The organism is Ancylobacter polymorphus, from assembly GCF_030813495.1.
Lineage (GTDB): Bacteria > Pseudomonadota > Alphaproteobacteria > Rhizobiales > Xanthobacteraceae > Ancylobacter > Ancylobacter polymorphus.
In genome coordinates, this window is sequence record NZ_JAUSUI010000007.1 from 1 (window position 1) to 57,116 (window position 57,116).

The 57,116-nt window shown below is 67.8% G+C and carries 48 protein-coding genes, 1 tRNA gene and 1 pseudogene (1 of these 50 running past the window's edge); 29 read left to right on the top strand and 21 right to left on the bottom strand.

The genetic code is table 11. The features are described from left to right. Positions 1-327: 327 nt before the first annotated feature. The 7 genes from proB (at position 328) to J2S75_RS16500 (ending at position 8,798) form a co-directional block, all read left to right on the top strand. Entirely contained in the window at positions 328-1,506 is a 1,179-nt protein-coding gene (gene proB, locus J2S75_RS16470) for a glutamate 5-kinase (RefSeq protein ID WP_307021346.1), read from the top strand. Positions 1,507-1,587: 81 nt separating this feature from the next. Beyond that, the gene (locus J2S75_RS16475) at positions 1,588-3,291 is read left to right on the top strand and encodes an AAA family ATPase (protein WP_307021348.1); all 1,704 of its coding nucleotides are present in this window, start codon (positions 1,588-1,590) and stop codon (positions 3,289-3,291) included. A 55-nt stretch (positions 3,292-3,346) separates the two neighbouring features. Then, on the top strand, positions 3,347-4,363 hold the full coding sequence (locus J2S75_RS16480; protein WP_307021350.1) for a serine hydrolase domain-containing protein: 1,017 nt from the start codon (positions 3,347-3,349) through the stop codon (positions 4,361-4,363). 188 nt (positions 4,364-4,551) lie between these two features. Beyond that, positions 4,552-5,724 (top strand): extracellular solute-binding protein, encoded by a 1,173-nt coding sequence (locus J2S75_RS16485; RefSeq protein ID WP_307021352.1) that lies wholly within the window; start codon positions 4,552-4,554, stop codon positions 5,722-5,724. 103 nt (positions 5,725-5,827) lie between these two features. Then, positions 5,828-6,907: an ABC transporter ATP-binding protein gene (locus J2S75_RS16490; protein ID WP_307021354.1), complete on the top strand. Its 1,080-nt coding sequence runs from the start codon at positions 5,828-5,830 to the stop codon at positions 6,905-6,907. After that, on the top strand, positions 6,904-7,914 hold the full coding sequence (locus tag J2S75_RS16495) for an ABC transporter permease (protein ID WP_307021355.1): 1,011 nt from the start codon (positions 6,904-6,906) through the stop codon (positions 7,912-7,914). Before J2S75_RS16490 ends, J2S75_RS16495 begins: the two co-directional genes overlap by 4 nt. Next, entirely contained in the window at positions 7,911-8,798 is an 888-nt protein-coding gene (locus tag J2S75_RS16500) for an ABC transporter permease (protein ID WP_307021357.1), read from the top strand. Before J2S75_RS16495 ends, J2S75_RS16500 begins: the two co-directional genes overlap by 4 nt. A gap of 355 nt (positions 8,799-9,153) precedes the next feature. On the opposite strand, the gene J2S75_RS16505 is transcribed toward J2S75_RS16500, so the two are convergent. From J2S75_RS16505 to fdnG, 7 genes and pseudogenes are all read right to left on the bottom strand, one after another. Continuing rightward, positions 9,154-9,249, bottom strand: a tRNA-Sec gene (locus J2S75_RS16505). 138 nt (positions 9,250-9,387) lie between these two features. Then, positions 9,388-11,235 (bottom strand): annotated as a pseudogene (gene selB, locus J2S75_RS16510) (selenocysteine-specific translation elongation factor); the annotation flags it as partial. After that, positions 11,232-12,653 carry an L-seryl-tRNA(Sec) selenium transferase gene (gene selA / locus J2S75_RS16515; RefSeq protein WP_307021359.1) on the bottom strand — a complete coding sequence of 474 codons (1,422 nt, stop codon included), beginning with the start codon at positions 12,651-12,653 and terminating at the stop codon, positions 11,232-11,234. The pseudogene selB and the gene selA, both read right to left, overlap by 4 nt. Positions 12,654-12,664: 11 nt before the next feature. Further along, entirely contained in the window at positions 12,665-13,576 is a 912-nt protein-coding gene (fdhE, locus tag J2S75_RS16520; RefSeq protein ID WP_307021361.1) for a formate dehydrogenase accessory protein FdhE, read from the bottom strand. Between the two features lie 92 nt (positions 13,577-13,668). Then, positions 13,669-14,388 (bottom strand): formate dehydrogenase subunit gamma, encoded by a 720-nt coding sequence (locus J2S75_RS16525; protein ID WP_307021363.1) that lies wholly within the window; start codon positions 14,386-14,388, stop codon positions 13,669-13,671. Next, positions 14,385-15,368, bottom strand: coding sequence for a formate dehydrogenase subunit beta (fdxH, locus tag J2S75_RS16530; protein WP_307021365.1), 984 nt, complete (start codon positions 15,366-15,368; stop codon positions 14,385-14,387). The genes J2S75_RS16525 and fdxH overlap by 4 nt, the downstream gene beginning before the upstream one ends. Positions 15,369-15,380: 12 nt before the next feature. Beyond that, positions 15,381-18,470 carry a formate dehydrogenase-N subunit alpha gene (fdnG, locus tag J2S75_RS16535; protein ID WP_307021367.1) on the bottom strand — a complete coding sequence of 1,030 codons (3,090 nt, stop codon included), beginning with the start codon at positions 18,468-18,470 and terminating at the stop codon, positions 15,381-15,383. 150 nt (positions 18,471-18,620) lie between these two features. On the opposite strand from fdnG, the gene J2S75_RS16540 reads away from it, so the two are divergent. The 8 genes from J2S75_RS16540 (at position 18,621) to J2S75_RS16575 (ending at position 26,903) form a co-directional block, all read left to right on the top strand. After that, positions 18,621-19,325 carry a redoxin domain-containing protein gene (locus J2S75_RS16540; RefSeq protein WP_307021369.1) on the top strand — a complete coding sequence of 235 codons (705 nt, stop codon included), beginning with the start codon at positions 18,621-18,623 and terminating at the stop codon, positions 19,323-19,325. Then, a complete protein-coding gene (locus J2S75_RS16545) occupies positions 19,322-20,452 on the top strand; it encodes a transglutaminase-like domain-containing protein (RefSeq protein WP_307021371.1) in 1,131 nt (376 codons plus the stop codon). Before J2S75_RS16540 ends, J2S75_RS16545 begins: the two co-directional genes overlap by 4 nt. Positions 20,453-20,603: 151 nt before the next feature. After that, on the top strand, positions 20,604-21,659 hold the full coding sequence (gene selD, locus J2S75_RS16550; RefSeq protein ID WP_307021372.1) for a selenide, water dikinase SelD: 1,056 nt from the start codon (positions 20,604-20,606) through the stop codon (positions 21,657-21,659). A 121-nt stretch (positions 21,660-21,780) separates the two neighbouring features. Beyond that, the gene (locus J2S75_RS16555; RefSeq protein ID WP_307021374.1) at positions 21,781-23,088 is read left to right on the top strand and encodes a nickel-dependent lactate racemase family protein; all 1,308 of its coding nucleotides are present in this window, start codon (positions 21,781-21,783) and stop codon (positions 23,086-23,088) included. After that, positions 23,085-24,413 carry a nickel pincer cofactor biosynthesis protein LarC gene (larC, locus tag J2S75_RS16560; RefSeq protein ID WP_307021376.1) on the top strand — a complete coding sequence of 443 codons (1,329 nt, stop codon included), beginning with the start codon at positions 23,085-23,087 and terminating at the stop codon, positions 24,411-24,413. Before J2S75_RS16555 ends, larC begins: the two co-directional genes overlap by 4 nt. Then, entirely contained in the window at positions 24,406-25,209 is an 804-nt protein-coding gene (larE, locus tag J2S75_RS16565; protein WP_370874160.1) for an ATP-dependent sacrificial sulfur transferase LarE, read from the top strand. The genes larC and larE overlap by 8 nt, the downstream gene beginning before the upstream one ends. A gap of 3 nt (positions 25,210-25,212) precedes the next feature. After that, a complete protein-coding gene (gene larB, locus J2S75_RS16570; RefSeq protein ID WP_307021378.1) occupies positions 25,213-25,872 on the top strand; it encodes a nickel pincer cofactor biosynthesis protein LarB in 660 nt (219 codons plus the stop codon). Then, positions 25,872-26,903 carry an SDR family oxidoreductase gene (locus J2S75_RS16575; RefSeq protein WP_307021380.1) on the top strand — a complete coding sequence of 344 codons (1,032 nt, stop codon included), beginning with the start codon at positions 25,872-25,874 and terminating at the stop codon, positions 26,901-26,903. Before larB ends, J2S75_RS16575 begins: the two co-directional genes overlap by 1 nt. Before the next feature lie 144 nt (positions 26,904-27,047). Here the strand turns inward: J2S75_RS16575 and aguA are convergent, their stop codons facing one another. The 5 genes from aguA to acnA all read right to left on the bottom strand — a co-directional run bounded on the left by aguA (position 27,048) and on the right by acnA (position 33,624). Further along, positions 27,048-28,139 (bottom strand): agmatine deiminase, encoded by a 1,092-nt coding sequence (gene aguA, locus J2S75_RS16580; RefSeq protein WP_307021382.1) that lies wholly within the window; start codon positions 28,137-28,139, stop codon positions 27,048-27,050. Positions 28,140-28,143: 4 nt separating this feature from the next. Further along, positions 28,144-29,034 carry an N-carbamoylputrescine amidase gene (aguB, locus tag J2S75_RS16585; protein WP_307021384.1) on the bottom strand — a complete coding sequence of 297 codons (891 nt, stop codon included), beginning with the start codon at positions 29,032-29,034 and terminating at the stop codon, positions 28,144-28,146. Between the two features lie 29 nt (positions 29,035-29,063). Beyond that, the gene (locus J2S75_RS16590; RefSeq protein WP_244450180.1) at positions 29,064-29,405 is read right to left on the bottom strand and encodes a DUF2794 domain-containing protein; all 342 of its coding nucleotides are present in this window, start codon (positions 29,403-29,405) and stop codon (positions 29,064-29,066) included. A gap of 437 nt (positions 29,406-29,842) precedes the next feature. After that, entirely contained in the window at positions 29,843-30,661 is an 819-nt protein-coding gene (locus tag J2S75_RS16595; protein WP_307021387.1) for a DUF1223 domain-containing protein, read from the bottom strand. A gap of 278 nt (positions 30,662-30,939) precedes the next feature. Then, a complete protein-coding gene (gene acnA, locus J2S75_RS16600) occupies positions 30,940-33,624 on the bottom strand; it encodes an aconitate hydratase AcnA (protein WP_307021389.1) in 2,685 nt (894 codons plus the stop codon). 220 nt (positions 33,625-33,844) lie between these two features. On the opposite strand from acnA, the gene ccmA reads away from it, so the two are divergent. From ccmA to tenA, 8 genes are all read left to right on the top strand, one after another. Then, positions 33,845-34,483: a heme ABC exporter ATP-binding protein CcmA gene (gene ccmA / locus J2S75_RS16605; protein ID WP_307021391.1), complete on the top strand. Its 639-nt coding sequence runs from the start codon at positions 33,845-33,847 to the stop codon at positions 34,481-34,483. After that, entirely contained in the window at positions 34,480-35,151 is a 672-nt protein-coding gene (gene ccmB / locus J2S75_RS16610; protein ID WP_307021393.1) for a heme exporter protein CcmB, read from the top strand. Before ccmA ends, ccmB begins: the two co-directional genes overlap by 4 nt. 375 nt (positions 35,152-35,526) lie before the next feature. Next, positions 35,527-36,081: a F0F1 ATP synthase subunit delta gene (locus tag J2S75_RS16615; protein WP_307021395.1), complete on the top strand. Its 555-nt coding sequence runs from the start codon at positions 35,527-35,529 to the stop codon at positions 36,079-36,081. Beyond that, positions 36,081-37,613, top strand: coding sequence for a F0F1 ATP synthase subunit alpha (gene atpA / locus J2S75_RS16620; RefSeq protein ID WP_244450186.1), 1,533 nt, complete (start codon positions 36,081-36,083; stop codon positions 37,611-37,613). Before J2S75_RS16615 ends, atpA begins: the two co-directional genes overlap by 1 nt. A 24-nt stretch (positions 37,614-37,637) precedes the next feature. After that, the gene (locus J2S75_RS16625) at positions 37,638-38,519 is read left to right on the top strand and encodes a F0F1 ATP synthase subunit gamma (protein ID WP_307021398.1); all 882 of its coding nucleotides are present in this window, start codon (positions 37,638-37,640) and stop codon (positions 38,517-38,519) included. Between the two features lie 25 nt (positions 38,520-38,544). Beyond that, positions 38,545-39,978 (top strand): F0F1 ATP synthase subunit beta, encoded by a 1,434-nt coding sequence (atpD, locus tag J2S75_RS16630; protein WP_244450188.1) that lies wholly within the window; start codon positions 38,545-38,547, stop codon positions 39,976-39,978. 68 nt (positions 39,979-40,046) lie between these two features. Beyond that, the gene (locus J2S75_RS16635; RefSeq protein WP_307021401.1) at positions 40,047-40,463 is read left to right on the top strand and encodes a F0F1 ATP synthase subunit epsilon; all 417 of its coding nucleotides are present in this window, start codon (positions 40,047-40,049) and stop codon (positions 40,461-40,463) included. A 91-nt stretch (positions 40,464-40,554) separates the two neighbouring features. Further along, positions 40,555-41,244 (top strand): thiaminase II, encoded by a 690-nt coding sequence (tenA, locus tag J2S75_RS16640; protein ID WP_307021403.1) that lies wholly within the window; start codon positions 40,555-40,557, stop codon positions 41,242-41,244. Positions 41,245-41,306: 62 nt separating this feature from the next. On the opposite strand, the gene infA is transcribed toward tenA, so the two are convergent. Together infA and J2S75_RS16650 are read right to left on the bottom strand one after the other, a co-directional pair. Continuing rightward, entirely contained in the window at positions 41,307-41,588 is a 282-nt protein-coding gene (infA, locus tag J2S75_RS16645; RefSeq protein ID WP_013168254.1) for a translation initiation factor IF-1, read from the bottom strand. A 153-nt stretch (positions 41,589-41,741) separates the two neighbouring features. After that, positions 41,742-43,175, bottom strand: a complete 1,434-nt coding sequence (locus tag J2S75_RS16650; RefSeq protein WP_244450191.1) for a DEAD/DEAH box helicase — start codon at positions 43,173-43,175, stop codon at positions 41,742-41,744. A 293-nt stretch (positions 43,176-43,468) separates the two neighbouring features. On the opposite strand from J2S75_RS16650, the gene J2S75_RS16655 reads away from it, so the two are divergent. After that, positions 43,469-44,197 carry a class I SAM-dependent methyltransferase gene (locus tag J2S75_RS16655; protein ID WP_307021412.1) on the top strand — a complete coding sequence of 243 codons (729 nt, stop codon included), beginning with the start codon at positions 43,469-43,471 and terminating at the stop codon, positions 44,195-44,197. Between the two features lie 110 nt (positions 44,198-44,307). Here the strand turns inward: J2S75_RS16655 and metW are convergent, their stop codons facing one another. Then, complete coding sequence (gene metW / locus J2S75_RS16660) at positions 44,308-44,961, bottom strand: methionine biosynthesis protein MetW (RefSeq protein ID WP_307021414.1); 654 nt, start codon at positions 44,959-44,961, stop codon at positions 44,308-44,310. Then, positions 44,961-46,148, bottom strand: coding sequence for a homoserine O-acetyltransferase MetX (gene metX / locus J2S75_RS16665; RefSeq protein ID WP_307021416.1), 1,188 nt, complete (start codon positions 46,146-46,148; stop codon positions 44,961-44,963). Before metX ends, metW begins: the two co-directional genes overlap by 1 nt. Before the next feature lie 133 nt (positions 46,149-46,281). Between metX and J2S75_RS16670 the strand changes: the two genes are divergently transcribed. From J2S75_RS16670 to J2S75_RS16680, 3 genes are all read left to right on the top strand, one after another. Continuing rightward, positions 46,282-47,214, top strand: a complete 933-nt coding sequence (locus J2S75_RS16670; protein ID WP_307021418.1) for a chorismate mutase — start codon at positions 46,282-46,284, stop codon at positions 47,212-47,214. A gap of 71 nt (positions 47,215-47,285) precedes the next feature. Next, on the top strand, positions 47,286-48,410 hold the full coding sequence (gene hisC, locus J2S75_RS16675; protein ID WP_307021420.1) for a histidinol-phosphate transaminase: 1,125 nt from the start codon (positions 47,286-47,288) through the stop codon (positions 48,408-48,410). Then, on the top strand, positions 48,400-49,335 hold the full coding sequence (locus J2S75_RS16680) for a prephenate/arogenate dehydrogenase family protein (protein ID WP_307021422.1): 936 nt from the start codon (positions 48,400-48,402) through the stop codon (positions 49,333-49,335). Before hisC ends, J2S75_RS16680 begins: the two co-directional genes overlap by 11 nt. 20 nt (positions 49,336-49,355) lie before the next feature. Here the strand turns inward: J2S75_RS16680 and J2S75_RS16685 are convergent, their stop codons facing one another. The 3 genes from J2S75_RS16685 to J2S75_RS16695 form a co-directional block, all read right to left on the bottom strand. Then, positions 49,356-49,730 (bottom strand): VOC family protein, encoded by a 375-nt coding sequence (locus tag J2S75_RS16685; protein WP_307021424.1) that lies wholly within the window; start codon positions 49,728-49,730, stop codon positions 49,356-49,358. 55 nt (positions 49,731-49,785) lie between these two features. Further along, positions 49,786-50,493, bottom strand: a complete 708-nt coding sequence (locus J2S75_RS16690; RefSeq protein WP_307021426.1) for a helix-turn-helix transcriptional regulator — start codon at positions 50,491-50,493, stop codon at positions 49,786-49,788. A 97-nt stretch (positions 50,494-50,590) separates the two neighbouring features. Beyond that, positions 50,591-52,081: a CoA-acylating methylmalonate-semialdehyde dehydrogenase gene (locus tag J2S75_RS16695; protein ID WP_307021427.1), complete on the bottom strand. Its 1,491-nt coding sequence runs from the start codon at positions 52,079-52,081 to the stop codon at positions 50,591-50,593. A gap of 116 nt (positions 52,082-52,197) precedes the next feature. On the opposite strand from J2S75_RS16695, the gene J2S75_RS16700 reads away from it, so the two are divergent. After that, complete coding sequence (locus J2S75_RS16700) at positions 52,198-53,127, top strand: LysR family transcriptional regulator (protein WP_307021429.1); 930 nt, start codon at positions 52,198-52,200, stop codon at positions 53,125-53,127. A gap of 15 nt (positions 53,128-53,142) precedes the next feature. Here the strand turns inward: J2S75_RS16700 and J2S75_RS16705 are convergent, their stop codons facing one another. After that, the gene (locus tag J2S75_RS16705; protein WP_307021432.1) at positions 53,143-53,577 is read right to left on the bottom strand and encodes a MerR family transcriptional regulator; all 435 of its coding nucleotides are present in this window, start codon (positions 53,575-53,577) and stop codon (positions 53,143-53,145) included. Between the two features lie 80 nt (positions 53,578-53,657). Here J2S75_RS16705 and J2S75_RS16710 point away from each other — a divergent pair, with 80 nt between their 5' ends. Continuing rightward, a complete protein-coding gene (locus J2S75_RS16710; RefSeq protein ID WP_307021434.1) occupies positions 53,658-55,931 on the top strand; it encodes a heavy metal translocating P-type ATPase in 2,274 nt (757 codons plus the stop codon). A gap of 67 nt (positions 55,932-55,998) precedes the next feature. Here the strand turns inward: J2S75_RS16710 and argH are convergent, their stop codons facing one another. Then, on the bottom strand, positions 55,999-57,116 hold the 3' portion of the coding sequence (gene argH, locus J2S75_RS16715; RefSeq protein ID WP_307021436.1) for an argininosuccinate lyase. 265 nt of this gene lie beyond the right edge of the window; 1,118 of the gene's 1,383 nt are visible here — the last part of the coding sequence; its start codon lies off the right edge, out of view — the gene reads right to left on this strand; the stop codon is at positions 55,999-56,001.

Here is a 57,116-nt window from a genome sequence, read left to right on the forward strand (position 1 = left end):
TCATGCGCGGGGTTGAAGCTGCCGCCATAGAGCCCGATCCGCATGCCCGGCGCGAGCGGGGGGATGCGGGCGAAGGGCGCCGGCGGGGCGGCGTCAAGGGGCCCCCCCCCCCCCCCCCCCCCCCCCGGGGGGGGGGGGGGGGGGGGGGGGGGGGGGGGCCCTGCGCGCCGGCCCTCGGCGCGCCGGCCCTGTGCGGCCTTGCCCCTCACCCGCCGCTGCGCGGCGACCTCTCCCCCACGGGGAGAGGTGAAGCCACAATTCCCGCGCCTTGCCGGCCAAATCGGCGTATGTAGCGCGCCGTCTTCCCTCTGATCGAAGCCCGCCGCGATGACCCTTTCGACCGACGCCGCCGCCGACGCCCTTGCCGTTTCCGACGCCGCCCCGGCGGCGCCCCAGCTTTCCGCCTTCCGCCGTATTGTGGTGAAGGTGGGCTCGGCGCTGCTGGTCGATCAGGCGCGCGGGGCGCTGCGCCATGCCTGGCTGGCGGCGCTGGCGGAAGATGTGGCGCAGCTGCACCGCGAGGGGCGGGAGGTGCTGGTGGTCTCGTCCGGCGCCATCGCGCTGGGGCGCAATGTGCTGGGCCTGCCGCGCCGGGCGCTGAAGCTGGAGGAAAGCCAGGCCGCCGCCGCCGTGGGGCAGATCGCGCTGGCGCGCGCCTGGTCGGAAGCCCTCGCGCATGAGGGCGTCGCCGCCGGGCAGATCCTCATCACGCTGGGCGATACCGAGGAACGGCGGCGCTATCTCAACGCCCGCTCCACCATAGCGAAGCTGATGGAACTGAAGGTCGTCCCCGTCATCAACGAGAACGACACGGTGGCGACCTCGGAAATCCGCTATGGCGACAATGACCGGCTCGCCGCCCGCGTCGCCGGCATGACCAGCGCCGATCTGCTCATTCTGCTGTCGGATATTGACGGGCTCTACACCGCCCCGCCGAATGAGGACCCGGAGGCCCGCCTCATCCCCGTGGTGCCGCGCATCACCGCCGAGATCGAGGCCATGGCCGGCGGCGCCGGCACGGAGCTGTCGCGCGGCGGCATGAAGACCAAGATCGAGGCCGGCAAGATCGCCACCACGGCGGGCGCGCATATGGTCATCGCCTCCGGCAAGGTGAAGAACCCGATCCGCGCCATCGAGACCGGGGCGCGCTGCACCTGGTTCCTCGCCCCGGCCAATCCGGTGGCCTCGCGCAAGCGCTGGATCGCCGGCGCGCTGGAACCGCGCGGCGTGCTGCATCTCGACGCCGGCGCGGTGGCGGCGCTGCGCCGGGGCTCCTCGCTGCTGCCGGCGGGGGTGAAGCGCATCGAGGGCGAATTCACCCGCGGCGACGCGGTGGTGCTGCGCGGGCCGGACGGGGCGGAAGTCGGGCGCGGGCTGGTGGCCTATGACCACGACCACGCCGAACGGCTCAAGGGCCACTCCTCCGACGAGATCGCCACCATCACCGGCTTCGAAGGCCGAACGGCGATGGTGCACCGGGACGATCTGGTGCTGGGGGGTGGGTGAGGGCGCGGTATGACTTGAGATAAGAGAGGGCGCGTAGCATCATACCAAGATTGTGAGTCGAATCATCTTGGTGGGTTGCTGGTGATAAAGACCATCTCAGTCGAGAATTTTATGCGATTGGACAGAAAAATATCTGTCGATCTCGGTCCAGTGACAATATTGGTTGGTGCTAATGGATCAGGTAAATCGTCGATCCTGAAAGCTCTCCATTGGTCGATTAGATGTGCTCGCCTAAGGGATGGAAGTGGAAAAGTCACTCTTGAAAGAATGGATTATGTTCCAAGTCGAGATTTTCTCGAATTGGCGCATAAGAAGCGAATACAAAACAAGGATGATCTGCCAAAAATAAAAGTTGGATTCATAGACGATCATGATTCAGAAACTAGGATAAGTATTAGTGCAGCTCGAAATGATGCTGGTGTCAAAGTCTCGATCGACGGCCCCTTGGCAAGTGCTCTGACTGCAGAGAATCCACAGACTGCTTATATTCCAGGATTGGCTGGACTGGCTGAGGTCGAGACTGTGCTCGCAACCCCTGTCCTTCGGAGGAGGGCTGCATCCGGAGAAGGTGGATCTGTCCTTCGTCATATTCTTCTAGATTTGGCTGAGTATAATGATACCGCCTCTAATCATTTGGAGCTTATTGAGTTAAATAGATGGGTCGAAAAAGTTATTCCTGGCGTCAGGTTTTGGGTTAAGTTCGATAGAATTCGGGATGTCAATATAGATGCTCAATTTTGGACCCCCGACATGGCTGTCGCCGGTCGTTCTATTGAATTTCAGAGAAAGCCGCTTGAAATGGCTGGAACTGGATTTCTTCAGGTTGTTCAAATTTTCGCTTATCTTCTGACATTCAAGCCGCGACTTCTTTTAATTGATGAGCCGGACGCGCATCTCCATCCCGGCACGCAGGAGGCTCTGATTCGGGCAATTGAAGAGGCGGCTTTAGAGTTCCCCGACACTCAGTTTTTAATATCCACTCATTCACCCAGTCTTGTCAGAGCGTGTGGTGCGGAAACGAAGGTCCATTGGATTGAGAATGGCACGATAAGAGTCGAGGACGAAAATCGTGTTCGTCTTCGTATGGGGTGGGGCGCTCTAGATAAAGAACTAATTATAATATCTGAGGATGAAAAGCTTAGTTTGCTAGATGGAATTATATCTCAGTGGCCTGATCTTCACAGAAAAATACTGATTTGGCCGACCTTTGGTACTGGAGGGCTGCCGTCTGGTCAGTCGGTTTCCAAGTTGCGTAAGGCCTTGGGTATACCGATTGTGATCCATCGCGATCGCGATTTTATGGCTGATGAAGACATTGGTGAATGGAAAAAGAAAAAGGAGTATGACTCTAATTCAGTTCCCGTTTGGATTACTCCGGGTTCCGATATCGAGTCATCATTTGTGAACTCTGATCACATATCGCAAGTTCTCGACATATCGATTGACGAGGCGAATGAGTTAATTAAGGATGCGGTTCTATCGCTAGATAAAGATGAAGTCGAGCGAAGTTTCAATTCAGCTCTTTATTCCGCGGTATCGCAAATTGATTTGAATTTGCGTAGCGCGCCGTCTGCGCGCTGGAGAGAACTCGGCGGATTTTGCGAAAATACCGTTAAAGGTAAGGAGTTGTTGAAGCAAATCGAGAAATCTGCAAAGCGCAGATACGCTAATACAGCTGAAAGTCGGAAGCTGGGTAATTTGAATAAGCTCAGGCTTGGCTCAAAAGAGAAACCAGTATGTGAATGTCTCAAACATGTGCTGAGTGCGGCGCTGATGGGCGCTTAAGGCACTCCCTCCTTCGTGACCACCGCTCGCCTCCGTCCGCCCTATCTTCTCCGGCATGCACCGTCGCTCCCTGCTTGCCGCTCCGCTGCTTCTGCTCGCTCCGCGCCTCGGCCTCGCGCAAGGCGCATCCGCGCCTGACGCCGCGCCCCCCGCGCTGAACGCGGTGCTCGATCGCGCCGGCGCTCTCGAACCGCTGCGCACCGTGCTGGTCGCCAAGGACGGCGAAACGCTCGCCGTGCGCGGTTACAGCAGCGGGCGGGTGGACCGGCCGGCCAACATCAAATCCGCCTCGAAAAGCATTCTCGCCATGCTGGCCGGCATCGCCATCGATAAAGGCGTGCTGGAAGGGCCGGAGCAGAAGATCGCCCCGCTGCTGAAGGCCGAGCTGCCCGCCGACCCCGACCCGCGCCTCCATGAGATCACGCTCGGCAACCTTCTCTCCATGCAGGCGGGGCTGGAGCGCACTTCCGGCGCCTTTTATGGCGCGTGGATCGCCAGCCCCAACTGGGTGCGCGCGGCGCTGGCGCGCCCCTTTGTCGATGAGCCGGGCGGGCAGATGCTCTATTCCACGGGGTCCTCGCACCTCGTCTCGGCGCTTTTGACACGGGCGAGCGGACGCTCGACGCTGGCCCTCGCGCGCGACTGGCTCGGCCCGATCGAGGGCTTCGCCATCGCCGATTGGGAGCGCGACCCTCAAGGGGTATATTTCGGCGGCAACCAGATGGCGATGCGGCCGACCTCCCTCCTCGCCTTCGCCGAGTGCTGCCGCAACGGCGGGCGCAACCGGGCGGGGCAGCAGGTGATCCCGCACGACTGGATCGCCCAATGCTGGCAGGCGCGCACGGCCTCGCGCTTCACCGGCGACGCCTATGGCTATGGTTGGTTCACGCGCGAGATCGACGGCGCGCGCGCGCATTATGGCTGGGGCTATGGCGGGCAGATGCTCTATGTGGTGCCCGCGCGCGGCGTCTCGCTGGTCATGACCTCGACCACGGACGCGCCCTCCGGCCGCACCGGCCACCGCGACGACCTGCACGCGCTGGCCGGCGCCCTTCTCGCCGCGCTGGGGTGAAGGGGCGGGTGGCGCCCGTTTTGCGTGCAGGGAGGTAATATCGCCTGCTGAAAAGCGCGGCAATGGCGGCGCGGCGTCGGGATTCGACAAGGGCGCGGTCGGATTTGTGCAACGCAGCGACGGGCGTGCGGCTCTGGCATATTTCATGCTCCCCATCCCCCGGTCCATGCCATCCCGAGGGGAACGCCGTGACGAAGAAGACAGAGCCGACCAATTCGTCCATCGAGACGCTGCTCGCCGCCCGCAGCTTCACCCGCCGCGTGCTGTTCAAGGGCGCGCTCGCGGCCGGCACCATGGCCGCCGCCGGGCCCTATCTGGTGCGCGACGCCTTCTCCTCCTCCGGCGAGCTGAGCCTGCTCAACTGGGACGACGAACTGCCCGCGCCGGTCATCCCGAATTTCGAGAAGAAGACCGGCATCAAGGTGAAGACCACGCCGTTCTCGCAGAATGAGGAGCAGATCAACAAGCTGCAGGCCACCGACGGCGAAGGCTTCGACCTGTGCGCGCCCACGCGCGACCGCGCGCCGCAGTTCAAGGAACTGGGCGTGCTGGCGCCCTACGACACCTCCAAGCTCAGCCTCGACAATCTGCTGCCCTCCATGCTGGAAGCCTCGACCAGCGTGTGGACCTGGGACGGCAAGCTCTACCATGTGCCGCATTGCTGGGGCTCGGAAGCCATCGCCTGGCGCACCGACCTCGCCACGCTGACCTATGACAAGCTGAGCTACGGCACGCTGTGGAGCCCGGAATTCAAGGGCAAGATGCAGGGCCGCCCGCACTCGCTGCTGCTCGGCATCGGCCTGTGGTGGGACAAGACCGGCAAGCTGCCGTCGAACCGCATGCTCGACGCCTTCAAGGACGAGGCGACGATGAAGAAGATCTACGATCCCATCCTCGCCTTCGCCATCGAGAACAAGGCGCAGGTCAAGCAGTTCTGGGATTCCGCCGACAACACCAAGTCCGGCTTCATGGAAAATGGCTGCGTCATCGGCCAGACCTGGGACGGCCCGGCGCTGTCGCTGAAGAAGCAGGGCAAGCCCGTCACCTATATGGCGCCGCAGGAAGGCGCCATCGCCTGGGTCGACGGCTGGTCGCTGACCAAGGGCGCGAAGAACGTCGCCCAGGCCTATGAGTTCCTCAACTACATCCACACGCCGGAAGCCTCCGCCGCCGTCGCCGACGGCTCGGGCTACAACCCGGTCGTGAAGGGCGCGGACAAGTTCCTCTCCGAGGTCGCCAAGAAGAACTTCGCCGAGGCCTATCCCGGCAATGCGCTGGAAAACCTCTGGAGTCGCCCGCCGGAGCCGTCCTGGTACGCCGAACTGCGCACCCAGTACGCCGAGAAGTTCAAGGCGGCGTGAGCCCCGCCTGCTGACGCGCCGACTCGCGGCCGGGTCCTCCCGGCCGTGAGCGGCGACCGGGCGGCCGGTTCGCCCGCCTCTTCCCCAAGTACAGGAAATCCGCATGGCCGCTGCCGTCGAGCTTGAGGGCGTCAATGTCACCTTCGGCGATTTCGTCGCCGTCAGGGACGCGAACCTCACCATCGAGCCGGGCGAGTTCTTCTCCTTCCTCGGCCCGTCCGGCTGCGGCAAGACCACGCTGCTGCGCACCATTTCCGGCTTCATCGAGCCGACGCGCGGACAGGTGAAGATCGGTGGCCAGGACATGAAGGGCATCGGCCCCAACAAGCGGCCGACCGCGCTCATCTTCCAGAACCTCGCCCTGTTCCCGATGATGACGGTGGCGGAGAATATCGGCTACGGCCTGCGGGTGCGCGGCGTGCCCCGGCACGAGCGCGACGAGAAGGTCAAAACCCTGCTCATCCAGGTCGCGCTTTCCGAGCACGGCCACAAAAAGGTGTCAGAGCTTTCCGGCGGCCAGAAGCAGCGCGTCGCCATTGCTCGCGCGCTCGCCGTCGAGCCCTCCGTGCTGCTGCTCGACGAGCCGCTCTCCGCGCTCGACCTGAAGCTGCGCCAGCACATGCGCGCGGAGTTGCGCGCCATCCAGAAGCGGGTGGGCATCACCTTCATCTACATCACCCATGACCAGGGCGAGGCGCTGACCATGTCGGACCGCATCGCTGTCATGAATGCCGGCGTGATCGAGCAGGTGGGCGACGGGCGTGCCGTCTATGCCGAGCCGCGCACGCCCTTCGTCGCCTCCTTCGTCGGCGAAAACAACCGCATTCGCGGGCGGGTGAGCGCGGTGGAAGACGGCTTCGCCACGCTCGATACGCCGCTCGGCGCGCTCAAGGGGCGCAACCCGGTGGCGCTGAGCGTGGGGCAGGAAGCGCTGCTGTTCGTGCGCCCGGAAGTCCTGCGGCTTCACGCCAATGGCGGCACCAGCGGCTTCGCCGGCGAGACGCTGGATGTCGCCTATGAAGGCAGCGTCTCCCACATCACGCTGCGGGTGAAGACCGGGCAGAAGGTGACGGCAAGCGTTGGTGGCGGCGTGCCGCTGCCTGCGGCGGGCGAGGAGCTGCATCTCGGCTTCACCCCCGAGGATGGGCTGCTGCTGGCCCTGCCGGAAGGGCACGGACGATGAATGGCAGCCTCGCCTTCATCTTCGGCCTGCCGCTGGCGGTCGTTGTGCTGTTCTTCGCGCTGAGCGCCTATGAGCGGCGCCGGGGCATTGCCACCGGGCCGGGCTTCTTCCAGCGCAACGGTCTTGCCGTCGGCCTCTATCTGGTGCTTGCCGTCGGCTTCTGGGCCTTCTTCATCATCCTGCTGCCGCAGCTCGCCATGGTGGACATGTCGTTCCGCCCGAAGCTGCCGCCGGCGCAGATGGGCGGGCCGAAAGACCTCTACACGCTGGAGAATTACCGCTACTTCCTGTTCGGCTCCACCACCTCCACGGCGGAGTGGAACTGGCTGCACATCAAGGCCTTCTTCCTCACCATCGGGGTCAGCATCCTCATCACGCTGATCAATTTCGCCATCTGCTACCCCTTGGCCTTCCACATGGCGCAGTCGGCGAGCGCGGCGCGGCTGCGTGTGCTGCTCCTGCTGCTGATCCTGCCCTATTGGGTGAACGAGATTCTGCGCGCCTTCGCCTTCCGGGTGCTGCTCTCCTCCGGCGGCATCATCAACCAGCTGCTGATGGGCAGCGGGCTGACCCATGAGCCCATCGACTTCCTCGGCGCCGATGTCGGGCTCTATATGGGCCTGTCCTACGCCTATCTCTTGATGATGATCTTCCCGCTCTACAACGCCATTGAAAGCCTTGATCGCAACCAGGTGGAAGCGGCGCGGGACCTTGGGGCGCCGTGGTGGCACATTCACGCCTTCATCGTGCTGCCGCACGCCAAGCCCGGCATCGCCTCCGGCTGCACGCTGGTGTTCATGCTCACCGCCGGCGCGCTGGCGGCGCCGCTGGTGCTGGGCGGGCCGCGCACGCTGTGGTTCACCCCCATCGTCTATGATCGCTTCTACCAGGCCTTCAACTGGCCGCAGGGCGCGGCCTATGCCTTCATACTGCTGGTGAGCTGCATCCTGTTCGTGCTGGTGGTGCTCAAGGCGTTCCGGCTTAGCCTTGGAGAAATCACGCGATGATTCCGGGTCCGTTCCAGCGGGTGATGTTCGCGCTCTACACGGTGATCTTCTTCCTTTATCTGCTGGGGCCGCTGGTGGTGATGGGCGTTTCCGCCTTCAACACCCCGCAATACCCGCAGGTGTGGCCGATCGACGGGCTGACGCTGGACTGGTTCGCGGCGCTGTTCGCCGACCAGGACATGATGACGGGCCTGAAGATGAGCCTGTGGATCGGCCTGCTGGTGGTGTGCATCTCCGTGCCCATCGGGCTGGCGGGCGCCATCATCATGACGCAGATCCAGCCGCGCGTGCGCTCGCTCTATTATCTCGTCGTGGTCTCGCCCGTGCTCACCCCGGGCATCATCATCGGCATCTCGACGGTGGTGTTCTGGCGCCAGTTCACCGGGCAGACCGGCACGCGCTTCCTTTATGACGGCGTGGTGCTCACCGTGCTGGGGCAGGCGAGCTTCATTTCCGCCTATTGCATGCTGATCATCCTCGCCCGGCTGCAGCGCTTCGACCGCTCGCAGGAAGAGGCGGCGCTCGATCTCGGCGCGAGTTACCCGCAGGTGTTCCGCCACATATTGCTGCCCTTCCTCAAGCCGGCTCTGGCCTCGGCGGCGGTGCTGGCCTTCCTCTCCTCATTCGAGAATTACAACACCACCACCTTCGCCATTCTTTCCGACAAGACCCTGACCACCGTGCTCGCCGGGCGGGTGCGGCAGGGCTCAACACCCGCCATCTCGGCGCTGGCCGTGGTGATCGTGGCGGTGACGGTGATCGGCGCCATCGCCTTCGAGATCTACAAGCGGCGGGCGGATGCGGCGGCGGCACGGCGCCAGCGCGCGGCACTGGAGGCGGAGGAAGCCGAGCTTGCCGGCACGCCGACGCCGGCGATGGGGTGAGGCCCGGCGGGGCGAACGGACGACAGCTCCGCCCGCCCCTTGCCGTGGCAGGCGCCACGCTTCAGCCCGGCGGAAGGCCGACCTGCCCGCGCGGGAAGCGCGCAAGGACGGCCGGGTCGATATTGAGATGCGCGGCGACGAGTTCCGGTGGGGCGTGCGCGCCTGCGCGACCCGGCAGGTGAGCGGGCGGATGCGCAAAAGCCGGCCGGCGCAGGCCGCGTTGGAGCATTTCCGGTGAATTCATATTCACCGGAAATGCTCCAACTCTCTGATTACGCGCGTTTCCTGTCGCAAACCGCTCAGCACCTTTGCGGGAACTGCTCTAACGCGGCGGGTCGAGGCCGGGCGGGGAAGATGGCGGAAGAGAGTGGGAGTCGAACCCACCAGGGACCGGCTCGCGGCCCCTTCCGGATTTGAAGTCCGGATACCTCACCGGAGGTAACGCTCTTCCATAAGGCATGTCCGCGCCCCGGGCGGGGGCGGGCGTATCAGTGTGGTCGATCGCACCGAACAGGTCCAGCCGGTGGCGGTTGAGGCGGCGCAGATCGCCGCGCCGCAGGGTGACGCCATGGCGGTCGAGAAACTCCAGGATCTGGATCGCCACCTTGCGGCCGACGGCGTGGCCGCCTTGCTCGATCCGGTCGCGGAAGGCGCTGGCGGAGAATTCCCGCCCCGGCACCGCCTCGGCGAGGGCGCAGGCGAGCGCCACCATCTCCGCCACGGTGGCACGCAGGAAGAAATGGTCGTGCGCCACCTCGTCCACCTTGCCCATGCGCGCCAGCAATTTCATTAGCCGGCGCATATCCGCCTCCGCCTCGCCGGTCTGCGCCGCGAGATCGCGCACGCGGGGCGGGCGGAAGCGGGCGGACGCTGTGAGCGAAGGGGCGATCCGTTCCCACAGCGCCTCGTCCCGGGGGGTGAGGCGCACCTCATGGCCGGGAAGCCGCACCCAGGCCCCCTCGCGCACCAGCGCGCCGCTGTCTCCAAGGCGGCGCAGCGCCTCGGTGAACACCGGCTTGGGCAGGCGCGGGACAAGCGCGAGGCGCAGCTTTTCCGCGCCCATGCCGGCAAGGTCGGGATTTGCGGCGTGGAAACCGCCGATTTCGCCGAGCAGCGCCTCGGTATAGAGCGCCCAACGCGCGGGGGAGAGGGCGATGCGCGTCTCGCCCTCATTGAGGACCTCCAGCCTCAGCCGGGCGGCAATGGCCTCCGGCGCCTGCGCCCCCAGCGCCCGGTCGCGGGCGAAAGCGGCGAGGTCGAGATGGAACGGCGCCACCTCCAGCAGGCCGGACACCGCCGCGTCCGGGTCAGCCTGGCTCAGCGCCGCGAGCTGGGCGAGGCGCTCCGGCGGGCGCCGCTTGCGGGCGGGGGCGCGCAGGTCGATGAGGCGGCCGCCGCCGATGCTGCGCTGCGCCGAGGTGTCGCGAATGACGTAACGGTCGCCCACGGCGGCGGCGATCGGCCGTTCCAGCACGATCTGCACGAGGCCGGTGCTACCCGGCGCGAGCGTATCCGCCGAGAGCGGCACCAGCCGCGCCCCGATCTCGCTGGCGCCATGGTGGAAGCGGACCGGGAACCAGGCACCGAGCGGTTTCGGCTCGCCCGCCAGGACCGTGAGCGTGGCGTCGATGCGCTCGGTGGGCGCGTGCAGCGTCGGGTCGAGCACGAGGTCGCCGCGCTTGATCGCCTCGGCGCGGATCGACTCGCCGGCGAGGTTGAGCGCGCAGCGCTCGCCGGCGCGGCCTTCCTCCGCCTTGCGGTTCTGCGCATGCAGCGAGCGCAGCCGGGCCGGCAGGCCGGACGGGCTGACGACCAGCGGATCGCCCACGCGGACACGGCCGGAAAGCACCGTGCCGGTGACAATGGTGCCGGCTCCGGCCAGGGTGAAGCTGCGGTCGACCGCGAGGCGGAAGCGCCCCTCTGCCGAGCGGGTCTCGGACCGGCGGGCGGCGGCGACCAGCGCGTCGCGCAGCGCCGCAACTCCCTCGCCGGTATGGGCGGAAACCGGCACTATGGCGGCGCCCGCGAGGGACGTGCCCTCCAGCAGCGCCGCGATTTCGCCCGCCACCTCGGCGCGGCGCGCCGCGTCCGCAAGGTCGGCCTTGGTGAGGGCGACCAGCCCCCGATTGATGCCGAGTAGGTCGATGAGCGCGAGATGCTCGCGGGTCTGCGGCATCACCCCGTCATCGGCGGCGACGATGAGCAGGGCGAAATCGATGCCGCTCGCCCCCGCCAGCATGGTGTGGATGAACTTTTCATGGCCGGGCACGTCGATGAAGCCGAGCGTGCCGGCCTCGGTGGGCAGATAGGCGAAGCCGAGATCGATGGAGATGCCGCGCGCCTTCTCCTCTTTCAGCCGGTCGGTCTCGACGCCGGTGAGCGCGCCGACCAGCGCGGTCTTGCCATGGTCGATATGGCCGGCGGTGCCGATGATCATGCCGGCCCCCTTATGTCGGCGAGGCTGGCGAGGAAGCCGGCTTCGTCTTCCAGGCAGCGCAGGTCGAGAATCAGCGCGCCCTCGCTGATGCGGCCGATGATTGGCACCGGCAGGTCCCGCAATGCGCTCGCCAGCGCGTTGAGCCGCCCGCCGGAGGCTTCCGCCGCCGGGCGGATGGCGAAGCCGGCGCTGGGCAGGGTTTCCAGCGGCAATGCGCCGGAGCCGATCTGGCTGGAACAGTCGACGATCTCGATGTCGAACGCGTCGCCCAAAGCGGCGGCGAAGGGCTCGGCGAGCGCATGCGCCTGGGCGGCGATCTCGGCCCGCCTGCGCGCCAGGAGCCGCAGCGTGGGAAGGCGCGCGGCCAGCCGTTCCGGGTCGCGGTAGAGCTTCAACGTCGCCTCCAGCGCGGCGAGGCGGATCTTGTCGACCCGCAGCGCCCGCTTCATCGGGTTTCTGTTGATGGCGGCGATGAGGTCGGCACGGCCGACGATGAAGCCGGTCTGCGGCCCGCCGAGCAGCTTGTCGCCGGAGAAGGTGACGATATCCGCCCCCTCCGCCACCGCTTCGCGCACCGTCGGCTCATGGGCGAGGCCGATCCGGGCGAGATCGAACAGCGTGCCGGAGCCGAGATCGTTGACCAGAGGCACGCCCTTGGCGTGGGCGATGCCCGCCAGTTCGCGCGCCGGCACCTCCTTGGTGAAGCCTTCGATGCGGTAGTTCGAGGTGTGGACCTTCAGCACCAGCCCTGTAGTGTCATTGAGGGCCCCGGCATAGTCCCGGGGATGGGTGCGGTTGGTGGTGCCGACCTCGACGAGCGTCACCCCGGCGCGGGCCATGATGTCCGGCATGCGGAAGGCGCCGCCGATCTCGATCAGTTCGCCGCGCGAGACGATGGCCTCGCGGCCGAGGCCGAGCGTGTTGAGCACCAGCAGCACGGCCGCGGCATTGTTGTTGACGACGGTGGCGTCTTCCGCGCCGGTGAGTTCGATCAGCAGACCGCGCACATGGTCGTCGCGCTCGCCGCGTTTGCCGGTGGCGAGATCATATTCCAGCGCCACGGCGGCGCGCATGGCGCTCGTGGCCGCCTCCACCGCCTCTTCCGCCAGCAGCGCGCGGCCGAGATTGGTGTGCAGCACCGTGCCGGTGAGGTTGAACACCGGGCGCAGGCGCGAACGCGCGTGCCGTTCCAATGCTTCGGCCGCCGCCGCCGCCACATGATCGGCGGAGGGCAGGGCGGCGAGCTTGCCCGCCAGCAGGCAGGCGCGCACCTCGTCCAGCGCGGCGCGGATGGCTGACGTGGTGGGGGCGCGGCCGAACGCTTCCACGGCTTCCTGGCCCGTGGGAGTGGCGAGCACGCGGTCGACCGAGGGCAGGTCGCGCGGGGAGGGGGCGGCGGGGCGGGAGGGCGCGTCCATGGCCGCCCCCCTTAATAGCCGAGCAGAAACGGGTTGAAGGCCGCGCGGCGGTAAGGTCCCTGCCGCATCATCAGATCGAGGCCCAGCGTGCCGATATCGTCGGCGACCGGCTCGATGGTGACATCCTTGTTCTGGTACATCACCTTCACATAGGTGCGACACTCGTCGCAGGTTTCCGCTTTCACCGTGCCGGGGCTTCCGTCGATTTCCTGATAGCCGATGCCCTTGGTGGTACCGCAGGCGCAGCAGCGGATGCGGACATAGTTCCACAGGGTGGAACAGAGCGAGCAGGCGCAGAAGCGATTGCCATGCGCGTTCGGCCATTCGACGATGAGCGAGGCCACCGGCGGGCCGCCGCAGGCGGGACAGACGCCATCGCCCACCGGCACCAGCTTTTTCGCGTCGAGTGTCGCGGCGAGGCGGGCGAAATGCACCTGCAGGGCGCTGGCGATATAGACATGCTCGGCGAGCCGTTCCACCGGCAGGTCATGCGCCAGCACGTCGCGCACCATCTGCGCGCGCTCGGCGCCATCGGCGCGCCGCACGCGGGTGAGGGCGGCGGCGGCTTCCTCCGGCATCGCCACACCGGCCGCGGCGTCGAACAATTGGTCGAGCGTCGCCTCCAGCGTGTCGTCCAGCAGGGTGGCCGCGCGATCCAGCGCCGGCATCTCGAAGGCGCGGGCGCGCTCCAGATGCTCCGGGTCCGGCGGCTCCACGGGCGGTAAGGCCGGCACGATGGCCTGCTGGGCTTCGATGAGGCCGGCGACGAAATCGAGATAGGGCTTGAGCGGGCTCACCGCCGCATAGGTGCGCAACCGCCTTGCCCGCACACCGAACAGATGCGCGGGATCGGGAAGCACCGCGAAGGGCGGGGTGGACACAGTGCCGATCACGCTGGGATCGGGCTGAAGGTTCTGCGACATGCTGACCTCACGAACCGCACGGGCCACGTGGAACGGAAGGGCCCCGCCCCGGACAGGTCGGCGTCCGGGGCGGGCACGAAAGCGGGGGAGGCCTATTCCGCCGGTGTCGGCGGGCGTTTGCCCGGCCGGGTGCCGACCAGCTCGCGCAGCCATTTGCGGTGGTGCCGCCACGCCCAGCCGCCCGTCACCTTGCCTCGCGTCATGGCGCCGATGGTGCCCTTGACCCAGATGGCGGCATAGACGTGGATGATCCACACGCAGATGATCGCCACCGCCGCGATGGAATGGACGAGGATGGCGACGCGTTTCTGTTCGATGCTGGTATAGGGATAGAAATACTGGTCCCACATCACCACGCCGCTGGCGATGAGGATGACGATCAGCGCCGACATGCCCCAGAAGACGAATTTCTGGCCGGCATTGTACTTGCCGATCTCCGGCAGACGCTCCTCCCGCCCGCGCAGCACATCGCTGATGCGGGCGAGCCAGGTGCCGTCCTCGCGCGCCGGCAGGTTGGCCCGCCAGAAGCGCAGGAACAGCCCGGCGAAGGAGAAGAACAGCACCACGCCGATCCAGGGATGGATGGCCCGCGTCCACTGACCGCCGCCGAACAGGCCGGTGAGGAAAAACAGGCTCGGCGTGAACAGAGCAAGGCCCGACAGCGCCAGCAGGATCAGGCTCAGCGCCGTGATCCAGTGGTTGATGCGCGCGCCGACCGTGTAGCGCGACACCTCGACCGGGTGGCCCGGGCGCACGGCGTCGCCCGGTTCCACATCCTCGGCCGCATGGGTCTTGAGCTTGCCGGCGCTCATGGCGTCCTCCTCTCGACAGGGCCGGCGGGTGTCGGCGGCGGGGCGCCGTCGGCGAGCCGCTCGGCGTTCTCCTCATCCTCCTCCGAGACCTTGTTCGGCCCGGCGACGACATAGTGCAGGAAGCCGGCGGCGGCGGCGAAGCCCATTACCGCGAGGCCGACATATTTCGTCACGCCCTTCCAGGCGTCGACGAGGGGCGAGATGCGCGGATTGTCCGGCAGGCCGGCATAGATGGACGGCGTGTCGGCGTGGTGGAGGACATACATCACATGGGTGCCGCCGACGCCGGGCGGGTCGTAGAGGCCGGCATTCTCGAAGCCGCGCGATTTCAGGTCCTTGATGCGGAAATCCGCCCACTCCTTCATCTCGTCCTTGGTGCCGAAGACGATGGCCTGGGTCGGGCAGGCCTTCTGGCAGGCCGGGCCCTGGCCGACCGCGACACGGTCGGAGCAGAGCGTGCATTTATAGGCGGTGTGATCGACCTTGGAGATGCGCGGGATGTTGAACGGGCAGCCCTTGATGCAGTAGCCGCAGCCGATGCAGTTGTCGTGCTGGAAATCCACGATGCCGTTGGAATATTGCACGATGGCGCCGGGGGCCGGGCAGGCCTTGAGGCAGCCCGGATCCTCGCAATGCATGCAGCCATCCTTGCGGATGAGCCATTCGAGATTTTCCGTCTCGGGATTCACCCATTCGGTGAAGCGCATCAGGGTGAAGGTGTCCGGCGTCAGGTCCATGGGATTGGTGTAGATCCCGTGGTTGAAGCCGATCTCCTCGGTGAGGTTGTTCCATTCCAGGCACGCGGCCTGGCACGCCTTGCAGCCGATGCATTTGGAGACATCGATCAGCTTGGCCACCTCTGTCAGCCGCGTTGCGGGCGGTGTGACCGTGGAGGCGCTGCGGCGGAGAATGTCCTTCTCGCCGAAGCGCGGCGCAGCGGCGTCGGTGGCGACGTTGGGATTGGGGATCGCAGGAAACATGATGCCGCCTCCCTATGCCACCACCGGCCCGGTGGAGGGCTCGATGTTGACCATGAACGCCTTGAACTCCGGGGTCTCGATATTCGCGTCGCCCACGAAGGGGGTGAGCGTGTTGGCCGGGAAGCCCTTGCGGGCCGAGCCGACGAAGCCCCAGTGGATCGGCACGCCGACGATGTGCACGGTCTTGCCGTCGATGGTCATCGGCTTGATGCGCTTGGTGACCACCGCCTTGGCGTAAAGCTCGCCGCGCTTCGACCACACCCGCACCCATCCGCCGAGCGCGATGCCCTTTTCCTTCGCCAGTTCCTCGGAAATCTCGACGAATTGTTCCGGCTGCAGGACCGAGTTCACATGGTTGTTCTTGGTCCAGTAGTGGAAATGCTCGGTGAGACGGTAGGAGGTGCCGGCATAGGGGAAGTTGGGATCGCCGATATCGGCGAAGCTCTTCCAGTCGTCCTTGAACACGCGCGCCACCGGGTTACCGCGGATCTTCGGCGCGATGACATTGGCGACCGGGCTCTCGAACGGCTCGTAATGCACCGGGAACGGCCCGTCCCGCATCATCTTGCGCACCCACAGGCGCGAGGTGCCTTCGGGGTTCATGATGAAGGGGCCGACATCCCTCGGCTTGGCGGTGGGGGCGATGTCCGGCACGTCGTAGCCGGTCCATTTGGCGCCGTCCCATTCGATCAGCTTGCGCGAGGGGTCCCAGGGCTTGCCGTCGAGGTCGCAGGAGGCGCGGTTGTAGAGCACGCGCCGGTTCGCCGGCCAGGAGAACGACCATTTGAGGAACATGCCGGCGTCGCCGGGATCGGAATTGTCCCGCCGTGCCATCATGTTGCCGGCCTCGGTCCAGCAGCCGGAGAAGATCCAGCAGCCGCCCGCGGTGGTGCCGTCGTCGCGCATCTGGCCGAAGCCGGACAGCTGCTTGCCGGCCTCCAGGATCTTCTTGGTCGGGTCGGCGGGGTCGAAGACGTCGACCAGCACCGAGCCATTCATCTCCTTCGCCAGCTCTTCCGGCGTCGGCTCGCCGGGGTCCTTATAGGACCAGTTGAGGTTGACGATCGGATCGGGGAAGGCGCCCCCTTCCTTCTTGTACAGCTCCTTCAGCCGCAGATGAATCTGCGCCATGATCCAGATGTCGGTCTTCGCCTCGCCGGGAGGCGAGCCGCCGGGCCAGTGCCATTGCAGCCAGCGGCCGGAATTGACCAGCGAGCCCTCATCCTCGGCGAAGCAGGTGGTGGGAAGCTGGATCACCTCGGTCTTGATGTCCGCCGGGCTCACCTTGTTGAAGGTGCCGTGATCCTCCCAGAAGCGGGCGGTCTCGGTTTCCAGCGGGTCCATGATGACCAGCATCTTCAGCTTGGCGAGGCCGGCGGCGAGCTTGCCCTTGTCGGGGAAAGCCTGCAGCGGGTTGAACCCCTGGCAGAAATAGAGGTTCACCTTGCCCTGCTTCATCATGTCGAAGACGCGCAGCACGTCGTAGCTGGCGACATCGAGCTTGGGCAGGTAGCTGTAGGCCCAGTCGTTCTCCTTGGTGGCGGCAGGGCCGTACATCGACTTCATGAAGCTGACGAAGAACTTGCGGTAGTTCTGCCAGTAGCTGGTCTGGTTCGGCCGCAGCGGCTTGAAGGCCCGCGTCGACATGTAGGTGGTGAAGTCCGGTTCCTTCTGGGTGGGGATGTTGAGATAGCCGGGGATGAGGTTGCTCATCAGCCCGAGATCCGTCAGCCCCTGGATGTTGGAATGGCCGCGCAGGGCGTTCATGCCCCCGCCGCGCACGCCGATATTGCCCAGGATGAGCTGGAGCATCGCCATGCCGCGAATATTCTGCGCGCCCTTGGAATGCTGCGTCCAGCCGAGCGCGTACATGCTCGTCATGGTCTTGGTCGGCGTCGAGCATTCCGCCACCATCTCGGCCACCTTGAGGAAGGCGTCCTTCGGTGTGCCGCAGACACGCTCCACCATCTCAGGCGTGTAGATGGCGACGTGCTGTTTCAGCAGATTCCACACGCAGCGCGGATTCTGCAGCGTCTCGTCGACCACGGCATAGCCGTCCGGGCCGATCTCGTACTCCCAGCTGTCGCGGTTGTAGTCGCGCTTTTCCTCGTCATAGCCGGTGAACAGCCCGTCCTGGTAGCCATAGCCCTCGCGTACCACGAAGCTGGCATTGGTGAAGGGCTTCACATAGTCCCACTGCACCTTGTCGTGGCTGATGCAGTGATTGATCAGGGCCATGAGGAAGACGATGTCCGACCCCTGGCGGATCGGCGCGTAGAAATCCGCCACCGACGCCGAGCGGTTATAGCGCGGGTCGACGACGATGAGCTTGGCGCCACGGTTGGCTTTCGCCTCGGTGACCCATTTGAATCCGCACGGATGGGCTTCGGCGGCATTGCCGCCCATGATGACCACGAGGTCGGTGTTCTTGATGTCCGTCCAGGCGTTGGTCATTGCTCCACGGCCAAAAGTTGGGGCGAGACTCGCCACCGTCGGGCCGTGTCAGACACGCGCTTGGTTATCGAACGCCAATATGCCGGTCGAGCGCACGACCTTGTAGGTCGCGAACGCCGTCTCGTTGGTGGTCGCGGAAGCCGCGAGAAAACCGGTGGTGAGCCAGCGATTGACCGTCACCCCGTCTGAATTGGTGGCGACGAAATTGGCGTCGCGGTCGTCCTTCATCGCGCGGGCGATCTTGTCGAGCGCCGCGTCCCAGGAGATCGCCTCGAATGTGTTGGAGCCGGCCTTGCGGATCATCGGCTGGGTCAGCCGGGTCGGCGACTTCACGATGTCGCGCAGCGCTGCGCCCTTGGGGCAGAGCGTGCCGCGATTGGTGGGATGGTCGGCGTCGCCCTCAATATGGACGATGTCGGCCTTCTCGCCTTTGCGCAGATCACCCTTGGAATAGATGATGATGCCGCAGGCGACGGAGCAGTAGGTGCAGGTGTTTCGCGCTTCTGTAGTGTTCACCAGGTGGAACGGCTTCACGTCAGCGGCGACGGCCGCCTCCGCCTCGCTGAAGCCGAAGGCACCCAACGTGGTACCGGCAAGGCCGGCCCCCGTCGTTTTGAGGAACGTACGGCGCGAGAGCTCCATATTCATCGTGGCCCTCCCGTTTCTCGTCACAAAGCCCATCGCCCGATAGGCTTTCCCAATCGCAAGGCTATTTTTTAGCTCCTCCAATGTCAAACAGACTTAAGGTCAGGGCGGAAACAAAAAGTCGTGTGATTTCAGTTCGTTCGTGATGTTGCCGTGCGATCCCGATATGTTGCGCTGCAACCAATTCGGGTTTCTTCCAAGGGCCGATTGACGATTTACCGCCCCCGGCGCAGCATTGTCGCTGTGCTCGCTTCTGCGGCTCCCGCGTGTCGGGGCGGAAAGAACCTCATCCTGCTGGCGGCTGTTGCTTCCCTTGCGTCATGGGCGCTGGCGGAAGGGCTGCCCGCTCATGCCGGCGCGCCGCTGTCACTGGGCGCAGCACCGCCGCCGCTGGAACTGCCCTCACTTGAACATGGGCCGCGGAGCCTCGCGGCGCTGCACGGGCGGCCCGTGCTGGTTCACTTCTTTGCGACGTGGTGCGCGCCCTGCCGCGACGAGATGGCGGGCCTTGCGCGGCTTGCCGACCGACGCGGGAAAGGCCCGCTCGTCCTTCTCGCCGTCGATGTGGGCGAGGTGCCGGTGCGGGTGCGGCGCTTCTTCGCCAGGCAGCCTGTGCCCTTCCCCGTGCTGCTGGACGAGGACCGCGCCGCGCTGAAGGCGTGGAAGGTCGCCGGCCTGCCCGCGACCTTCGTGCTCGACGCGTCGCACATGCTGCGCCTTTACGCCGACGGCCCGGTGGATTGGGACGACCCGGCCGCCGACCGCCTGCTCGACACGCTCGCCGACCCCGCCGCTGCGCCGGATGGCGCGCGGCTGCCCCCGCTTAACATGGATGAATCCCGGGAGAATGCGCCATGACCACTCGCCGTGACTTCCTCAAGACTGGCGTCGCCCTTGCCGCCATTGCCGCCGCCCCGCACGCCGCCCTCGCCCAGGCCGCCGGCCCGGCCGCCGCCGCTGCTTTTGCGCCAAAGCCGGGCAAATGGCGTGATTTCGAGGTGGTGACGGTGCTCGATGTGAAGCCGGTGGAAGGTAAGTCCGGCCCCGCCCAGGCTTGGGTGCCGCTGCCCTCCTACACCGCTTCCGACTGGATGAAGCCGGGGGACAGCACCTGGAAGACCAATGCCGTCACGGCGGAAGTGGTGAAGGACCCGCATTACGGCGCGCAGATGCTGCATCTGACCTGGGCGCCGGGCGAGGAAAAGCCCAGTGTCGAGATCACCTCGCGCTTTTCCACCCGTGACCGCGCCACCGATTTCGCTGCGCCCGGGAAGGTGGCGGCGCTGTCGAGCGAGGAGCGGGCGCTGTTCCTGGCAAGCACCGACCTCATCCCCACGGACGGCATCGTCAAGGCCACCGCCGACAAGATCACCGCCGGCAAGACCTCGGACCTTGAGAAGTCCCGCGCGATCTATGAATGGGTGGTGGAGAACACCTATCGCAACGCCGCGACGCGCGGCTGCGGCACGGGCGATGTCGCCTCGCTGCTGGCGAGCGGCAATCTCGGCGGCAAATGTGCCGATCTCAACGCGCTGTTCGTCGGGCTGAACCGTGCCGCCGGCATTCCCGCCCGCGATCTCTACGGCATCCGCGTGGCGCCCTCGGCCTTCGGCTATAAGAGCCTCGGCGCCAATTCGCCGACCATTTCCAAGGCGCAGCACTGCCGCGCCGAGGTGTGGCTGGAAGGATTCGGCTGGGTGCCGGCCGACCCCGCGGATGTGCGCAAGGTCGTGCTGGAGGAACCGCCGGGCAAGAACGCGCTCGACGACGCCAAGGTCGTGGCGGCGCGCAAGGCGCTGTTCGGCTCATGGGAGGGCAACTGGCTCGCCTATAATGACGGCCACGACATCGCCCTGCCGGGCTCCTCCGGGCCCAAGCTCGGCTTTCTTATGTACCCGCAGGCGGAAGTCGCCAGCCTGCGCCATGACTGTCTCGACCCCGACGCCTTCGCCTATGTGATCAAGGCGAGCGAAGTGGCGGCGTGAGGGCCTGCGTGCTTCGAGACGCGGGGCGCTGCCCCGCTCCTCAGCATGACGGGCGTCTGGGGCTGCCGTCATGCTGAGGCGCCCGGCAAAGCCGGGCCTCGAAGGACGCAGACGATTGCCGCGCCCGTGTGTGCCAAAAGGAAGACGTGCCATGCTCGACACCCCTGCCGCCCCGTTCCGCCTCACCAGCCTCGCCCATGGCGGGGGCTGCGGCTGCAAGCTGGCGCCCTCGGTGCTGCGCGAATTGCTGGCCGAACAGCCTTCCAGCGCCGGCTTCACCCGGCTGCTGGTCGGCACCGAGACCGGCGACGACGCGGCGGTCTACCAGCTCGACGACGACACCTGCCTGATCGCCACCACCGACTTCTTCATGCCGATGGTGGACGATCCCTTTGAGTTCGGCCGCATCGCCGCCGCCAATGCCATTTCCGATGTCTACGCCATGGGCGGCAGGCCGTTGCTGGCGCTGGCCATTCTCGGCATGCCGCTCGGAAAGCTGGAACCGGGCATGGTGCGGGAGATACTGAAAGGCGGGGCCTCCATCGCCGCCGAGGCGGGCATTCCGGTGGCGGGCGGCCATTCCATCGATGCGCCGGAGCCGATCTATGGGCTGGCGGTGATCGGCACGGCGCGGCCGGAGCAGATCCGCAAGAACAGCACCGCCTTCGCCGGCGACGCGCTGATCCTGACCAAGCCGCTGGGCGTCGGCATCTATTCCGCCGCCTTCAAGAAGGAGAAGCTCCCGCCCGCCGCCTATGACGAGATGATCGCCTCGATGACGACGCTGAACCGTGTCGGCACCGCATTGGGCCGGGACGCGGCTGTGCATGCGGTCACCGACGTGACCGGCTTCGGCATTCTCGGCCATGGGCTGGAAGTGGCGCGGGGCTCGGGGCTCGCCTTGGAGATCGAGGCGGCGGCGCTGCCCCTGCTTGGCGAGGCCCGCGCGCTGGCGCAGGCGGGGTTCGTCACCGGCGCCTCGCATCGCAACTGGGCGAGCTATGGCGAGGGGGTGCGCCTGCCCGACGGGCTGCCGGAGGCGGAGCGGCATTTGCTCACCGACCCGCAGACCTCGGGCGGGCTGCTGGTGGCGGTGGCGCCGGACGCAGTGGAGCGGGTGCTTTCCGAGATCCGCGCCGCCGGTTTCCCCCGTGCCGCCCGCATCGGCCGGGTGAGAGAGGGGGCGCCGGCTGTCATCGTGATCTGAGCCGCGCCTTCGGCTTCGTGACCCGCTTGCGGGTTTATGCGCGGGCGGCGGCGGGATATCCTCACCCGCGAGGCGGCCGGAAGGTGGATCTGTGGCCGCGCGTGGAGTTGAAGGATCGGCCATGTCTGACACGGGTCTCGAACTCGCCTTTGGGCGCGGCGCGCTGCACCTCACCCTTCCGCCGGGGGCGAAGCCGACCGTGCTGCGCAAGGCGACGCTGCCGAAGCTGCCGGACAATGCCGCAGCGATCCGCCATGCGCTCGACAACCCCATCGATTCGGCCCCGCTCGCCGCCCTCGCCAGCGGGCGCAAGAGCGCCTGCATCCTCATCTGCGACATCACCCGCCCGGTGCCGAACCGGCTGTTCCTGCGGCCGATGATCGAGACGCTGCTGGCGGCCGGCATCCCCGCCGACGGCATCACCGTGCTGGTGGCGACCGGCCTGCACCGGCCGAATGAGGGCGACGAGCTCGCCGAACTCGTCGGCGATCCCTGGGTGCTGGCGACGGTAAGGGTCGAGAATCACTTCGCCCGCGACGAGGCGGCCCATGTCGATCTCGGTCCCACTCCAACGCGCGGCACGCCTGTCTTTATCGACCGTCGCTTCGTGGACGCCGAACTGCGCATCGCCACCGGGCTGGTGGAGCCGCATTTCATGGCCGGCTGGTCCGGCGGGCGCAAGGTGGTGGCGCCGGGCGTCGCCGGGCACCAGACCATCCGCACCTTCCATTCCGCCCGCTTCATGGAAGACCCGCTGGCGGTGCAATGCAACCTCATTGGTAATCCACTGCATGAGGAGCAATTGGAGATCGTCCGCAAGCTCGGCGATGTCTATGCGCTGAACACGGTGCTGGACGAGGAACGCGACCTCGTCTTCGTCTCTTTCGGCGAGATCATCGCCAGCCATCTCGCGGCGGTGGATTTCGTCGAGGGCGCCACCATCATCGAGACGCCGCGCCGCTATGCCACGGTGGTGACATCTTCAGCCGGCTATCCCTTGGACAAGACCTATTATCAGACGGTGAAGGGCATGGTGACGCCGCTCGACATATTGGAGCCCGGCGGCACACTGATCATCGCCTCCGAATGTTCGGAGGGCTTTGGCAGTGAGGAATTCCGCGCCGCTCAGGCGCGGCTGGTAGAGCTCGGGCCCGAGCGCTTTCTCGCCACGCTGACCGCCAAGACGCTGGCCGATGTCGATGAGTGGCAGACCGAGATGCAGCTCAAGCCCATGCGCGTGGGCCGCATCCAGCTCTACACCACCGGGCTCACCGAAGAGGAGCGGCGCATCACCGCGGTGGAGATCGTGCCCGACCTCGATGCGGCGATCGCGGCGAGCCTGAAGCGTTCCGGCGACAGCGCGCTCGCGATCATTCCCGAGGGACCTTATGTGATTCCGGTGTGCCGGGAACAGCAGGCGGCGGCGTGACCTCAGGCGGCGTGAGACGCATCCATCTCGATGCGGTGGGTGGCGTCGCCGGCGACATGTTCGTCGCCGCGCTGCTGGATGCCTTCCCCGGTCTCGCCCCACGCGTGCTGGCGGATGCCCGCGCCGTGCTGCCGGAAGGGGTCGGGACGCCATTCCTGCGCGCGGGGCTGAGCGGGGGCCTCGCTGTGCGGCGCTTCGGGCTGGAAGGCGGGCATTCCCATTCCCATTCCCACACCCACAGCGCTCACCCTTCTTTAGCCCTCATGGCCGGGCTTGACCCGGCCACCCAGACTTCGCCTGCGGGTCTCGTGGAAGCGCTGGGTCCCCAGATCAAGCCCGGAGATGAGGGCGCGCGCGAAGGGGGTAAGCCGGCTCATCATCACTCCCACATCCACGGCGCCGGCACCTATCGCGACATGGTCGCGCGGATTGAGGCGGCGCGGCTGAGTGCGGGGACTTCCGTCCATGCGCTGGCGATCCTCGGCCTCATCGCGCAGGCCGAATCCGTCCTGCACCGCGTGCCGGTCGAGGAGGTGCATTTCCACGAAATCGCCGATTGGGATTCGCTACTCGATGTGGTCGCCGCCGGCAGCCTCGCGGCGGCGCTGGAAGGCGCGGCGTGGACCGTCTCACCATTGCCGCTCGGCGCCGGTCTGGTGAAAACGCAACACGGGCTGCTCCCGGTGCCGGCTCCGGCCACCGCCGCTCTCCTTGAAGGTTTCGACTGGCGCGACGATGGCGTCTCCGGCGAACGGGTGACTCCGACCGGCGCGGCGATCCTCAAGCATCTGGCGCGCTCAGATCCGCCCGCCGGCGGGCGGCTCGTCGCCTCCGGCACAGGGGCGGGCACGCGTGACCTGCCCGGCCTGCCCAATGTGCTGCGGGCACTGGTGTTCGAGCCGGTGGCGGACGAGACGGAGGTGGTCACCGTTCTGGAATGCGAGATCGACGACATGACCGGCGAGGAGATCGGCACGGCGATGGAGCTCCTGCGCGGTGAGCCGGGCGTGCTCGATGCCAGTTTCGGTCCGCGCTTCGGCAAGAAGGGGCGGCCCATGGTGGCGCTGCGGCTGCTGGTGCGGCCGGACAGCGCGGAGGCAGTGGCGCAGGCCTGCTTCGCCCAGACCTCGACGCTCGGCCTGCGGCGGCGCGAAGAGCGGCGGCTCGTCCTTCCCCGCGCGGCAGGAGAGGTGGCGGGCGTGGCGGTGAAGCGGGCAGAGCGGCCGGGCGGCGACACGGTGAAGGCGGAGAGCGACGCGCTCACCGGCGACACGCTGGCGGCGCGGCGGGCGCTAAAGCAGCGGGCGGAGCACGGCGATGAGTGACGCGGTGGCGATGCCGGCCGACCGGCTGGCGCGCGTGCTCGGCCGCTTCCCCGCTCTCGCGGTGGCGGTGAGCGGCGGGGTGGATTCGCTGACCCTGGCGAGCTTCGTGCATACCCATGGCCTGCCGCTCACCGTTATCCACGCCGTCTCCCCGGCGGTGCCGGCAGACGCGACGGCGCGGGTGCGGGCGATGGCGGCCGCGCAGGGCTGGGAGCTGATCGTTACCGGAACCGGCGAGTTTGACGATGCCCGCTACCGCGACAACCCGGTGGACCGCTGCTATTTCTGCAAGACCAATCTCTATGATCGCATTGCCGGTCTGACCGACCGGCCGATCGCGTCAGGCGCCAATCTCGACGATCTCGGCGATTATCGCCCCGGCCTGATTGCCGCCGCGGAGCGGCGCGTGGTGCACCCCCTCATCGAGGCCGGGCTGACCAAGGCCGATGTGCGCGCGCTCGCCCGTGACCTCGGCCTCGGCGCGGTGGCCGAACTGCCGGCGCAGCCCTGCCTCGCCAGCCGGGTCGAGACCGGGATCGCCATCGATGCGGACGACCTCGCCTTTGTCGAGCTGGCGGAGCGCCGGCTGGCCGCGCTTACCGGCGGCGGCACGCTGCGCTGCCGCATCACCCATCGGGGCGTCGCCGTGGAACTGGGCGAGGGAGCGAGGGGCCGGGAGCCCGCCGTCGACGCGCTGATGGCGGAGCTCTGCGCCGGGGCCGGGCGGATCTATGCCGGCAGCCGGCCCTATCGCCGGGGCGCCATGTTTGTCGGCGTGCCGGCCATGGGAGCCTGAGCGGTGGATTTCACTTTCGACTGGAGCCGCGCCGCGCGCACGGGTCTTCCCGAGGCGGTGCTGTGCAGCGCCAAGTCGTCGACTCAGCTCGCGGAAATCCTCGCCGCCGCCCGGGCGCGCGGCGCGCGGCTGCTGCTCACGAGGCTGGAGCCGGCGGCCTTCGCCGCGCTGGACGAGCCGGCCCGCACGGGGCTGGATTACGACCCGCTGTCCCGCACCGCCGTGCTGGGCGGGGAGGTCGCGCTGTCCGAGGCCCGCATCGCCGTCGTGGCGGCCGGCACGTCGGATCTGCCGGTCGCGCGCGAGGCGGTGCGGACCCTCGCCTTCAGCGGACAGGGCGCACGCCTCGTCGCCGATGTCGGCGTCGCCGGGCTCTGGCGGCTGATGGAGCGGATCGAGGATATCCGGGCCTGCCGGGTGGTGATCGCGGTGGCGGGGATGGAGGGGGCGCTGTTCTCCGTTCTCGGCGGGCTGGTGGCGGCGCCGGTGATCGCGGTGCCCACCTCCATTGGCTATGGCGTCGCCGAGGGTGGAAAGGCGGCGCTCACCTCGGCTCTGGCCAGCTGCGCGCCCGGCGTGGTGGCGGTGAACATCGACAATGGCTTCGGCGCGGCCTGCGCCGCGTTGAAGATGCTCGGCCCCGCTGCAATGGGGGAGGGCTGATGGCGCGTGTGCTCGTCACCGGCGGCTCCGGCTTTATCGCCGCCCATGTCATCCTCGCTTTGCTGCGCGAGGGGCACGAAGTGCGCGCCTCATTGCGCGCCATGGACCGGGAAAAGCCGGCCCGCGCCCAGCTGGCGGCGGGCGGCGCGCCGACGCCGGCGCCGCTGAGCTTTCACGCCGCCGATCTGCTCGCCGATGAAGGCTGGTCTACCGCGATGGAAGGCTGCGATTACGCGCTCCATGTCGCTTCTCCCGTCCCTGCGGGGATGGCAGCGGGGGATGAAGCGGCGCTGATCCGTGTCGCCCGCGAGGGGACGCTGCGGGTCCTGAGCGCGGCGCGGGCGGCCGGGGTGCGGCGGGTGGTCGTCACCTCCTCCTTCGCGGCGGTGGGCTATGGACGCGCGCCGCGCGCCGATTTCTATGACGAGCGCGACTGGACCGATGTCGACGGCGAAGGGGTCGACGCCTATACGCGTTCCAAGACGCTGGCCGAACGTGCGGCGTGGGACTTCATGGAGGGCGACGGCGCGGGCATGGAGCTTGCGACCGTCAATCCCGTGGTGGTGCTCGGCCCGGCGCTGGGACCGGACATGTCGGCCTCGCTTGATCTCGTCCGCGCGCTGCTCGACGGGGCGGTGCCGGCCTTGCCTCGGGTCTATCTCGGCCTGGTCGATGTACGCGATGTCGCCGACCTGCACGTGAAGGCGATGACCGCTCCGGAGGCGGCGGGCGAGCGCTTTCTGGCGACGACGGGCGCGGCGGTGTCACTCGCCGCCATCGCGCGCACGCTGCGCGACGGACTCGGCCCGGCGGCACGGCGGGTCCCGCGCTTTGAGCTGCCCGATCTCGCGGTGCGCCTCGCCGCGCTGGTGCTGCCGACAGCGCGGCTCGCCGTGCCGAGGCTCGGCATCCGCCGCAGCGCCACCTCCGTCAAGGCGCGGGAGACGCTCGGCTGGTCGCCGCGCCCGGCGGAGGAGGCGATTCTCGCGACCGCCGAAAGCCTGATCCGGCTGGGTCTGGTGAAACCCTGAGCGTCAGCCCAGCGTGCCCGCCCCCCCTCGCCGTCATCCCGGACGCTCCGCAGGACCGATCCGGGATCGTCGTCGGTATAGACGGGACGCGATCCCGGCTCTCGCGCTGCTCGGCCGGAATGACGGCGGGCGGTATGCTCTTGCTCAGCCCGGCGTGCCGAGCGGCTGCTGCTGGGTGATGCAGTGGATATTGCCGCCGCCGAGAATGATCTCGTGCGTGGGCACGCCCACCACCTCGCGCTCCGGGAACAGCCGGGCGAGGATGGCGCGAGCCTCCTCGTCCTTTGCCGGATCGAGCAGCGGCATCAGTACAAAACCGTTGCCGAGATAGAAATTGGCATAGGAGGCGCCAAGCCGCTCGCCGGGGCGGCGCGACATGGTGCCGGGCTCGGTGCCGAGGTCGAGCGCTTCCTCGCCCGTGCGGAACAGCGGGCCGGGCAGCGGCAGGGTGACAATCTCGAGCGCGCGGCCGCGCGCGTCGGTCATCGTCGACAGCCGCTCGCGTGCATCCTTGGAGATGGCGTATTGCGGGTCGAGCGGGTCGTCGCAGCCGGTGAGAGCCACCATGCCGGGGCGGACGAAGCAGGCGAGGTTGTCGATATGGCCCGAGGTTTCGTCATCGACGAGGCCGGCGCCAAGCCAGAGCACCTTGGAGACGCCGAGATAGTCCTTGAGATGCTGCTCGATCTCCTCACGCGTGAGGTCCGGGTTACGGTTCGGGTTGAGCAGGCATTCCTCGGTGGTCAGCACCGTGCCTTCGCCGTCGACATGGATCGAGCCGCCTTCGAGAACGAGCGGGGCGGCGTAGCGCGGCGCCCGCTCGATCTCCAGCATCTTGGCGGCGATCAGTTCGTCCTGGTCAAAGGGCGTGTAGAGCCCGCCCCAGGCGTTGAAACCCCAATCCACCCCGCGAAGCCGGCCGGCCGAATCGGTGAGGAAGGTGGCCCCGCTGTCGCGGCACCAGGAATCGTCCGAGGTCGCCTCCACCACCCGAACCGAGGGCGGCAGGGCGGCGCGGGCATGCCGCCACTGGCGCGGGCTCGCCAGCATGGTGACCGGCTCGAAACGGGCAATGGCGCTGGCGACGGCGACGAAGGCGGCCTGCGCCGGTTCGGCATCGGCGCGCCAATTGTCCGGCCGCTCCGGCCAGATCATCCAGCTGCCGGCATGCGGCTCCCATTCCGCCGGCATGCGGAAGCCGTCGGCGGCGGGCAAGGTGGTGAAGGTCTCGCTCATGCTCTCACCCGATCGCCCGCGTCGGCGCCCGCCCGTCGAGGGTCAGTACCGGAGCGTAAAGTTCCGGCCGGCGATCGCGGAACACGCCCCAGCTGTGGCGCTGGCGGGCGATGCCGTCGAGGTCGAAGGTGGCGGTGAGCACGGCCTCTTCTTCCCGCCCGGCTTCCGCGACCTTCTCGCCGGTCGGCCCGGCGATGAAAGAGGAGCCGTAGAAGGTGATGGAGGTACCGTTGCGGCCTTCCTCGCGGCCGATACGGTTGGAGGCGATAACCGGCATCAGATTGGCGCCGGCATGGCCCTGCATCACCCGCTGCCAGTGGCCGGCCGAATCGAGAGTGGCATCATGCGGCTCGGAGCCGATGGCGGTGGGGTAGAGCAGCACTTCGGCACCGAGCAGCGCCATGGTGCGCGCGCATTCCGGGAACCACTGGTCCCAGCAGATGCCGACGCCGACGCGGCCTACCGCCGTGTTCCAGACCCGGAAGCCGGTGTCGCCGGGCGAGAAATAGAACTTCTCGGTGTAGCCGGGTCCATCGGGGATATGGCTCTTGCGGTACAGGCCGAGCACCTCGCCGTCCGCATCCACCATGGCGAGGCTATTGAAGGCCGCCGGCCCGGCACGCTCGAAGAAGGAGACCGGCAGCACGACGCCCAGTTCCTTCGCCAGACGGGCGAAATGCGCCACCAGCCGATTGCCCTCGAAAGGCTTGGCGAGGTCGAGGAATTCGTGCAGCTGGTCCTGGCAGAAATAGGGGGTCTCGAACAGCTCCTGCAGCAGGATGAGCTTCGCGCCCCGCGCGGCGGCTTCGCGCACCAGGGCTTCGGCGCGGGCGATATTGCCCTCGATATCCCAGTCGCAGCGCATCTGGGTGGCGGCGACAGTCAGGCTGCGCATTTAGATCTCCGAATCGATGTGAAGGCCGGTCAGTTGACGGCGCGCAGCGGCTTTTCCAGCACCGCGATGACGCGCGCAAGCTCATGCCCGCGTTTGAGGATGAGGCCGGTTTGCGACACCACCGTGTAGGCGCCCTGTTTGCGGGCGAGGCGCGGGTCCTTTTCGATGCGGTAGATCGGCACCTCGGTGGCGCGGCGGAAAATGGAGAACACCGCCTTGTCGCGGGTGAAGTCGATGGCGTAGTCCCGCCATTCGCCCAGGGCGACCATGCGGCCGTAGAGATCGAGGATGCGGTCGAGTTCGCGCCGGTCGAAGGTGACGCGATCAACGCGCGCACCGGCCGGCAAGGCTATGGGCTCGATGTCCGCCACGCGGCGCCTCCGGCCTGTGCAGCCCGGCGTGAGCGGGCCTGTGGGCTGAACCGTGTCATGTCGCCGTCATGATCCACCGCCCGGCGCGCGGCTTCAAGTCCCCTGCTCGCACGCCCGGCGGAGCGGCCGCAGCGGAGGCGACGCCGGAACGAAAAAAGGGCCGGCGACATGGCCGGCCCTGAAGAGCAATTCGGGGATTGAACCTAGGTAGCGTCAGGCCGGCCCACAAACGCCGCGGGGGGCTGGGGGGCTGGGAAACCGATGCGCTCGCGAACCGGCCCAACGCTATGGTGCGAGGATGGCGGGCGCTCGGGGCATCGCAACGGCCGAATTCAGGCAGCCTTGTGTTTTCGGTTAACGAGGCCGTGATTCGGTTGTCCCGGTATCATCGAACGTCCAAGCTCCTCAAACGTCCAAGCGTCCCGAATCTCCACATGTCAGTCGAGCGGCTGCAGTGCCGCCCCGACCATGGTGCCGGGCTCAGTGGACGAACCCGTCTGGACGAACACCGCCACCGCGTCGATGCCATCGCCGGGCGCACGGTGGACCGGGGCCTGGAAACGGGCGGGCATCCCTTCCCAAGTGCCGAGCCGCACCCAGCCGCGCACCACATTGTGGTAGACGACGTGGGCGCCCTCATTCTCACCTCGGCCGATCTCGACCTCCATGCGGCTCGCCACCGGGCAGAGCCACACCTCGGCCTTGGCCGCCCCGGGCAGGGCGCCGATCTGAACCGTGACATTACCCGCAACGGACTCGACCGACACCGGCACGACGGGGGCGGAACTGGCGGCCAGCACGCGCTCCAGTGCCGCCCGGTCCGAGCCGATGGTCATGGCGCGGCCGTTCACCACCGCCTGGGGGGTGAACATCTTGCCGTCGCCGCGCATATGGGCATAGGCCTTCTGGCGCAGCGAATGCCCATGCTTGGCGAGCGTGTCCTTCCAGCCGAGATAGTCCCAGTAATCCACCGCCAGGGTGAGGGCGAGCACGTCGGAGCGGGCGGCGAGTTCACCCATCAGCTTGTCGGCCGGCGGGCAGGAGGAGCAGCCCTGGCTGGTGAACAGCTCGATCACCGCCTTCGGCGCGGTTATGGGCTTCACCGGCTCGGCCTTGACAGGCATGTCCTCGGCATGGGCCCCGGCAGGAGCGAACAGCACGCTCATCAGGGCGAGGGTGACGCCCGAAAACAGCGCACGGGTGAGAAGTGAGGCGCGGACGGGCGGGCCGAAAGCGGAAGCGGCGGTCAGGGACATGTCGGGCGCTTGTCCTTGGGCGCGGGGACTCAGGGCACGCAGCGGGCAGCCCGCCTAAAGGCCGCCCTCGCAGGGTTCGACGCGGGCCCGTGCCCGGATCGCCGGCGGGCCTGCGCCCAAGGCAATAGGACGGCACGGGGCGCGCCACCAGTCACATTCGGGTGTCGCCGTTGACGCCAGCGTGACGTGGCGGGGCGTTCTGGGCGGATGAAGCGGATACGACAAGGCCGGCACAGGAGGTGTCCCGTGCCGGCCAGTTGTCAAGACGCGCTGTCGGTTCAGGCGGCGAGATTGCGCAGCACGAAGGGCAGGATGCCGCCATTGCGGAAGTAATCCAGCTCGTCCAGCGTATCGATGCGGCAGGTGAGCGGGACGTTCTTGATCGTGCCGTCGGCGAAGAGGATCTCGGCGATCAGCGTCTGGCGCGGCTTGAGGTCACCCTCAATGCCCTTCAGCGTGACGATCTCGTCGCCCTTGATGCCGAGCGACTGCCAGGATTCGTCGTTCTGGAACACCAGCGGCACCACGCCCATGCCGACGAGGTTCGAACGGTGGATGCGCTCGAAGCTCTGGGCGATGACGGCGCGGACGCCGAGCAGCGCCGTGCCCTTGGCCGCCCAGTCGCGCGAGGAGCCGGTGCCATATTCCTTGCCCGCGAAGACCACGGTGGGCACGCCTTCCTGCCGGTAGAGCATGGCGGCGTCGTAGATCGGCATCTCGGTGCCATCCGGCCAGTGGCGGGTGAACCCGCCTTCCTTGCCGGCCAGCATCTGGTTCTTGATGCGGATATTGGCGAAGGTGCCGCGCATCATCACCTGATGGTTGCCGCGCCGCGTGCCGTACTGGTTGAAGTCGGCCGGGCGGACCTGATGGTCGCGCAGATAGGCCCCGGCCGGGCTCGCCTCCTTGATCGAACCGGCGGGCGAGATGTGGTCGGTGGTGATGGAATCGAGGAACAGCCCGATCACCCGTGCCTTGATGATGTCGGTGACCGGCTCCGGCTCCATCTTCATGCCCTCGAAATAGGGCGGGTTCTGCACATAGGTGGAGCGGTCGTCCCAGGCATAGGTCTCGCCCGCGGGAATGGCGATCTTCTGCCAGTTCTCGTCGCCCTTGAACACGTCGGAATACTTCTCCTGGAACATCTTCTTGGTGACGTTCTCGCGGATGAAGGTCGCGATCTCCTGGTTCGAGGGCCAGATGTCCTTGAGATAGACGGGCTGGCCGTCCGAACCCGTGCCGAGCGGCTCGGTGGCGAGGTCGATCTGCAGCGAGCCGGCAATGGCGTAGGCGACGACGAGCGGCGGGGAGGCGAGGTAGTTCGCCTTCACGTCGGGGTTCACGCGGCCTTCGAAATTGCGGTTGCCGGAAATGACGGCGCCGGCGATCAGGTCGTTCTTGTTGATCGCCTCGGAAATCGCCTCGGGCAGCGGGCCGGAATTGCCGATGCAGGTGGTGCAGCCGAAGCCGACCAGATTGAAGCCGAGCGCGTCGAGGTCGTCCTGCAGGCCGGCGGAGGCGAGATAGCCTTCCACCACCTGGCTGCCGGGGGCGAGCGAGGTCTTCACCCAGGGCTTGGACGTCAGCCCCTTCGCCACGGCGTTGCGGGCGAGCAGGCCGGCGGCGATGAGAACGCTGGGGTTGGAGGTGTTGGTGCAGGAGGTGATGGCGGCGATGGTCACGTCGCCATGGCCGAGATCATAGTCGGTGCCGGCGACCGGCACGCGCTTGCCCGTCTCGCCCGCCTTCTTGAACTCGCCTTCCAGCGCGGCGAGGAAGCCCTGCTTGGTGCCGGAGAGCAGCACGCGGTCCTGCGGGCGCTTCGGGCCGGCGAGCGAGGGCAGCACGGTGGAAATGTCGAGTTCGAGCACATCGGTGAACACCGGGTCGGCCGTGCCGGCGGTGCGCCACATACCCTGGGCCTTGGAATAGGCCTCGACCAGCGCGATGCGGTCATCGGTGCGGCCGGTCTCGTCGAGGTAGGCGATGGTTTCCGAATCGACGGGGAAGAAGCCGCAGGTCGCGCCATATTCCGGCGCCATGTTGCCTATTGTTGCGCGGTCGGCGAGCGAGAGGTGATCGAGGCCCGGGCCGAAGAACTCGACGAACTTGCCGACCACGCCCTTCTTGCGCAGCATCTGGGTGACGGTGAGCACGAGATCGGTGGCGGTGATGCCCTCTTTCATCTCGCCGGTGAGCTTGAAGCCGATCACCTCGGGAATCAGCATGGAGACCGGCTGGCCGAGCATGGCCGCCTCCGCCTCGATGCCACCCACGCCCCAGCCGAGCACGCCGAGGCCGTTGACCATGGTGGTGTGGCTGTCGGTGCCGACGCAGGTGTCGGGATAGGCGATCGTTTCGCCGTCCTCATCCTTCGTCCACACGGTCTGGGCGAGATATTCGAGGTTCACCTGGTGGCAGATGCCGGTGCCGGGCGGCACCACGCGGAAATTGTCGAAGGCCGACTGACCCCATTTCAGGAAGCGGTAGCGCTCCTGGTTCTGCTTGTATTCCTCTTCGACATTCTTGCCGAAGGCGGCGTTGTCGCCGAAGAAATTGACGATCACCGAATGGTCGATGACGAGGTCGACCGGCACCAGCGGGTTGATGCGCTTGGGGTCACCGCCCAGATGCACCATGGCGTCGCGCATGGCGGCGAGGTCAACGACGGCGGGAACGCCGGTGAAGTCCTGCATCAGCACGCGGGCGGGGCGGTAGGCGATCTCGTTCTCGACCTTGCCGCGATTGACCAGCCAGTCCTTGATGAAGACGATGTCCTTCTTCGAGACGGAGCGCCCGTCCTCGAAGCGCAGCAGGTTCTCCAGCAGCACCTTCATCGAGAAGGGCAGGGCCGAGACGCCGTCGAGGCCGTTCTTCTCCGCCTCCGGCAGGCTGTAATAGACGTAGGTCTTGGAACCGACGGTGAGAGTTTTCCGGCATTTGAAGCTGTCGAGCGACGTCACGGCTGGCAGATCCCCGCTAACAAAGTGACAGGATGCGCCGGGCCTTGGAAGGAAGTGGGCTCGCGGGCTATAGCTCAGCTCGCGCGGGCTTTGGCAGGGCGCCGGGCGCATCGTTCAGTTTTCTATATAGAGCCATTTCAAACTTCGATCCTAGAGGGCATGACGCGATGCATTGGAAATTTGTGCGGCGCGTCGGCAGCTTCCGGGCGCGGGGCCTCTGATGCGGCTCGTGGTGGCCGATCTCGCCTGCCGACGCGGCGTGCGCCTGCTGTTTCAGGGGCTGGGCTTCACCCTTGAGGCGGGACGGGCGCTCATCGTCACCGGGCCGAATGGCACCGGCAAATCCTCGCTTCTGCGCCTTCTCGCCGGACTGGCGCGGCCGGAGGCGGGCACACTGCGCCTCGACGGCGCGCCGGAGCCGGACGATTTCGCCGAGGAGACACATTATCTCGGTCATCTCGACGCGCATAAGCCGTCGCTCTCCGCGCAGGAAAACCTCGCCTTCTGGCGCGCCATGCTGGGCCGCCCGGCGCTCACCGTCGGGGCGGCGATGGAGGCGGTCGGGCTCGGCGGGCTGGAGCGTCTGCCGGTGGCGGTGCTCTCGGCCGGGCAGAAGCGCCGCTTGGCGCTGGCACGTCTCCTCGTGGCGCAGCGCCCGCTCTGGCTGCTGGACGAGCCGACAACGGCGCTGGACGTGTCCGCGCAGGCACGCTTCGGCGAGCTGGCGCGGGCGCATGTGGCGGCGGGCGGGTTGATCGTCGCCGCCACCCATGCCCCGCTCGATTTCGGGCCCAGCGACGCGCTCGACCTCGGGGCCTGGCGGCCGGCGCGGGCTCTCCTGACGGAGGAGGGGCTGTGAGACGGGCGTTCCTGGCGTTGCTCGCCCGCGACCTGCGGCTGGCCTTCCGCGCCGGCGGCGGGGCGGGGCTCGGCGTCGTTTTCTTCCTGGCGGTGGTTGTGGTGACGCCCTTCGCCATCGGGCCGGACCTCGCTCTGCTCGCCCGCATCGGCCCGGCGATTCTGTGGATCGGCGCGCTCCTCGCCTCGCTGATCGGCCTCGACCGCCTGTTCGCGGCGGATGCGGAAGATGGCGCGCTCGATGTGCTCGCCATGGCCCCGCTACCGCTGGAGCTGGTGGCCGCGGCCAAGGGGCTGGCGCACTGGATCGCCACCGGCCTGCCGCTGGTGCTGGCCGCGCCGGTGCTGGCGCTGCTGCTCAACCTTGCGCCCGCGTCGATCGGGGCGCTGACGCTGACCCTGCTGGTGGGCACGCCCGCCATCACCTTTCTCGGCCTGATCGGCGCCGCTTTCGCGGCCGTGTTCCGGCGCGGCGGGCTGCTGGTGGCGGTGCTGGTCATGCCGCTGACTATACCGGTGCTGATTTTCGCCGTCGCCGCGACGGCCACCGCGCTGGGCGGCACCGTGCCCTTCGGCACGCCGTTCCGCATCCTGCTCGGCCTGTCGCTCGCGGCGCTGGTGCTCGGGCCGGTGGCGGCGGCGGCGGCGCTGCGGGTGGCGCGCGACTGATCCCGCGTCGCCTGCTGACGGCTCGGCGCCGGGCTCTGGTATGCCAGACCCCGCGACATCCTCGCGCAGGGGTGGAAAAGCCGGCGCGCCAATGTCCGGGCGGCGCGGTGCAACAATGCGCCGCAGGGCCCGCAAAGCCTTGTGGCATCATGAGATGGTGCACTGGCGGGGAATCTCCGGCCGCTGCGTCAGTTGCCCCGGTTTTTCCCTCACGCGCTCGTGTTGCAGCATGCGGAGAGCCGTGTTAGGGAACCGCCGACTTCGCTGTCGGGTAAGGGAAACCCCTACGCCGCCTTGAGTTCACATCCTTCCAGTCCGGAAGAAGCGTCCCCTCCCGGGCGGCGCGCGCTCCGGACGAGCCCCGAGAGAGGCAACGTGGCCGAGACCTACGTATCCGGAGTGGCAGGACGCTACGCGACGGCGCTCTTCGAGCTGGCCCGCGACGCCCATGCCGTCGATGCGGTGAAGGCGGACCTTGACCGTTTCAGCGCGATGATCGCCGAGAGCGCCGACCTGAAGCGCCTCGTGCGTAGCCCGGTCTTCGCCTCCGAGGAGCAGGAGAAGGCGGTCGCCGCCCTGCTCGCCAAGGCGGGCATCACCGGCCTCGCCGCCAACTTCTTCAAGACCGTGGCGGCCAACCGCCGCCTGTTCACGGTCGAGGCCATCATTCGCGACTTCGGCCTGCTCGTCGCCGCCTATAAGGGCGAGGTGACGGCGGAAGTCACCGTGGCGCAGCCGCTGTCGGAAGCCCACGCCGCTACGCTGAAGCAGTCGCTCGACACGCTGACCGGCAAGGACGTCAAGCTCGCCATCGAGGTGGATCCCTCGCTCCTGGGCGGCCTGAAGGTCAAGGTCGGCTCGAAGCTCGTCGACGCTTCCCTCAAGACCAAGCTCAATTCGATCCGCACTGCGATGAAAGAGGTTCGCTGATGGATATCCGCGCCGCTGAAATTTCCGCGATCCTCAAGGAGCAGATCAAGAATTTCGGCCAGGAAGCCGAAGTCTCCGAGGTCGGTCAGGTCCTCTCCGTCGGTGACGGCATCGCCCGTATCTACGGTCTCGACAACGTCCAGGCGGGCGAGATGGTCGAGTTCGAGAACGGCACGCGCGGCATGGCGCTGAACCTCGAAATCGACAATGTCGGCGTCGTCATCTTCGGTTCCGACCGCGAGATCATGGAAGGCCAGACCGTCAAGCGCACCGGCGCCATCGTCGACGTTCCGGTCGGCAAGGGTCTGCTCGGCCGCGTCGTCGACGCTCTCGGCAACCCGATCGACGGCAAGGGCCCGATTGAATATACCGAGCGCCGCCGCGTCGACGTGAAGGCCCCCGGCATCATTCCGCGCAAGTCCGTGCACGAGCCGATGCAGACCGGCCTCAAGGCCATCGATGCGCTGATCCCGATCGGCCGTGGCCAGCGCGAGCTGATCATCGGCGACCGCCAGACCGGCAAGACCGCCGTGGCGCTCGACGCCATCCTGAACCAGAAGCCGCTGAACGCCGGCGATGCGCCGGAGAGCCAGAAGCTGTACTGCGTCTATGTCGCGGTCGGTCAGAAGCGCTCCACCGTCGCCCAGTTCGTGAAGGTGCTGGAAGAGCAGGGCGCGCTGGAATATTCCATCGTCGTCGCCGCCACCGCGTCCGACGCCGCGCCGATGCAGTTCCTGGCGCCGTTCGCCGGCACCGCCATGGGCGAGTTCTTCCGCGACAACAGCATGCACGCCCTCATCATTCATGATGACCTGTCCAAGCAGGCCGTGGCGTACCGCCAGATGTCGCTGCTGCTGCGCCGCCCGCCGGGCCGCGAAGCCTATCCCGGCGACGTGTTCTATCTCCACTCGCGCCTGCTCGAGCGCGCCGCCAAGCTCAATGACGAGAACGGCGCCGGCTCGCTGACCGCCCTCCCGGTCATCGAGACCCAGGCCAACGACGTGTCGGCCTACATCCCGACCAACGTGATCTCGATCACCGACGGCCAGATCTTCCTCGAGTCGGACCTGTTCTTCCAGGGCATCCGCCCGGCGGTGAACGTCGGCCTCTCGGTGTCGCGCGTCGGTTCCTCGGCGCAGATCAAGGCGATGAAGCAGGTCGCCGGCAAGATCAAGGGCGAGCTCGCCCAGTATCGCGAGCTGGCGGCCTTCGCCCAGTTCGGCTCGGACCTCGACGCCTCGACCCAGAAGCTGCTCAACCGCGGCGCCCGCCTCACCGAACTCCTGAAGCAGTCACAGTTCGCGCCGCTGAAGGTCGAGGAGCAGGTGGTGGTGATCTATGCCGGCACCAATGGCTATCTCGACGCCCTGCCGGTGTCGAAGGTGCGCGAGTTCGAGCAGGGCCTCCTGCTGTTCCTCCGCTCCAAGCACGCCGACATCCTCGACACCATCCGCACTTCGAAGGAACTTTCGAAGGACACCGCCGACAAGCTCGTGAAGGCGCTCGACGCCTTCTCGAAGACTTTCGCCTGATCGGCAGAGCGGAGCATCGGGTAGATGGCCAGCCTTAAGGATCTGCGCAATCGCATCGCTTCGGTGAAGGCGACGCAGAAGATCACCAAGGCGATGCAGATGGTCGCCGCCGCCAAGCTGCGGCGCGCCCAGCAGGCGGCCGAGGCCGCACGCCCCTATGCCCAGCGCATGGAGAGCGTGCTCGGCAACATCGCCGGCGCGATTTCCGGCGGGCCGGACGCGCCGCTGCTGCTGACCGGCACCGGCAAGGACGAGACGCATCTGCTCATCGTGCTGACCGCCGAGCGCGGCCTGTGCGGCGCCTTCAACTCCTCGATCGTCCGCCTCGCCCGCGAGCGCGCTTTGTCGCTGATGGCGCAGGGCAAGACGGTCAAGATCTTCTGTGTCGGCCGCAAGGGCCATGACGCGCTGCGCCGCCAGTTCGAGAAGCAGATCGTCGAGGCCGTCGAGCTGCGCGCCAACAAGGGCGCCACCTTCGCCGATGCGCAGAAGATCGCGGAGAAGATCGGCGCCATGTTCGCCGCCGGCGAATTCGACGTGGCGACGCAGTTCTTCAGCCGCTTCCAGTCGGTGATCTCGCAGGTCCCGACCGCGCAGCAGCTCATTCCGGCGACCTTCGCCGCCCCCGCCGAAGCCCCCAAGGGCAGCGAGGCGGTCTACGAATACGAGCCGGGCGAGGCCGAAATCCTCGCCGACCTGCTGCCGCGCAATCTCGCGGTGCAGATCTTCAAGGCGCTGCTCGAGAACGGCGCGTCCGAACAGGGCGCGCGCATGAGCGCGATGGACAACGCCACCCGCAACGCGGGTGAAATGATCAAGAAGCAGACTTTGACCTACAACCGCACCCGTCAGGCGATGATCACGAAGGAACTTATCGAGATCATCTCCGGCGCCGAGGCGCTGTGAGGCAGGACCCGGAAGGACGACGAACATGGCTAATGTCGGACGCATCACGCAGGTCATCGGCGCCGTCGTGGACGTGCAGTTCGAGGATCACCTCCCGGAGATCCTGAACGCGCTGGAGACGACCAATCAGGGCAACCGCCTCGTGCTCGAGGTCGCCCAGCATCTCGGTGAGAACACCGTGCGCACCATCGCCATGGACTCGACCGAAGGTCTGGTCCGCGGCACCGAAGTGAAGGATACGGGCGGCCCGATCTCGGTGCCGGTCGGCGAGGCCTGCCTCGGCCGCATCATGAACGTCATCGGCGAGCCCGTGGACGAAGCCGGCCCGCTCGTCGGCGAGACCACCCGCGGCATCCACCAGCCGGCTCCCTCCTATGCCGAGCAGTCGACCGAGGCGGAAATCCTCGTCACCGGCATCAAGGTCGTGGACCTGCTGGCACCCTATTCCAAGGGCGGCAAGGTCGGCCTGTTCGGCGGCGCCGGCGTCGGCAAGACCGTGCTCATCATGGAGCTCATCAACAACATCGCCAAGGCGCACGGTGGTTATTCCGTGTTCGCCGGCGTGGGCGAGCGTACCCGCGAGGGTAACGACCTCTACCATGAGATGATCGAGTCCAAGGTGAACGTCGATCCGCACGAGAATGGCGGCTCGTCCTCCGGTTCCAAGTGCGCGCTGGTCTATGGCCAGATGAACGAGCCCCCGGGGGCCCGCGCCCGCGTCGCGCTCACCGGCCTCACCGTCGCCGAGCATTTCCGCGACCAGGGCCAGGACGTGCTGTTCTTCGTGGATAACATCTTCCGCTTTACCCAGGCGGGTTCGGAAGTGTCGGCGCTGCTCGGCCGCATTCCTTCGGCGGTGGGCTATCAGCCGACCCTGGCCACCGACATGGGCGCGCTGCAGGAGCGCATCACCACCACCACCAAGGGCTCGATCACCTCGGTGCAGGCCATTTACGTGCCCGCCGACGACCTGACCGACCCGGCGCCGGCCGCCTCCTTCGCCCATCTCGACGCGACCACCGTTCTGTCGCGCTCGATCGCGGAAAAGGGCATCTATCCGGCGGTGGACCCGCTCGACTCCACCTCGCGCATTCTCTCGCCGCTCGTCATCGGCGAAGAGCACTACAATGTGGCGCGCCAGGTGCAGCAGACGCTGCAGCGCTACAAGTCGCTGCAGGACATCATTGCGATCCTGGGCATGGACGAGCTCTCGGAAGAGGACAAGCTCACCGTCGCCCGCGCCCGCAAGATCGAGCGCTTCCTGTCGCAGCCCTTCCACGTCGCCGAAGTCTTCACCGGCTCGCCCGGCAAGCTCGTCGACCTCGCCGACACCATCAAGGGCTTCAAGGGCCTGGTGGAAGGCAAGTATGATCACCTCCCGGAGCAGGCCTTCTACATGGTCGGCACCATTGAAGAGGCGATCGAGAAGGGCAAGAAGATGGCTGCCGAGGCCGCGTGATCCGCGCGCCCCGGCCGTGACGGCACGGGGCGTCGATCATTGACGCTGACGCATCCCCTGGAGGATCCATGGCCACCTTCCCGTTTGAACTCGTCTCGCCTGAGCGCCTCGTCTATTCCGGCGCGGTGACCGAGGTGATCGTCCCCGGCGCCGAGGGCGAGTTCGGCATCCTTGCCGGCCATGCGCCCTTCGTGTCGACGCTGAAGCCCGGCGTGCTGACGATCAAGGGCGATGGCCCGGCGAAAAAGCTGTTCGTGCGCGGCGGCTTCGCCGAAGCCAATCCGGCCGGCCTCACCGTGCTGGCCGAGACCGCGATCCCGCTGGCCGAGCTGAAGGCGGAAAATCTCGCGCAGATGATCCGCGACGCGCAGGAAGATGTCGAGGACGCCCGCGACGAGTCCATCCGGGCCAGCCGCCAGCAGTTCCTCGAACAGCTGAAGTCCGCGGCGGCGGCGATCGAGGCGGACGCCCGCACGTCGCACTGAACCATCCCGTCCGGTTTTGCCGCCGGCCATCAGACTAGTATGATCCGGGCCGCTGTCACCAGCGGCCCTTTTCATGTCAGGAGGAAACGCCATGAGCGACGGCTCGACCCTCAGCGCCCATTCCTTCAGCGCGCATGCCTGGGGCCGCAACCTGCCGACCTATGAAGCGATCCGCACCATGCCGTTCAACGCGGCACTGGCGGACGGCACGCTGTCGGCGGAGCGTTTCCGCCACTACATGCTGCAGGACGCGCATTATCTCATCGCCTTCGGCCGGGCGCTGGCCATCGCGGCGGCGAAGGCGGAGGATCCGGACGAACTGGTTCAGTTCGCGGAGGGCGCGAAGGTCGCGGTGGTGGTGGAGCGTTCGCTGCACACGGATTTCTTCGAGAAATTCGGCATCGATGCGGACGAGTTCGCGCGCACGCCGATGTCGCCGGTGTGCCACCACTATTCCAGCTTCCTGATCGCTACCGCCTATGCCGAGCCCTATCCGGTGGTGCTGGCGGCGCTGCTGCCCTGCTTCTGGATCTATGCCGAAATCGGGCGGGACATTCTCGGCCGGGCGGTGCGGCCGAACCCTTACGATGCCTGGATCGACACCTATGCCGGCGAGGAATTCCACGAGGCGGTGCGGGCGGTGATCGCCACCACCGATCGTGCGGCGCGGGGGGCGTCGCCGGCCGTGCTCGCGCGCATGCACGCGGCCTATAAGCGGGCCACGGAGCTCGAATGGATGTTCTGGGATTCGGCCTGGCGCCTCGCCGATTGGCCGGTCTGACCGGCGGGGCGAGGGGCGCGAGGCGAGGGCAGGCGGGGCGGCCGGGCGAAACGCCCGGCGCCTCAGCGGCGACGGCCCGGAGGCGGACGGCGCTGGCCGCTGCCGATCGGCGGGGTCGGTCCACCGGTCTTGTGACGGAAATTGATGCGTCCGCGCTCGAGGTCATAAGGCGACATCTCGACGACGACGCGATCGCCGACGATGGTGCGGATGCGGTTCTTCTTCATCTTGCCCGCCGCATAGGCGAGTATCTCGTGTTCATTGTCGAGCACGACGCGGAAATTGCCGTCGGGCAGAACTTCCGTCACGGTGCCGTCGAACTCGAGCAGTTCCTCTTTCGCCATTAATGGCTCTCCTCGTACAGGCTGCTGCCGGCCTTGCCGCTAGGCCAATACCCTGCCGGCCGGCATTTGTCTTGTCCTGATAATGCTGCGCGGCAGCAAACACCAGAGGACCCCGCGCTCCTTTCGGTGCGCGAGGTGTTCGCTCCCTGACGATCAGGGCGCGGCGTTATAGGCCTTGCGGCGCGGCGGGCGGCGCCCCTCGCGCGGCGGACCCTCGCGGCGGACGCCGTCGGTGCGGCCTTCGTGGCGCGGGCCGTCATGATGCGGCCGGTCATGGCGGGGACCGTCCTTGCGGGCCTCGCCCTCGGGGCGGGGCCCACGGTTGAACGGGCGGGCGCCGCGCGGGGCATCGCTGCGCGGGCCACGGGGCCCGCGCTCCTCGCGCGCCGGGCGCGGACCATCGGAGCGGAAACCCTCAAGGCGCGGCGCGCCTTCGCGGCGGCTCTCGCCGCGGCGGTCGACCGACGGGATGGTGATCTTGATCAGCCGCTCGATGTCGCGCAGGAAGGCGCGCTCCTCGCCGTCGCACAGCGAAATGGCGATGCCTTCGCGGCCGGCGCGCGCGGTGCGGCCGATACGATGGACATAGCTTTCCGGCACGTTGGGCAGATCGTAATTGATCACATGGCTCACGCCCGGCACGTCGATGCCGCGCGCGGCGATGTCGGTGGCGACAAGCACCTTGACGACACCCTGGCGGAAGGCGGCGAGCGCCCGCTCACGCTGCGGCTGCGACTTGTTGCCATGGATCGCCTCGGCGGCGATGCCGGCCCCGGCAAGGCCCTTCACCACGCGGTCGGCGCCATGCTTGGTGCGCGAGAACACCAGGGCGCGATCGAGATCGGGCTCGGAGAGCACTTCGACCAGCAGGTTCGGCTTGCCGGCGCGGTCGGTGAAGAACACCTTCTGCTCGATGCGGTCGGCGGTCTTGGCCACCGGCGTCACAGCGACGCGCACCGGATCGGTCAGCAGCGAATCCGCCAGCTTCTCGATCTCGCGCGGCATGGTGGCGGAGAAGAAAAGGTTGCGGCGCTTGGCCGGCAGCCGGGCGCAGATGGCGCGAATGGCATGGATGAAGCCCATGTCCAGCATCTGGTCGGCTTCGTCGAGGACGAGCACCTCGACCATGTCGAGCCGAACCGCGTTGTTCTCCAGAAGGTCGACGAGGCGGCCGGGGGTCGCCACCAGCACGTCGACGCCATTGGCGAGCGCGCGGGCCTGGCGGCCGATCGGCACGCCGCCGATGGCGAGCGCGGTGGAGGGGCGCACATGCTTGCCATACAGGCGGAAGCTCTCAAGGATCTGGCCGGAGAGTTCGCGGGTCGGGCTCAGTACCAGCGCGCGGGCCGAGCGGCGCTCGGGACGAAAGCGGTGGGTGACGAGATGCTGCAGGATCGGCAGCGCGAAGGCGGCGGTCTTGCCGGTGCCGGTCTGGGCGATGCCGATGAGATCGCGGCCCGCGAGAACCTGCGGCACGGCCTGAATCTGGATCGGGGTGGGCGTGGTGTGGTTGGCTTCCGCGAGGGCCTTCAGGATCGGCTCGGCAAGGCCGAGTTCGTTGAAAGTGGTCAAGTAGCGTTCTTTCATGGGCGATTGCGTCCGCGCGCAGGAGCAGCGCGAACCGCGAATCACGGGGTGTTGAGACACCCCGCGTGGCCTGGGACGTCGGCGATTTCCGATGATGAGGGGCCGAAGACTGCCGCGGCTCAGAAGTGGAGGCGGAAAAGCGGCCAGGAAAACCTGACCGGATCCGGCTCCCAGCCGAAGCGGACATCGAGCGACGCGGCCCCGATGCGGACGAAGCGACCGCATGCCCCGCCTATGTGGCGCAAAAGGGTGGTGATTTCAAGGCGTCATCGCTCAGGCTATAAGCTTCGGCCATGTATCCTGACGTGGTCGGCCTTCGCAGCTTCTATGCCCAGCCCATCGGCGTGGTGACGCGCCGCCTTGTCGGCCGCGCCATTCGCGCCCGCGCCGGCAATGTGCGCGGGCTTTGCGTCCTCGGCATGGGCTATGCCACGCCCTATCTCGGCATGTTCCGCGAGGAGTGCGAGCGCGCCCTCGCCTTCATGCCGGGCGCGCAGGGGGTCACCCGCTGGCCCTCGGCGGCGCCGACGCTCGCCGCGCTGGTGGATGAGACCGAGCTGCCGCTGCGCGCGGGCATGATCGACCGGGTCATCGCCGTGCATCTTCTGGAGATGACGCCCGATGCCGGCGAGGTTCTGCGCGAGGTGTGGCGGGTGCTGGCGCCGGGTGGGCGGCTAATCTGCGTGGTGCCGAGCCGGCGCGGCGTGTGGGCGCGTACCGAGAACAACCCGTTCGGCCATGGGCGCCCCTTCTCGCGCACCCAGATCACCGATCTCCTGCGCGGCGCGCTGTTCACCCCCGTGGGCTGGGACGAAGCGCTCTACATGCCGCCCGTGCCGCGCAACTGGTTCCTGCGCTCGGCCGTGGCCTGGGAGCGCGTGGGCGCGACGCTGGCGCTGCCTTTTGCCGGCGTGCACGTCGTCGAGGCGACCAAGCAGGTCTACAAGCCCGTCCCCACCAAGCGCCGCGCCCGCCTGACCGTGTTCGAGCCCGTGATGGCGCCGCAGCCGATGGGGGGGTGAGCCCTACGAAGGACTGAGGCGAGGTCGAAACCAGACAGCGTAAATATAGCTTCTATCGGTGTCTTGGATAAGGCTGGCGGCCGCTTCCCTCGTGCGCTGGCCGCGCCCGGTCACCCCTTCCGTGACAGCAGGAACACCGCCTGTTCGCCGAGCAGGTTCCACACGGCCCAGGGCATGTTGAAGCGCACCGGATGCCCGTAGCCATTGAGCGCGGCGGCGCGGTCGATGCGGGCGCCCACCTCTTCCACCAGCGCGACGAAGTCGCGGATGGTGCAGAAATGGATGTTGGGCGTGTCGTACCAGCTGTAGGGCAGATTTTCCGTGCTCGGCATCCGCCCATTCAGCAACAGGTCGAGTCGCATCCGCCAGAAGCCGAAATTGGGGAAGGAGACGATGGCGTGGCTGCCGACCCGCAGCATCTGCTCCAGCACCCATTTCGGCCGGCGCGTCGCCTGGATGGTCTGGGAGAGAATGACATAATCGAAGGAATTGTCGGGATAGTCGGCGAGGTCGACATCGGCGTCGCCCTGGATGATGGGAAGACCGCGCGCCACGCCGGCATTCACCCCCTCGCGCGAGAGTTCGATGCCGCGCGCGTCGCAGCCGCGCGTGGTGGCGAGCAGTTCCAGCAATTCGCCGTCGCCCGAGCCGACATCGAGCACGCGCGAGCCCGGGCGCACCATGTCGGCGATGAGCAGAAGGTCGACGCGCTTGCCGGAGGCCGCCCGCGCGGCTTCGCTCATGGTGCGGTCGCGCGCGGCCATCACGTCACTCCCACGGCGCGCGCGGCGGAATCGATGAAGCCGCGCGTGATGGCGAAGAATTCCGGCTCGTCGAGCAGGAAGGAATCGTGGCCCTTGTCGCTCTCGATCTCGGCAAAGGAGACCTGCGCACCCGCCGCGTTGAGCGCATGGACGATGGCGCGCGAATCCGCCGTGGTGAACAGCCAGTCGGAGGTGAAGGAGACGAGGCAGAAGCGGGTCGTCGTGCCCCGGAAGGCATTGGCCAGCACGCCGCCATACTCCGCGGCGAGGTCGAAATAATCCATCGCGCGGGTGACGTAGAGATAGGAATTGGCGTCGAAGCGGTCGACGAAGGCCTCGCCCTGGTGGCGCAGATAGCTCTCCACCTGGAAGTCGGCGTCGAAGGAAAAAGTGTGCCCGTCGCGGTCCTGCAGCCGCCGGCCGAATTTCCGGTGCAGCGAGGAATCCGACATATAGGTGATGTGCGCGGCCATGCGCGCGACCGCGAGGCCACGGCGCGGGCTGGTGCCCTCGGTGAGATAGCGCCCGCCGCGCCATTCCGGATCGGCCATGACAGCCTGGCGGCCGACCTCGTGAAAGGCGATGTTCTGTGCCGAATGGCGCGCGGCGGTGGCGATGGGCATGGCGGCGAAGACGCGCTCGGGATAACTCGCCGCCCATTGCAGAACCTGCATCCCGCCCATGGAGCCACCCACCACGGCGAGAAGCTTCTCGATGCCGAGATGGTCGATGAGCATGGCCTGCGCCCGCACCATGTCGCGAATGGTCACGACCGGCAGGTCGAGCCCATAGGGCTGACCGGTGGCCGGATTGGTGGAGGAGGGGCCGGTGGTGCCGAGACAGCCGCCGAGTACATTCGAGGCGATGACGAAGAAGCGCTCGGTATCGATCGGCTTGCCCGGCCCGACCAGCGTCTCCCACCAGCCCGGCTTGCCGGTGACCGGGTGGACATTGGCCGCGTGCTGGTCGCCGGACAGCGCGTGGCACAGCAGGATGGCGTTGGCGCGCGCCGCGTTCAGCGTGCCATAGGTCTGGTAGGCGATCTGGAACGGGGTCAGGACGCCGCCGGCATCAAGGGCGAGCGGCTTGTCGGCGCCGAAGCGTACCACGGCGGAATGCGGATGGTCCGCTTCGCCGCGGGCGGCTTCATAGGCCGGAAGATCGCGCAGGGCCGTGGTGTCGGACATGGGAACCGTCATACCGGACGAAGAGTTCGTTATACCGGACGATGCGATGATCCCACAGCCGGCACTTGTCAATAGAGCGCTGCGTCAGATTTTGCTTTGCGCGGCGCCCGCGTGAGGTTTACGACAAGCCGCCATGGACATGAAGGCCCACACACAGGACGCGCCGCAAAGGGCGGTTTCTCCGGCTTCCGCCGCCGCCGCGCCGGATCTCGGCAGCCTGCGCGCGGAGATCGACCGCATCGACGCACAGATGCACGCGCTTTTGATCGAGCGCAGCCAGATCATCGACCGGCTGGTGGCGGTGAAGCGGGCGCAGGGCAGCGAGAGCGGCTCGGCCTTCCGTCCGGCGCGCGAGGCCTCGATGATGCGCCGGCTGGTGGACCGCCATCGCGGGATTCTGCCGCTCGACACGGTCGAGGGCATCTGGCGGGTCATCATCTCCACCTTCACCTATGTGCAGGCTCCTTACGCGGTGCATGCCGATCTCGCTTCGGGCGAGGCGGCGATGCGCGACGCTTCGCGCTTCCATTTCGGCTTTACCGTTCCGTTCATCGGCCATATGGGCGCCTCCGGCGTGGTGGCGGCGGTGGCGCGCTCGCGCGGCGATCTCGGCCTGGTGCCGGCCTTCGCCTCGCCCTCCGCCGGTGCCTGGTGGACGGCGCTGGAAGGCCCCCACACGCCGAAGATCATCGCCCGCCTTCCCTTTGTCGAACGCGCCGACCACCCCGCCGGCCTTCCGGTGTTCTGCATCGCTCATCCGGTGACGGATGGGGCGGTGACGGAGGTGGAGGCGTGGAGCCTGCATGTTTCCGGCTGGAACGCCCAGGCGGCGCGGGCGCTGGCGCCGCTGGCCGATGTGATCGCCGTGCCCGACCGCGGCCTCGACGGGGCGGCGCTGCTCGCCTCCATTCCGGTCGGCGGGGCGGTCAGCCTCGACACCGTGCTGGCGGCGCTGCGCGAAAGCGGCGCCTCTGTGCGCGCGGCAGCCCTCGTCGGCAGCCATGCCAGCCGCTATACCCATGCACCGGCGCTCCACGCGCCCGGCACCCACGCGCCGACGGCCTGACCCCGGCGCCTTTCCTCCTCTTCTCGTCGCGATCTCCTTCTTCTCTCGACCGCCTCCCTTGGAGCCCCGTCATGTCGACCGCCCCCCGTCCCAACCGTCCCGTCCCGCGCGCCGGCGTTCTGGCGATCGAGGCCTATGTGCCGGGCAAGTCGCAGGGCGGCCCGGGGGTGAAGGTGCATAAGCTCTCGGCCAACGAGAACCCGCTCGGCCCCAGCCCGAAGGCGGTTGCCGCCTTCCAGTCGGCGAACGCGCTGGAGCTTTATCCCGACGGCTCGTCCACCAAGCTGCGCGAGGCGATCGCGGCGCAATATGGCCTTGATCCCACACGCATCGTCTGCGGTACCGGCTCGGACGAACTGTTGATGCTGACCGCCGCCGCCTTTGCCGGGCCGGGCGACGAGGTGCTGTATTCCCAGCACGGCTTCCTCGTCTACCGTATCGCCGCGCTGGCGGCAGGGGCGACGCCCGTGGTGGCGCCGGAGAAGGACTACCGCAGCGATGTCGACGCGCTGCTGGCGGCCGTGACCGAGAAGACCCGCGTGGTCTTTCTCGCCAACCCCAACAACCCGACCGGCACCTATCTGCCCTTCGACGAGGTGAAGCGGCTGCAGCGCGGCCTGCCGCCTTATGTGCTGCTGGCGCTCGATGCCGCCTATGCCGAATATGTCCGCCGCAACGACTATGAGGCGGGCATCGAGCTGGTGGCGACCTGCTCGAACGTGGTCATGCTGCGCACCTTCTCCAAGATCTATGGGCTTGCGGCGCTGCGGGTCGGCTGGCTCTACGGGCCGGCCGAGGTGGCGGACGCGATCAACCGCATTCGCGGGGCGTTCAACGTTTCCGCCCCCGGCCTCGCCGCCGCCGTGGCGGCCATCGAGGACACGGCCCATGTCGAGCAGGCGGTGGCGCATAACGAGACCTGGCTCCCCTGGCTGGCGCAGGAACTCACCGCGCTCGGCCTCACGGTGACGCCGAGCGTCACCAATTTCCTGCTGGTGCATTTCCCGCCGACGCCCGGCCGCACGGCAAAGGAGGCGGACGCCTTCCTCAGCCAGCGTGGGCTGATCCTGCGACGGGTGGATTCCTACGGCCTGCCGGACGCGCTGCGCGTGACCATCGGCACCGAGGAGGCCAATCGCCTGCTGGTGGAGGCGCTGAAGGCGTTCATGGGCGGGGAGGCGGGCCATGGTGCTTGATCCGCCGCTGGCGCAACCGCTGATTGGCCGGCTGACCGTCATCGGCATCGGCCTGATCGGCTCGTCCATCCTGCGTGCGGTCAAGGCGCGCGGGCTCGCGGGCACGCTGGTCGCTTATGATGGATCGGAGGCGGTGCGTGATCGCGTTCGCGATCTGGGCATCGCCGATCTCGTCGCCACCACCCCGGCGCAGGCGGTGGCGGGGGCCGATATCGTCATCCTGTGCGTGCCGGTGGGCGCCATGGGCGCGGTGGCGGAGGCCATCGCCCCGCATCTGACACCGGGCGCCATCATCTCCGATGTCGGCTCGGTGAAGGGCGCCGTGGTGAACGCGCTGCGCGCCCATCTGCCGGCCAATGTCCACATCGTGCCCGGCCATCCCGTGGCGGGCACCGAATATTCCGGCCCGGATGCGGGTTTCGCCACGCTGTTCAAGAATCGCTGGTCGATCCTCACCCCGCCCGAGGGCACGGATCCCGCCGCGGTGGCGGCGCTGTCCGGGCTGTGGACGGCCATGGGCGCCAATGTCGAGACGATGACGCCGGAGCACCATGACCTGGTGCTGGCCATCACCTCGCATGTGCCGCACCTCATCGCCTACAACATCGTCGGCACGGCGGCGGATCTTGAGGCGGTGACGCAGTCCGAGGTGATCAAATACTCGGCCGGCGGCTTTCGCGACTTCACCCGCATCGCTGCTTCCGACCCGACCATGTGGCGCGACGTGTTTCTCAACAATCGCGAGGCGGTGATCGAGGTGCTCGGCCGCTTCACCGAGGATTTGATCGCGCTGCAGCGGGCGATACGCTGGGCGGAGGGCGACAAGCTGTTCGACCTGTTCACCCGCACCCGCGCCATCCGCCGCTCGATCATCGAGATCGGCCAGGAGACCGCGGCGCCGGACTTCGGCCGCTCGCACGACTGAGGCGCCAGGAACGCCCGCGCCTATGGCACGTCATTGAGCGCGTAGACCCGCAGCCGGTGGCCGTCAGGATCGAGCGCCACGAAGCTGCGGCCGAAATCGAGATCGGTGGGCGGCAGGGCGATCGCCACGCCCTTCGTCGCCCAGTTCTCATAGGCGGCGTCGACGGCGGCGGGATCGGCGACCTTGAAGCCGATTTCGTTGCCTCCGGCCCGCAGATGCGGCCGCGGCGTTACCCCATCGCGCTGCCAAAGGCCGAGCATCATGCCCGGCGCCAGCGGCAGCAGGGCGAAGGTCGCGCTCTGCTCCACCGGCGCGCGCTCCAGCAGCGCGCCATAGAAGCGGGCGCTGGCGGGCGCGTCGTTCACATAAAGAAGAATATTGCTGGCGTCGGTCATGTCGTCCCCCGAAGATTTGAGGGGTCAGCATAGGTGGCGCTACTGCCAGTTTATGTCAGCAGGGTTCGGGTCTTTCCGCAGCGGCCGCCTGCTTCGCCAGCTTCCATTGCCGGATGAGTTCCGCCCGTCGCGTGGGGTAACGCGCGTCGAGCACGTCTGCCCGCGAGATGCGGTCGGTGCGGAAGCTGCGGAACGCGCCGCGCAGTTCGCACCAACCGATGAGCAGCCGCACCTGGTCGAAGAAGGCCAGCGCGAAAGGCCAGACGATGCGCTCGCTCGCCGTGCCGGCCGCGTCGAGATAGGCGAGGGAGAGCTTCCGCTCGGTGCGGATTGCCTTGCGCAGCAGAGCCGGGTCGATGGAATCGGCGGGAATGGGGGCGCCCGGCGCCACGAACAGCGCCGAGGCTTCCATCTCGGCGCGCAACTCCGCCGGCAGCACAGCGCCGATGCGCGCAAGGGCCGACAGAGCCGCTTCGGCCAGGGGGCCATCCGCACGCCCCGCCACCCAGCGCGAGCCGAGCACCAATGCCTCGATTTCCTCTGGCGGGAACATTAGCGGCGGCAGCAGGAATCCCGGTCGCAGCACATAGCCGACGCCGGCTTCGCCCTCAATGGTCGCGCCCTGGGCCTGCAGCGTGGCGATGTCACGGTAGAGGGTGCGCAGGCTCACACCGATCTCGTCGGCGAGCACCCGCCCGCTCACCGGCTGGCGGTGGCGGCGCAGGACGTGCAGCAGATCGAACAGGCGCTCGGAACGGGACATGCGCCGAGACTAGTCGCATTAGCCGCTGCCCGAAAATGGCAGCAGCGCCGCGCGGGTTCCCCCCCCATGCGGCGCTGCCTCCGCTGTGTGTCGTCCGTCAGCCGCTGGTCGGCATGACGAACTGGGCGCCCTCGCGGATGCCGGTCGGCCAGCGGGCGGTGGTGGTCTTCATCTTGGTGTAGAAGCCGACGCCCTCCATGCCATAGACGTTGCGGTCGCCGAACACCGAGCGCTTCCAGCCGCCGAAGGAGTGGAACGCCACCGGCACCGGGATCGGCACATTGATGCCGATCATGCCGGCCTTGGCGTCGCGGTCGAAGGCGCGGGCGGCGTCGCCGTCGCGGGTGAAGATGGCGGCGCCATTGCCATATTCGTGGTCGTTGACCAGCTTCAGCGCCTCGTCATAGCGGTCGACGCGGACCACGGAGAGCACCGGGCCGAAGATCTCTTCCTTGTAGATCTTCATGTCCGGCGTCACCTTGTCGAACAGGCAGCCGCCGATGAAATAGCCGTCCTCATAGCCCTGCAGCTTGAGGCCGCGCCCGTCCACCACCAGCTCGGCGCCGGCGGCGACGCCGTCATCGACATAGCCGCGCACCTTGGCGAGGTGTTCCTTGGTCACGAGCGGACCCATTTCGCTGTCGCGGTCGAGGCCGGGGCCGACCTTCAGCGCCCGCACCTTCGGCACCAGCTTTTCCATCAGCGCATCGCCGACGCCACCGACGGCCACCGCGACCGACACCGCCATGCAGCGCTCGCCGGCCGAGCCGTAGCCCGCGCCCATCAGGGCGTCGACGGTCTTGTCGAGATCGGCGTCGGGCATCACCACCAGGTGGTTCTTGGCGCCGCAGAGGGCCTGCGCGCGCTTACCGTGCGCGGCGGCGGTCTTGTAGACATATTCGCCGATGGCGGTGGAGCCGACGAAGCTGACCGCCGCGACATCGGGATGGGTGAGGAGGGCGTCGACCGCCTCCTTGTCACCCTGCACGACGTTGAACACGCCAGCCGGCAGGCCGGCCTCGGCCAGAAGTTCCGCCAGCATCAGCGAGGGAGTCGGGTCCTTTTCCGAGGGCTTGAGCACGAAGGCGTTGCCGCAGGCCAGCGCCACCGGGAACATCCACATCGGCACCATGACGGGGAAGTTGAACGGGGTGATGCCGGCCACCACGCCGACGGGGTGGCGGGCCGAGAAGACGTCGACGCCGCGCGCCACCTGCTCGGTGAAATCGCCGCGCATCAGGTGCGGGATGCCGCAGGCGAATTCCACCACCTCGATGCCGCGGGTGACTTCGCCCTTGGCGTCCTCGAAGGTCTTGCCGTGCTCGCGGGTGATGGCCTCGGCCAGCGCATCCATGTCGCGCTCAAGCAGCGCCTTGAACTTGAACATGATGCGCGCGCGCGTCAGCGGCGGCGTGTCGGCCCAGGCGGGGAAGGCGGCCGCGGCGGCGGCGACCGCCTCACCCACCGTGGCGACGGAGGCGAGCAGCGCCTCGCCGGTCTGCGCGCCGGTGGAGGGGTCGAAGACCGGGGAGGTTCGCCCCGCCGTGGTCACCACCTTGCCGCCGATGTAATGCCCGATGACCGCCATCGCGATCTCTCCTCTGGTTTTCCTGGCTGCGGTTTTGCTTGTTGAAAGTCGTCACTTCAACGACGATGTTTTCGCATCCGTTGTGCGGCTGCGCACATTGCGATAGGCAGCATGCCATGGATTGGGACCATCTGCGTATCTTCCTCGCCGTGGCGCGTGCCGGCCAGATGCTGGCGGCCGCGCGTCAGCTCGGGCTGGACCATGCGACCGTCGGCCGCCGGCTGGGAGCGCTGGAAGCGAGCCTCGGCTCCAAGCTCTTGGAGCGGCGCACCACGGGGAGCGAACTCACCCCGGCGGGGGAGCGGCTGCTGGCGCATGCGGAGCGCATCGAGACCGAGATGCTGCAGGCGCAGGCGGCGCTGGGCAATGTCGATCTCGCTCTGGCCGGCACGGTGCGGATCGGCGCGCCGGACGGCTTCGGCACCTATTTCCTCGCCCCGCGCCTCGGGCGTCTCGCGGAGGATCATCCCGGCCTGTCGATCCAGCTGGCGCCGCTGCCGCGCAGCTTCTCGCTACCCAAGCGCGAGGTCGATATCGCGGTGACGCTGCAGCGGCCGAGCGAGGGGCGGCTGGTGGCGCGCAAGCTCACCGACTACACGCTCGGGGTCTATGCGGCGCGGGACTATCTCGCCCGCACCGGACCCATAGGGACCCTGCGCGATGTCACCGGGCGGTTGATCGTCACCTATGTGCCCGATCTCGTCTATTCGCCGGCGCTCGACTATTTCGAGGTGTTCCGCGAGGTCGAGGCGCGCCGCCTGGAATGCGCCAGCGTGGTGGGGCAGATGGAGGCGGTGCGGGCCGGAGGCGGCATCGGCATCCTGCACGACTACGCCGCGCTGGCGCATCCCGAACTGGTGCGGCTGCTGCCGGAACTGAGCTTCCGCCGGTCCTATTGGCTGGTCACCCATGCGGATATCCGCGACCTCCGACGCATCCGCACGGTGGAGGATTTCATCGCCGGCGCGGTGCGCACGGCGCGGGCGGGCTTCACCTGCGAGCCGGTGGCCGTGCCGCAGGGCGACGAAGCGCCGGCGGAGGCCTGACCCGGCCTTTCCCGGTCAGGCGTCGGCGCGCTGGTGGTGGGCGCAGGCGCCATGGTCGGCCAGTATTTCGATCACCCGGCAGGTGGCGACATGGCCATGGGCGCAGCCTTCGACCATGCGCTGGAGTTCGGCCCGCAGCGCGGTGAGGCTGGCAATACGGCGTTCCACGCTGGCAAGATGATCGCGGGCAATCGCATCGGCGGCGGCGCAGGACTGGTCCGGCGCGTCCTGCAAATGCAGCAGCGTGCGGATGGCGTCGATCTCGAAGCCGAGCTCCCGTGCATGGCGGATGAAGGCCAGCCGCCGCAGGTCCTCGTCGCCATAGGCGCGCCTCCCCCCGTCGGTGCGGTGCGGGGCGGGCAAGAGGCCGATCTCCTCATAATAGCGGATGGTGGGCACTTTCACGCCGCTTTCGCGCGCCGCGTCGCCAATCGTGTAATGGGTCGTCATTTCCCGCTTGCTCCTCTAGTCACTAGAGGAAGTAGGCTCACCCTGCCGCCGACGCAAGGCGGGACGGAGGAGTGACGCGCATGCTGGCCGAGAAGACCCGTTACCGTATCGAGGGCATGGATTGCGCCTCCTGCGCGATGAAGATCGAGACGGCGGTGCGGCGCGTCGACGGCGTCGCGGAGGTCGCGGTCTCGGTGACGGCCGGCACGATGACGGTGGAACACAACGGCGCCGACCTGCCTCTGGTGGAGCGCCGCGTCACCGGGCTCGGCTACGGCATCGCGCCGCTGGCGGCAGCGGCAGCGGCAGCGGCGGCGGTGCCGGCCGGTCACGCTCATGCGCATGCACATGGGCCCGATTGCGATCACGGCCACGCGCCTGAACATGCGCATGGCCACGCGGGTCATGCCTATGCTGCGCCCGCGCACGCTGCCGGCGGCGCGTCCGGCCCACCGGCCTCTGGGGGCCATGATCACGCGCATCTGCCGCTGGACGGGCCCTGGTGGACGAGCGGCAAGGCGCGGCTCACGCTTCTCTGCGGCGCGGCGCTGGCAGCGGCCTATGGTCTCGGCCATTTCTTCCCCCGGCTCGACCCCTGGATTTTCATCGCCGCGCTGCTCATCGGCCTGGTGCCGATCGCCCGCCGTGCGGTCATGGCCGGGCTTTCCGGCACGCCCTTTTCCATCGAGACACTGATGACGATCGCCGCCATCGGCGCCGTCATCATCGGCGCGTCGGAAGAGGCGGCGGCGGTGGTGTTTCTCTTTCTCGTCGGCGAGTTGCTGGAGGGCGTCGCCGCCGGCCGCGCCCGCAGCTCCATCCGCGCCCTCACCGCGCTGGTGCCCAAGACCGCACGCCTCGTGGACGGCAGCGCGACGCGCGAGGTGCCGGCCGAAAGCCTTGAGATCGGCGACGTGGTCCTCGTCCGCCCCGGCGAGCGCATTCCCGCCGATGGCGTGGTGCTGGACGGTGCCGGCTCGGTGAATGAAGCGCCGGTGACGGGCGAGAGCGCGCCGGTGGCCAAGCAGGCCGCTGACGCTGTGTTCGCCGGCACGGTGAATGGCGAAGCCGCGCTCACCCTGCGTGCCACCACCGCCGCATCGGACAACACCATCGCCCGCGTGGTGCGCCTCGTCGAGGAAGCGCAGGAGAGCAAGGCACCGACCGAGCGTTTCATCGACCGTTTCGCGCGCTGGTACACGCCGCTGGTCGTCGTCGTCGCCGCGCTGGTGGCCGTGGTGCCGCCGCTCGCCTTCGGCGCGGCGTGGGATGAATGGATTTACAAGGGCTTGGCGCTGCTGCTGATCGGGTGCCCCTGCGCGCTGGTCATTTCCACTCCCGCCGCCATCGCCGCCGGGCTGGCGGTCGGCGCGCGGCGCGGCCTGCTCATCAAGGGCGGGGCGGTGCTGGAGGCGCTGCGCACGATCAATGCCGTGGCCTTCGACAAGACCGGCACGCTGACCGAGGGCAAGCCCGCCGTCACCGATCTCGTGGCCTTTTCCGGGGACGAGGCCGGGCTGCTGGCCCGCGCGGCGGCGCTGGAAGCGGGCTCCACCCATCCGCTGGCGAGCGCGATTCTCGCGGAAGCGGCGGGGCGCGGGCTTGCCATCCCGCCCGTGCAGGCGGCGGCAGCGCTGGGCGGCGAGGGCGTGAGCGGCACGGTCGAGGGCGCGGCACTGTTCCTTGGCTCGCCCAAGGCCGCCGGTGCCCGCGCGGCTCTGGCGGCCGAACAGCAAGCGACAATCGACGCACTCAACGCGGCGGGCAAGACGGTGGCGGTGCTCGTCGCGGACGGGCGCGCGCAGGGGTTGACCGCGCTGCGCGACGAGCCGCGTGCCGATGCCCAGGCCGGGCTTGACGCGCTAAAGGCCGAGGGCATCCGCACGCTGATGCTGACCGGCGACAATGAGCGCACCGCGCAGGCGATCGGCGCCGCTCTCGGCATCGAGGTTCGCGCCGGCCTGATGCCGGCCGACAAGCAGCGCATTATCAACGAGTTGCGGCGCGAAGGTCTCAAGGTCGCCAAGGTTGGTGACGGTATCAATGACGCGCCTGCGCTCGCCGCCGCCACGGTCGGCATCGCCATGGGCGGGGGCACGGATGTGGCGCTGGAAACGGCGGACGCGGCCGTGCTGCACGGCCGGGTCGGCGATGTCGCGGCGATGATCGCCCTCGCGCGCGCGACCATGCGCAACATCCACCAGAACATCACGCTGGCGCTGGGGCTGAAGGCGGTGTTCGTCGTCACCACCCTCGCCGGCATCACCGGCCTGTGGCCGGCCATCCTCGCCGATACCGGCGCCACCGTGCTGGTGACGGCCAACGCGTTGCGGTTGCTGGGTCGGAAAGGGTAGGCGCCGCCCGGCCGTCATCCCGGACGGCTTAAGGCCGATCCGGGATGATGGCGGCTATCTGCGACGCCTACTTCGCCAGTTGCTTCAGCCAGCGCTTGGCCTGGGCGCGGACATTCTTCGGCGCCGTGCCGCCATAGGAAACGCGGCTGGCCACGGATTTGGCCACCGAGAGCACGCCGAACACTTCCGCCGTGATGCGGGGCTCCACGCTCTGCATCTCGGCCAGCGTCAGCTTGTGCAGGGGCGCGTTCTTGGCGGAGGCGAGCGCGACGATGCGGCCGGTGACGTGATGCGCCTCGCGGAAGGGCAGGCCGAGCACGCGCACCAGCCAGTCCGCGAGGTCGGTGGCGGTGGAATAGCCGGAGCCCGCCGCGGCCTTCATCCGCGTCTCGTCCGGCACCATGTCGCGCACCATGCCGGCCGTGGCGGCGATCATCAGCGACAGGGTGGAAAACGCGTCGAAGGCGCCTTCCTTGTCTTCCTGCATGTCCTTGGCATAGGCCAGCGCCAGGCCCTTCATCACCATCAGCAAGCCATTGAAAGCACCCGCGATTCGCCCGATCTTGGCGCGCACCAGCTCGGCCGCGTCGGGGTTGCGCTTCTGCGGCATGATGGAGGAGCCTGAGGTGAAGCGGTCGGAGAGCTTCATCAGCCCCACCAGCGGCGAGGTCCAGATCACGATCTCCTCGGCGAAGCGGGAGAGGTGCATCGCCGCGATGGACGCCGCCGCCAGCGTCTCCAGCACGAAGTCGCGGTCGGAGACGGAATCGAGCGAATTCGCCGTCGGCCGGTCGAAGCCGAGGGCGGCTGCGGTGGCGAAGCGGTCGATGGGGAAGGAGGTGCCGGCCAGCGCGGCGGCCCCTAACGGGCACTCGTTGAGCCGGGCGCGGGCATCGCGCAGGCGGCCGCGATCACGCCCCAGCATCTCGACATAGGCGAGAAGATGGTGGCCGAAGGTCACGGGCTGGGCGGTCTGCAAATGGGTGAAGCCCGGCATGACCGTGCCGGAATGGATCAGCGCCTTCTCCACAAGTGCCTGCTGGAGATCGCGAATCTGTCCGTCGAGCGTGTCGATCGTGTCGCGCACATAGAGCCGGAAATCCGTCGCCACCTGGTCATTGCGCGAGCGGGCGGTGTGGAGGCGGCCGGCGGCGGGGCCGAGCAATGCGGCGAGGCGCGATTCCA

Excerpts from the sequence above, each read along its gene's own strand:
- metX (WP_307021416.1), bottom strand. The coding sequence starts at position 46,148 with ATGTCCGACACCACGGCCCTGCGCGATCTTCCGGCCTATGAAGCCGCC.
- hisC (WP_307021420.1), top strand. The coding sequence starts at position 47,286 with ATGTCGACCGCCCCCCGTCCCAACCGTCCCGTCCCGCGCGCCGGCGTT.
- J2S75_RS16480 (WP_307021350.1), top strand. The coding sequence starts at position 3,347 with ATGCACCGTCGCTCCCTGCTTGCCGCTCCGCTGCTTCTGCTCGCTCCG.
- aguB (WP_307021384.1), bottom strand. The coding sequence starts at position 29,034 with ATGCGCAGCCTGACTGTCGCCGCCACCCAGATGCGCTGCGACTGGGAT.
- J2S75_RS16625 (WP_307021398.1), top strand. The coding sequence starts at position 37,638 with ATGGCCAGCCTTAAGGATCTGCGCAATCGCATCGCTTCGGTGAAGGCG.
- J2S75_RS16495 (WP_307021355.1), top strand. The coding sequence starts at position 6,904 with ATGAATGGCAGCCTCGCCTTCATCTTCGGCCTGCCGCTGGCGGTCGTT.
- J2S75_RS16670 (WP_307021418.1), top strand. The coding sequence starts at position 46,282 with ATGGACATGAAGGCCCACACACAGGACGCGCCGCAAAGGGCGGTTTCT.
- infA (WP_013168254.1), bottom strand. The coding sequence starts at position 41,588 with ATGGCGAAAGAGGAACTGCTCGAGTTCGACGGCACCGTGACGGAAGTT.
- atpA (WP_244450186.1), top strand. The coding sequence starts at position 36,081 with ATGGATATCCGCGCCGCTGAAATTTCCGCGATCCTCAAGGAGCAGATC.
- J2S75_RS16595 (WP_307021387.1), bottom strand. The coding sequence starts at position 30,661 with ATGTCCCTGACCGCCGCTTCCGCTTTCGGCCCGCCCGTCCGCGCCTCA.
- fdhE (WP_307021361.1), bottom strand. The coding sequence starts at position 13,576 with ATGTCGCAGAACCTTCAGCCCGATCCCAGCGTGATCGGCACTGTGTCC.
- J2S75_RS16545 (WP_307021371.1), top strand. The coding sequence starts at position 19,322 with ATGACCACTCGCCGTGACTTCCTCAAGACTGGCGTCGCCCTTGCCGCC.
- J2S75_RS16695 (WP_307021427.1), bottom strand. The coding sequence starts at position 52,081 with ATGGCGGTCATCGGGCATTACATCGGCGGCAAGGTGGTGACCACGGCG.
- J2S75_RS16685 (WP_307021424.1), bottom strand. The coding sequence starts at position 49,730 with ATGACCGACGCCAGCAATATTCTTCTTTATGTGAACGACGCGCCCGCC.
- metW (WP_307021414.1), bottom strand. The coding sequence starts at position 44,961 with ATGGCCGCGCGCGACCGCACCATGAGCGAAGCCGCGCGGGCGGCCTCC.
- selA (WP_307021359.1), bottom strand. The coding sequence starts at position 12,653 with ATGGACGCGCCCTCCCGCCCCGCCGCCCCCTCCCCGCGCGACCTGCCC.
- J2S75_RS16490 (WP_307021354.1), top strand. The coding sequence starts at position 5,828 with ATGGCCGCTGCCGTCGAGCTTGAGGGCGTCAATGTCACCTTCGGCGAT.
- J2S75_RS16500 (WP_307021357.1), top strand. The coding sequence starts at position 7,911 with ATGATTCCGGGTCCGTTCCAGCGGGTGATGTTCGCGCTCTACACGGTG.
- selD (WP_307021372.1), top strand. The coding sequence starts at position 20,604 with ATGCTCGACACCCCTGCCGCCCCGTTCCGCCTCACCAGCCTCGCCCAT.
- J2S75_RS16525 (WP_307021363.1), bottom strand. The coding sequence starts at position 14,388 with ATGAGCGCCGGCAAGCTCAAGACCCATGCGGCCGAGGATGTGGAACCG.
- atpD (WP_244450188.1), top strand. The coding sequence starts at position 38,545 with ATGGCTAATGTCGGACGCATCACGCAGGTCATCGGCGCCGTCGTGGAC.
- J2S75_RS16680 (WP_307021422.1), top strand. The coding sequence starts at position 48,400 with ATGGTGCTTGATCCGCCGCTGGCGCAACCGCTGATTGGCCGGCTGACC.
- J2S75_RS16710 (WP_307021434.1), top strand. The coding sequence starts at position 53,658 with ATGCTGGCCGAGAAGACCCGTTACCGTATCGAGGGCATGGATTGCGCC.
- J2S75_RS16575 (WP_307021380.1), top strand. The coding sequence starts at position 25,872 with ATGGCGCGTGTGCTCGTCACCGGCGGCTCCGGCTTTATCGCCGCCCAT.
- J2S75_RS16555 (WP_307021374.1), top strand. The coding sequence starts at position 21,781 with ATGTCTGACACGGGTCTCGAACTCGCCTTTGGGCGCGGCGCGCTGCAC.
- tenA (WP_307021403.1), top strand. The coding sequence starts at position 40,555 with ATGAGCGACGGCTCGACCCTCAGCGCCCATTCCTTCAGCGCGCATGCC.
- J2S75_RS16705 (WP_307021432.1), bottom strand. The coding sequence starts at position 53,577 with ATGACGACCCATTACACGATTGGCGACGCGGCGCGCGAAAGCGGCGTG.
- aguA (WP_307021382.1), bottom strand. The coding sequence starts at position 28,139 with ATGAGCGAGACCTTCACCACCTTGCCCGCCGCCGACGGCTTCCGCATG.
- J2S75_RS16700 (WP_307021429.1), top strand. The coding sequence starts at position 52,198 with ATGGATTGGGACCATCTGCGTATCTTCCTCGCCGTGGCGCGTGCCGGC.
- J2S75_RS16690 (WP_307021426.1), bottom strand. The coding sequence starts at position 50,493 with ATGTCCCGTTCCGAGCGCCTGTTCGATCTGCTGCACGTCCTGCGCCGC.
- J2S75_RS16650 (WP_244450191.1), bottom strand. The coding sequence starts at position 43,175 with ATGAAAGAACGCTACTTGACCACTTTCAACGAACTCGGCCTTGCCGAG.
- proB (WP_307021346.1), top strand. The coding sequence starts at position 328 with ATGACCCTTTCGACCGACGCCGCCGCCGACGCCCTTGCCGTTTCCGAC.
- fdxH (WP_307021365.1), bottom strand. The coding sequence starts at position 15,368 with ATGTTTCCTGCGATCCCCAATCCCAACGTCGCCACCGACGCCGCTGCG.
- larE (WP_370874160.1), top strand. The coding sequence starts at position 24,406 with ATGAGTGACGCGGTGGCGATGCCGGCCGACCGGCTGGCGCGCGTGCTC.
- ccmA (WP_307021391.1), top strand. The coding sequence starts at position 33,845 with ATGCGGCTCGTGGTGGCCGATCTCGCCTGCCGACGCGGCGTGCGCCTG.
- J2S75_RS16635 (WP_307021401.1), top strand. The coding sequence starts at position 40,047 with ATGGCCACCTTCCCGTTTGAACTCGTCTCGCCTGAGCGCCTCGTCTAT.
- J2S75_RS16655 (WP_307021412.1), top strand. The coding sequence starts at position 43,469 with ATGTATCCTGACGTGGTCGGCCTTCGCAGCTTCTATGCCCAGCCCATC.